The sequence below is a fragment of the Spirillospora sp. NPDC048819 genome (assembly GCF_040650055.1).
GTDB lineage: Bacteria > Actinomycetota > Actinomycetes > Streptosporangiales > Streptosporangiaceae > Spirillospora.
Map to the genome: position 1 here is coordinate 1 of NZ_JBEZGN010000010.1, position 55,455 is coordinate 55,455.

The following is a 55,455-nucleotide window of genomic DNA, read 5'->3' on the forward strand; positions in this document are numbered from 1 at the left end:
ACCCCCGCCTCCTTGTACCTGCCCTCCCCGGCGCCCGCCGGGGCAGCGGGGGGGGGGGGCGGCCCGGGCCCCCCCCGCCACAGTGCGGAGTTACGGACGTCCGGGGGTCAGCCCGCGCTGCAGGAGACCGTCGGCCACGTCCAGTTGCCGTTGTGCTGGATGGTCACGCCCCAGTTGTTGCCACTGCCGTTGGGCCTGGCCGTCAGGACCTGGGCGCTGGGCCAGCTGGCGTCGATGTTCCAGGTGGCGATCATCTTGGCGGGCGACGGGACGTTCATCGTCACGGTCCAGTTGCTGGAGCCGGACACCGAGACGTTGAGGTTGTAGCGGTCGCTCCACTGCTCGCCGGCGGACAGGGTCGCGGTGCAGCCGTTGTCGCCACCACCACCACCACCGCCACCGCCACCGCCACCGCCGCCACCGGAGGTGCCGCCCACGGTGATGTTGGAACTCCCGCTGCTCTGGTAGCCCTCCGTCGCGAGGATCATGTAGTCGTGGCTGCCCAGGTTCATCCCGTGGCTGGCCCACGCGTCGAAGTGGTTGCCGGAAGTGATGGTCCCGCCCGTGCGCCTCGACTGCCGGACGCTCCAGAACTGCGGGAAGGTCGCGGTGCCTTCGATGGACGGCTGGTTGTACCGCATCGTCTTGTAGATGTCGTACGTACCGCCGTCACTGGTGACCGTGCCCATGTAGTCCCCGGTGGGCCGGTAAGTGCCCCAGTTGTCGACGACGTAGTACTCCACGAGCGGGTTCCTCGTCCACCCGTAGAGGGTCAGGTACGAGTTGCCGGACGGGTTGAAGCTGCCCGAGTAGGTCACGGTCCGGCGCCCGCCGGTGCTCCAGCCCTTCCCGGCGACGAAGTTGCCGGTGTTCCTCCACGAGGTGCTGTAGTTGCCGCCGGCCCCCAGCTCCATGGAGACCGTGCCCTGGCTGTCGGTCCAGAACGAATAGAAGTAGCCGTTGTGGTTGCCGGTCTGGTTGGTGGTCACGGCCGCGTCGGCGACCCCGGGCAGGGCGGCGACCAGCACGAACGCGGAGAAGGCGCTGATGAGCGCCCTGAGCCGGCCGCGTCCGCGGCTCTTCGGGCGGGCGGGGGCGGCGCTCATGCGCGCGGGTTTCGGATGCGTGATGCTCATGTGCGTTCTTCCTCCTCGTGAACGCTGGCGGGGCGGCCAGGCAGCACGACATGACCCGGCGAACCGCCGGTGGCCAGGCGACGGCCGCCGCGGCGTCCTGCTACGTGGCGGATTTCGAGGGTGGAGGCGGGGGTGGGGGTGGGATGGCGGGGGTTGGCCGGTCGTCGTACCGCCGACGACCGGAGGACGGTCGCGGGCGCCTGGCCCGCATCGACGGGGGACGAGGTCCGTCGATGGCGACAGTGTTGGCCCGCCCCGGTAGACCTGTCAACAGTTTTCGAAAGATTTCGATGACCCTAATTTTCTTGAAATCTCATTCGACCAGGTCAATGCACATCTCCAATGGACCGACCACGCAACTGTCCATTGAAGCGCCCATTAGGTGATCATGATGTAGCCTGATATTTCGAAAGTTTCGAAGGCCTGGAGGGCGGCTCGTCAGGCCCGCGGGTACCGTCCGCGCCATGGAGCCCCGGTGTTCGCCATGCCGGACGCGTTGCAGGTGTGCTTCCGCACCGGCCCCGGGCGGCCGAGCGCGCTTGATTCCGTGGTCAACGGTTGCCGTTCACAGGGCGTGGCGGTACCAGCCGCCGTTGGGTCCGGTGGTCAGCCACGAACGGTCTCCGAGCGGGACGATGTCCTCTCTGGTGGTGAACTCGGCGGGGAAGTGTTCGAGGACCTGTCCGGTCCGGGTGTCGACCAGGTGGTTCTGGTAGAAGTCCAGATCCACGGGCTCGTCCGAGTCGTCCGGCTGGGTGCGTTCGCCGTGAACGGAGACGATCGCGGTGTCGGCGTCGAGGTGGCCCACAGTCCAGCCGATGAAGAACGTCTCATGCTCTTCTTCGTCGTACCCGAGCGCTTCGGACGAGACGGTGAGGTCCTCTTGCCCGTCGGGGAACGTCCGGAAGACGAGTTCCTGGAGGAGGGTTCCCGCCTTGTCCCCGACCGTCATCATGCGGCTCCCGTCTGGGGACAGGTCGTAAAGGGCGGCATCCCACGAATACTCGGCCAGCGCGATTCGGCCGTCCTCGATTCTGGCGCGGTACACCCTCGAGCCGTCTTGTCCTTCGCCGACGTCCAGCAGCATGTGCTCGCCGTCGGGGTGGACGAAATGCTGCGCGCCGTGTCCTGCGCTTCCCAGTTCGACCTGGTCCAGCACGCTGCCCGTGGCGGTGTCGAATGCGAGCCACTGGTCGACGTGGCCGCGTCCCTTCATGGCCATGTCGGGGCGGTACAGCCACACGACGTCGCCTTTCAGCGAGAACGCGCAGCCGGCCCGGCCGTTCATGTACTGCTTCGGCGCCGCACCGAAATCGCCGCGCCACCGGGGCATGCCGTCGCGACCGACGCAGACGAGTGCTTCGTCGGTCGTGTACACGGCGCATTCCAGGTCGGGGGACGCCGCGTGGCCGCGCGGTTCGCTCTCGGCGGGGAATACCGCCGCCCGTCCGAGGAGGTCCCCGTCGACGACCAGCTGGGAAAGGTCGTAGGCGACCACGTGGTTGAGCGTGGCCTTTGTCAAGAGGCGGCGATCCGCGGGCATGTGCCGTAGGTTAGCTGATCAAGGTGTATTGGACGGGGAAAAGTGATGGACGAGAATATGCGCGCGGGGCTGGCTGAGGTTCGGGGCAAGGTTGAGCTTGTGCGGCGGACGGAGGCGGAGCACGGCTTCGGGGTCGTCATCGAGGATCCCCTGGAGCTGGAGGACGTTCCGGAGCTTCCCGACGGGGTGACGGAGGTGTTCCGCCTGTTCTACCGGCTGGGCGGCGACTACATCTGTTTCAAGCAGCCCGATGAGATCCGCAACCCGCACGAATGGGCGTGGCGGAAGTCCAATGAGCACTGCCCGCTGGGCGATCCCCTTCAGATCGGCCATGAACGCTACGGGATTCCGGCCGACGTCCTCGAACGCATCGACGGCGGCGCTCCCATTCGCCTGGACCTCAACGACGGCAGCGTCTACTACGTCGATCCGGACGACTACGTCTTCTATTACAAGAACGTCGAGATCGAGGAGATCGATCGCGAGGATTTCGCGGACGACATCGTCGCCTTCTTCAACCACCACGTTCTCGGCGCGGGCTATCCCCGGCTGGTCGAGGCCGTCCTGGGACGTCGCGCCGCCACGGAGCTTGACAGGCGGGGGCGCCACAAGGACAACTGGATGAGGCTCCTCTCGGAAAGCGGCCTCCTCGCCGGCGGCTCCGCCGGGTAGGCGGCACGGACCCGCCGGCACCGGCTTCCAACAGCGCTGACGGCCTCCTCGCTGACGCCGAAACCCCTGCGTACGCGGCCTTCATGTGGCGACGATCACACCATGTGTTAGCAAGATCTACCGGGGCGACCCCTTATTTCCGGCCGTGCGCAGGGCTAACGTTCGCCATGTTCGTCCTGTCCGCACCAGTTCGTCACACATTGTGACGCTATGACCGACAGTGGTGACCACTGTGCGTCCCCTGAGGGCCGCGCACGGTCACCAGGAGGCACATCCACAGGAGGCATTCCGATTCAGCGCCAAGAGTTCGGGGACAATCCGACCGAGGTTCGCGACACCGATCACTACACGGAAGAGTACGTCCAGGGCTTCGTGGAGAAGTGGGACGAACTCATCGACTGGAAGAAGCGCTACGAGAGCGAAGGCAGCTTCTTCATCGACCAGCTCAGGGAACGGGGCGTCCAGAAGGTACTCGACGTCGCCACCGGCACCGGTTTCCATTCGGTCCGGCTCCTTCAGGAGGGCTTCGACACCGTCAGCGTCGACGGCAGCCCGGAGATGCTGCGCAAGGCGTTCGACAACGGCTTCGCGTTCGGCGGCCACATTCTCCGCGTGGTGAACGCCGACTGGCGCTTCCTGAACCGCGACGTCCACGGCGAGTTCGACGCGATCATCTGCCTGGGCAACTCGTTCACCCACCTGTTCTCGGAACGCGACCGGCGTAAGGCCCTGGCCGAGTTCTACGCCATGCTCAAGCACGACGGCGTGCTCATCATCGACCAGCGCAACTACGACTCCATCCTGGACAACGGATTCTCCAGCCAGCACTCCTACTACTACTGTGGTGAGGAGGTCACGGCCGAACCGGAATACGTCGACGAGGGGCTCGCCCGGTTCCGGTACCGGTTCCCGGACAACAGCGAGTACTGCCTCAACATGTATCCGCTGCGCAAGAACTACATGCGGCGGCTCATGCGGGAAGTCGGCTTCCAGCGCATCGACACGTACGGCGACTTCCAGGCGACCTACAATGACGACGACCCCGACTTCTTCATCCACGTGGCGGAGAAACGGTACTGGGAAGACGACATGAACACCGCCTACTCCACCGCGGTGAACACCGCTCGCGACTACTACAACTCCAGCGACGCCGACGCCTTCTACCACTCCGTGTGGGGCGGACAGCACATCCATGTCGGCATCTACGAGGAGAACGACACGATCGACGCGGCCAGCGACCGCACCGTCCAGCGGATGGCGTCCGGCCTGAACCTGACGCCGGCCACGCAGGTCGTCGATCTCGGCGCGGGATACGGCGGATCCGCCCGGCATCTCGCCCGCACCTACGGCTGCCGGGTCACCTGCCTCAACCTCAGCGAGGTGGAGAACGAGCGCAACCGCGCGATGAACGAGGAGCAGGGGCTCGACCACCTGATCGACGTGGTGGACGGCTCCTTCGAGGCGCTCCCGTTCAACGACAACGCGTTCCATGTCGTGTGGTCGCAGGACGCACTGCTGCACGGCGGCGACCGGATCCGGGCACTGGAGGAGATCGCCCGGGTGCTGAAGCCGGGCGGGGAGTTCGTCTTCACCGACCCCATGGCGGCGGACGACTGCACGCGGGACGCCTTGCGTCCCATCCTCGACCGCCTGCACCTCGACACGATGGGATCGCCGGGCTTCTACCAGCGCGAGATCGCCCGCCTCGGCATGACGCCGAGCTTCGACGACCTCACGACGCACCTCACCACGCACTACGGGCGGGTGCTCCAGGAGACCGAGCGCCGGGAGGCGGAGTTCACCGGGCAGATCAGCGGCGACTATCTCGAACACATGAAGGCGGGCCTGCGGCACTGGGTCCGCGGCGGCGAGTCCGGCCACCTGAAGTGGGGGATCTTCCGCTGTAAGGCGTGACGGAGGACGAGGCCGGGAGAGGGCGTTCCTCTCCCGGCCTCGCCGTCCCCCGCCCCTGTCAGTCCCAGCGGAACGTCTTGGCGGCCGCGGCGCCGGCCAGCACGGCCGCGCCGGCGAGGGCGGCGAGGTGCCGCAGGTCCGGCGCCACACCCGTCCAGGTGGCGCTCAACGCCTCCAGTCCCGCCCCGTACGGCAGGTGTTCGCCGAGCGCGGCCAGTCCGTCCGGCAGGTTCTCGCGGGGCCCGAACCCGCCGCCGAGCGCCATCGTCGCGAAGAACAGCACCAGGCCGATGGCGACGGCCGCGTTCGTGGTGGGCGCGATCGCCGCCACCAGCATGCCGAGCGCGTACACCGCCGCCGTCGCCAGGCAGAACACGCCGATCGCCGGGAGCGGGTCGCGGGGCATCGACATGCCGAACGCCAGCCGGGCCACCAGCAGGGCGAGCACGACGCCGACCAGGACCTGGGCCAGCGCGGCCAGCACCTGCGCGACCAGGATCATCACCGGGGGGGCGGGCGTCACCTCCAGCCGCCGCAGCACGCCCGACCCGCGGTAGGCGGCGAGCACCGCCGGCATGTTCACCATGCCGATGAGCGCCACGACCATCACCAGCGTCATCGGCACGACGTAGGCGTCGAAGGCCGGGACGCCGCGGAAGCGCTCGGTTCCCTCACCGTCCGCACCGAGCCCGTACATCACCATGATCAGCATGGGCAGGAAGAGCGGGACGACCAGCCCGGCGATGTCCCGGGTCACCAGTTTGGCCTCGGTCCAGGTCAGCAGCGCCCACGCACGCGCGGGGGGCCGGTACGTCGTCATGCCGGCTCCTCCTCGCCCGATTCCCCGGTGGGCTCCTCGCCGGGTGTCCGGCCGGTCAGGGCGAGGAACGCGTCGTCGAGCGTCGCGGTCTCGAGCCGGGTTCCGGTGGCGACGACGCCGTGCCGGACGAGCGCCGAACCGACCGCGTGCAGCAGGTTCCCCGTCCCGGTGACGACGGTCTCGCCGCGGTCGGTGCGCACCTCGCCGACGCCGTCGAGCCCGGTCAGGACGGCGGCGTCGAACGGTGCGGCCGCCCGGAACCGGACCCGCTGCGGGGAGTCGAGCCGCGCGATCAGCCCGCCCGGGGTGTCCAGCGCGGCCAGCCGCCCCCGGTCGATGACGGCGACGCGGTCGCACAGCCGTTCGGCCTCGGGCATGAAGTGCGTGACCAGCAGCACCGTCACGCCGCTGTCCCGGATCTGCTCGATGAGCTCCCAGACGCCCCTGCGCGCCCGCGGGTCGAGTCCGGTGGTGAGCTCGTCGAGGACCGCGATCCGCGGCTTGCCGATCAGCGCCAGCGCGATCGACAGCCGCTGCGCCTGCCCGCCCGACAGGTTCTCGAACGCCGTGTCCCGCTTGGCGGACAGCCCCAGCTCGTCCAGGAGCCGCGCGGGATCGGCGCCTTCGGCGTAGAACGACCGGTACAGCGCGACCGCCTCACCGACCCGCAGCTTCTCCGGCAGCGCCCCGCCCTGCAGTTGCGCCCCCATCACCTGCCTGAGCCGCGCACGGTCCCGCGACGGGTCCAGCCCCAGCACGCGGATCCGGCCCCGGTCGGGCCGCCGCACCCCCTCGACGCACTCCACGAGCGTCGTCTTGCCCGCGCCGTTCCGTCCGACGATCCCGAAGATCTCACCCCGCTCGACGGCGAACGACACGTCGTCGACGGCGACCGTCTCGCCGTACCGCTTGCACAGCCCCTCGACCTCCACCACCGCCATCGCCGCACCCCCTCCCGGCCGGCCTGTGCCGGCCCGCCGAACGCTAGGCCGCGGCCGGACACGTCCGCGCGTGCCGAAGGTCATGAGCCGCACCCGTGACTTCCGGCACGGTCCGCGCGCCCGAGATGCCCGTAACCTTCGTTGCATGGCCAGGTCCCATCTCGAAGCCTGGGGCGCGGCGAGCGCGCTGATCGTCTGCCTGCTGGTCGGATCGCCGGTGCTGTTCGCCGACGGGGATCCCACGCTCGGACCGGCCTGGCTGTGGTGGGCCGCCTACCTGGGTTTCCTCGCGCTGTTCACGCTGACGCTGCTGGACGTCGTGCCAGGGCGGATCCGCCGGCGGGCGTTGATGCTCGCCCTCGTCCCCGCGGGGGCCGCGACGGTGCTGCTGGGCGTGCGCGCCGGGTGGCTCTCGATCCTGCTGGTGTTCGTCACCGCGCTCACGGCCCACTTCTCCTCACGTCGCGCCACCTTCGCGGTGCTCGGGGTCAACAGCGCGGTCGCCGCGGCGGCCCCGCTGCTGCGGGACGGAACCGTCGCGGACGTGGCGCTGACCGCGATGATCTACACGATGCTCCAGGTCTGCACGGTGTGGGCGGTGCGGAGCGAGCAGCGGGAGGCCGCGGCGCGCGCACGCCTCGCCGTGGCCAACACCGAGCTCCGCGCCGCGACGGCGCTGCTGGCCGAGTCGAGCCGGTCCGCCGAGCGGCTGCGCATCGCCCGGGAACTGCACGACCTCGTCGGCCACCAGCTCACCGCGCTCGTCCTCGAACTGGAGGTCGCCGCACACCGCAGCGCACCACCGGCCGGACGGCACGTGGAACGCGCCCGCGGCCTCGCCAGGGACCTGCTCGGCGACGTCCGCACCGCCGTCGGCGAACTGCGCGCCCGCACCCCGTCCCTGCACCAGGCGCTCACGGAGATCGTCGCGGACCTGCCGGCCCCGCGCGTGCACCTGAGCGTCGACGACTCCGCCGACCCGGACGAGACGTGCACGGCCGCACTGATCCGCTGCGTCCAGGAGGTCGTCACGAACACCATCCGCCATTCGGAGGCCGAGAACCTGTGGATCGACGTCGGCCGGGCCGGCACCGGGGAGATCGTCCTCACCGCCCGCGACGACGGGCGCGGCGCGTCGCTCCTGCGGCTGGGCAACGGCCTGACCGGGGTGCGCGAACGCATCGCGCAGCTCGACGGCGTCGTGTCGTTCGACGCCCGGTCGGGTTTCACGGTCAGCGCGAAGGTCCCGGCGCCGTGATCCGGGTGTGCGTCGCCGACGACCAGACGCTCGTGCGCCAGGGGATCCGGCATCTGCTGGAGCTGTCCCCCGAGGTGACCGTCACCGCCGAGGCCGCCGACGGCGACGAGGCGCTGGCCGTCCTCCGCGCGGACCCGCCGGACGTGCTCCTGCTGGACCTGCGGATGCCGCGCCGGGACGGCATCGCCACCCTCACCGCCATGCGGGAGCGGAACATCGCCGTGCCCACCCTCGTCCTGACCACCTTCGACGACGACGAACTCGTGCTGCGGGCGCTGCGCGCCGGAGCGTCCGGCTACCTGCTCAAGGACGTCACCCTCGACCAGGTCGTCGGCGCGATCCGCACCCTCGCGCGAGGCGCCACGCTCGTCCAGCCCGCGCTGACCGAGCGGCTCCTCCAGGCCGCCAGGCACCTACCCGACCGGGACGAGCTCCAAGACCTCCCGCCGCAGCCGCTCACCGACCGGGAACAGGACGTCCTGCGCCTGCTGGCCGGCGGCTACGCCAACCGCGAGATCGCCGGCGCCCTGCACCTGGCGGAGGGCACCGTGAAGAACCACGTGTCCAGCCTCCTGGCCAAGCTCGGCGTCCGCGACCGCACCCGCGCCGTCATGAAGGCACTCCACCACGGCCTCCTCTCCGGCACCCCACCAGATCCCTAGACGACGCACTCGGCCGGGCGGCCGGGGGTTCAGCGGAGGGCGGCCATCACGGCGTCGCAGGGTGAGCACCAGACCTGGCTGGGCCTCGACGAAGCCTTGTTCGCGCAGGGTCTGCCGGAGCGCGCGCACCGGCGCGCCGACCCGGGAGGGCGTAGACTCGTGGCGAACGAGGGGTTCTCGATGCGGGCGACCAAGCGCGCGTCCCCCTGGTTCCCCGCTACTCGGTCCCCCTCGGGGGCCCAGACAGGTCGGCGCCCATGACGCCGCAACACCAGCCCGTCCGGACGCGGACGTCCGATTCCCGCGCCGGGGCCGCAGTGGACGCCGCCCGTGACGCCGAGTGGCCGTCACGTTGACCTCCGGAGCCGCGGCGCCAGTGCCGCAGGCTCCTCACCACGGGCTGACCGCCCGTGCCACCGTCCGGACCGGCCTCGGCCGCGACCGGCGCTCACGCACTCCGGATCGGAGATCCAGCATGCCCACCATCGCCACCGCCTCAGCCGAGGCGCGGCTGACCCGAGAACGGTTCGCGGAAGATACCGTCATCGCCATCAGCGGCGAACTCGACATCGCGTCCACACCGGCCCTGCGCGAACGCCTGCACACCGCGCTGCGGGACACCGGGCCCTACGTCGTCATCGACCTGTCGGGCGTGACGTTCTGCGACGCGTCCGGCTTGGCCCTGCTCGTCGACGCGCGCCGCCGGACGGAGCCGAAGGGCACCACCGTGGTCCTCGCCGGCCCGCGCCCGCAGATGGCCAGGCTGCTGCGCCTCACCGGGCTGGCCCGCGTCTTCACGATCCGCCCCTCCGTCACCGCCGCGCGGCTCACCCGCACCGGCATCCGATCGGCCGCGGCCTGACCGCGGCGTCCCCGGCCGGAGGAGGAGAACGGGATGACGACATGACCGGCGACGAACTGCCGCCGATCGGGTGGGGACCGCCGGCGGTCACCCGCGCCGCGGACGACCAGGTGCGGTTCGCCGCGTCGTTCGACCTGATGACGGCGGTCCTGAACGGGACGCGCCTGCCCGACCTGCTGACCCTCCTGACGACGCACGCGCGCACGATGGCGCGCGTGCCGCTGGCGTTCATCGCCATGCCCGTCGAGGACGGCAACACGCTGCGGATCGAGGTCGCGGTCGGCACCGACGGAGACCGGATCCGCGGGCTGATGGTGCGGCGCGGCCGGTCGATGCTCGGCCGGGCGTTCAGCTCCCGCCGGGCCCTGTCAGCGCGGATCGCCGCCGACCAGACGCTCAGCGCCCTGCCGGCCGGCCCGATCCTGATCCTGCCGCTGGAGACGGGTGAGGACACCCGCGGGGTGCTCGCCGTCCTGGGGCATCCGGGCGCGCAGCCGTTCAGCCCGGCCACCGCCCGCCAGCTGCTCCTGTTCGCCGACATGGCCGCCCGGCTCATCGAGCTGGCCGAGGGCCACCGCGCGACCGCCCCGGCGGATCCCGCCGCCGGCGGCGCGCACATCGTCCGGCCCCTCCGCCCGCCGCGTTTCACGCAAATGTGAGGCGAATCGGGCCGGAGGTCGGCCTTCGAAGCCCGTCCGAGCCGGCGTGAGCCCCGGCGCGGTGGGATTTTTCGTGCGCGGCGGCGCTCTCCGGATTTCACGGATATGGGGCGCGGCCGCGCGGCTTCCGTACGGATCCGAGCGGGATCTCAGAGCTTGAACAGCTTCGCGAACGGGGCGAGAATCCGGACCTTGCGCGTCCCGAAGTCGACGAGGACGGCGCGGCCGTCCTCGACCTCGACCACGCGTCCGAGCCCGTACTTGTCGTGGGTGACCTGGTCGTGAGGTGCGAACTCCTTGGTCGGTGGAGCAGCGGGCGGGGGTTTGAAGGGGCTGGTGGGCAGATGTCGCCGCCTGGCGGGTCCTGTGGGTTTCATTACCGCCAGTATGCGCCCACCTGAGCCTTGTGGGGAGCCCGACCCCGCGGCCGGCATGTAATTCGCGGATTCCTGGTCCGTCCGGCGAACCACGTGGTAGTCTTTAGGCAGTTGCGGTTCCCATAGACATGTGTGTGCGCCTGCCGGTTCTACCTCAGGCGCATTTTTTGTTGTTCTGGATCTTCCGGATGGGCCATCGCGGCGTCCCCGGTCGCACAGGGTGTGCGACAGGGACCGACCCCAGAAGGAGACTGTCATGGCCACAGGCACTGTTAAGTGGTTCAACGCCGAAAAGGGCTTCGGCTTCATCGAGCAGGACGGCGGCGGCGCCGACGTCTTCGCTCACTACTCCAACATCGCGGCCCAGGGCTTCCGTGAGCTCCAGGAGGGCCAGAAGGTGTCGTTCGACATCACGCAGGGCCAGAAGGGCCTGCAGGCGGAGAACATCGTCCCCGCCTGATCACCAACGACACGGCGGGCGGCCTCTGGCCGCCCGCCGTGCGCGGTACTCCCACCACGGTGGTCCCGTCACGGGATCCACCACGGCGCGCGGCACGTACGCGACGCGCCGTCTCCCGGTTCGTTCTTGAGAATCCTTCGCCCGGCCGCATCCAAGGCCGCGAGCCCCGCGCAGCGGAGCACTTCCTCGACACGCACCGCTTCGAGGAAGGCTCCCATTGCCCCGCAGCACCCCTCCGGCCGCCCGCGGCCGCTCCTCCCGGTCCCGCCCCGCCGCCGGTCATCAACGTCCGGCCAAGGGACAGCGGCCCACCGCCGAGTTCGCGCTCCCGGTGACCGCCACCCCGCCGCTGCCGCCGATCGAGTCGTTCGCGGAACTGCGGATGCCGGCACCGCTCCTGAAGGCACTGGCCCGCGAAGGCGTGTCGGCCCCCTTCCCCATCCAGGCCACGGCCCTGCCGAACGCCCTCGCCGGACGTGACGTCCTCGGCCGGGGCCGCACCGGCTCCGGCAAGACCCTCGCCTTCGGGCTGGCGCTGCTCAGCCGCATCGCGGGCCGCCGCGCCGAACCCCGCCGTCCCCTGGCCCTGGTCCTCGCCCCCACCCGCGAGCTCGCCCAGCAGGTCACCGCCGCGCTCACCCCGTACGCCGACGCCGTGAACCTCCGGCTGACGACCGTGGTCGGCGGGCTGCCGATCTCCCGCCAGTCGAACGCGCTCAAGAGCGGCACCGACGTCCTGGTCGCCACCCCCGGACGGCTCGCCGACCTCATCGAACGCGGCGACTGCCGGCTGGGCGAGGTCGAGATCACCGTGCTGGACGAGGCCGACCAGATGACCGACATGGGCTTCCTGCCCCAGGTCACCCGGCTTCTGGAGCAGACCCCGCAGGACGGGCAGCGGATGCTGTTCTCCGCGACGCTCGACCGCAACATCGACCAGCTCGTCCGCCGGTTCCTCAGCGACCCGGTCACGCACTCGGTCGACCCGCCGGCCGGTGCGGTCACCACCATGGAACACCACCTGCTGCACGTCACCGACACCGACAAGCACGAGACGACCGTGCACATCGCGGCCCGCGACGGCCGGGTGATCATGTTCGTCGGCAAGAAGCACGGCGCGGACCGCCTCGTCCGCAAGCTGACGGCCCGCGGCATCCGCGCCGCCGCGCTGCACGGCGGCAAGAACCAGTCGCAGCGCAACCGCGCGCTGGAGCGCTTCCGCAGCGAGGAGATCACCGTGCTGGTCGCCACCAACGTCGCGGCCCGGGGCATCCACATCGACGACATCGACCTCGTCGTCAACGTCGACCCGCCCGCCGACCACAAGGAGTACCTCCACCGCGGCGGACGCACCGCCCGCGCCGGGAGCACGGGGACCGTCGTCACCCTCGTCCTCCCCGACCAGCGCCGCGAGGTGGACGGCCTGATGGCCGAGGCCCGCATCACTCCGCACACCCTCCGCTCGGGTGTCGGTGACGGTGAACTGGCCCGCATCACCGGTGCCCGGCCGCCCGCACACGCCGCCCCGGACACCGCCCGCCCCGCAAACCAGCGCCAGGGCGACTCGACCGGCCGCGGTGCCGGCCGGACGAACCCGCAGGCCGCCCCCGCCGGGCGAGGTTCCGCCCGCAGGAACGCACAGGGCGAGTCCGCCGGCCGTGGTTCCGGCCGCAGAGACGCACAGTCCGCCGCCGGACAGGGTTCCGGCCACGCGAACGCACAAGGCGCCACCGGCGGGCAGGGGTCCGGCGGCAGGAACGCTCAGACCGCCTCCGGCGGACAGGGGGCCGGCCGCGCGAACGCACAGGGCGCCTCCGCCGGCCGTGGTTCCGGCCGCGCGAACGCGCAGACCGCCTCCGGCGGACAGGGTTCCGGCCGCGCGAACGCGCAGGGCGCCGCCGCCGGACAGGGGGCCGGGCGCAGGAACGCGCAAGGCGCCTCCGGCGGGCAGGGGGCTGGCCGCGCGAACGCGCAAGGCGCCACCGCCGGGCAAGGGGCCGGGCGCAGGAACGCGCAGGGGGCCTCTGGTGGGCAGGGGGCCGGGCGTGGGAACGCGCAGGGCGCCGCGCCCAGGCGGAGGCCGCGGCGCCGCACGTCGGCGCAGAACACCTGACGGCAGCCGGGCCGAGCGAGGACACGCACGCCGGCGGTCACTCCGCGCGGTGGCGCCCCTTCAGCAGGGCCTTGTGGATCTTGCCTACCGGGGTCATCGGGACCTCGGTGGTGACGACGAACTGGCGGGGGACCTTGTAGTCGGCCAGGCGGTCCCGGCAGTAGTCGGTGAGCTCCTCCGCGGTGGGCGGTTCGGCGCCCGGTCGCGGGACGACGTAGAAGCGGCCGACCTCGCCGAGCACCTCGTCGGGGACGCCGATCCCGGCGGCCATCGCGACCTTCGGGTGGGTGGTCAGCACGTTCTCGATCTCCACCGGGTAGACGTTAAAGCCGCCCTGGATGTACATCTCCTTCTTCCGGCCGCGCAGGACGAGATGCCCGTCGGGTTCCATGGCGACCATGTCGCCGGTGGCCAGCCAGCCGTCCGGCAGGAAGACCTCGGCGGTCTCGGCCGGCATGTCCCAGTAGCCGGCGGCCACGCAGCCGCCGCGGACCTGGAGTTCGCCGGTCTCGCCAGGTGGGAGGACGGCCCCGTCCGGTCCGGTCACGCGGGCCTCGAAGTCGCCGATGACCACGCCGAGCGTGCGGGAGACCGTCTCCGGGTCGTCGTCCAGCGGGGACAGCACGCACGCGCCCGAGGACTCCGACAGTCCGTACAGCCCGTACACGGGGGCGCCGGGGAAACCGCGCCGGATCGCGTCCGCCAGCGCCGGCTCCACGTTGGACCCGCCCGCGACGCAGAGCCGCACGGACGACAGGTCGTGGTCGGCGAAGTCGTCCCGGCCGAGCATCAGCACGTACATCGTCGGCACCGCGCCGCAGAAGGTCACCCGGTGGCGTTCGACGGCGCGCAGTGCCGCGTCCGGGCCGAACGCCGGCAGCAGCGCCACCGAACCGCCGCTGACGAGCGCGGACATGATGGTGCAGGTGATGCCGCCGACGTGGTTGAGCGGCAGATGCCCCAGCAGGACGTCGGACTCGCTCATCTCGAAGTGGTCCGCCTGCGCCCGCGCCGACGCCAGGATGCTCCGATGGGTGATCGTCGCGCCCTTGGGCCGCCCGGTCGTCCCCGAGGTGTAGAGGATCATCAGCGGGTCGGCCGGGTCCACCGCGGCGCGGGCGGCGGCCAGCGCCTCCGGGTCGGGCGGCGTCGCGGTCAGCTCGGCGAACGTGCCGCTGCCGGCGAAGCCCGCGCCGAAGAACACGTAGTCGCTCACACCGGGGACCTGGTCGCGGAACCCGTCGAAGAACGCCGCGAAGTCGAAGTCGGGGACGGCGTCGACGCTGATGACCGTCCGGGCGCCGCTCTGGCCCAGCATGTAGGTCAGCTCCTGCTCCCGGTAGCGCACGCTGAGCGGGACGACCACGGCGCCGATCCGCGCCGCGCCGAAGAAGGCGGCCAGCCACTGCGGCGTGTTGAGTCCGAGCAGCCCGATCCGGTCGCCGCGGCCGATCCCGCGCGCCAGCAGCCCCGCCGCGACCCGGTCGGCCAGCTCGTCGCACTCGGCGAACGTGATGGTGTCGTCGCCGTCGTGCAGAAACGCCTTGCCCCGCGCCGCCGCGTCCGCCAGCGCCGCCCCGACCGTCCTCGCCCGCATGCCGCCTCCCACGCCGATTCCCTTAACGATCACTGATGGTGCGGTGATCTGCCAAGACCTCGGGGCGGACGCCTTGCGGATTCTGGCACGATGAACGGTCATGAGCGACCGCGTCGGCCTGCGCGAAGCCGAGGACGATCTGCTTCCCCCGGCGGACTGGGGGCGCCGCGAGCCCGTCGCGCCGGGTACCCGTGCCGCTCTGGCGTTCGGCCTGCTGGCGGCGCTGCTGGTGCTCGGGCGGACGTGGGCGGCGCCGCTCATCGACGCGGGCGCCCTTGACGCGTGGACGACCATCTTCGTGGCGGTGTGCGTCCAGGCGCTGCCGTTCCTGGTCTTCGGGGTGGCGCTGTCGGCCGCGATCACCGCGTTCGTCCCGCCGTCGCTGTGGCGGCGGGTGCTGCCGCGCCGGCCGGCCGCGGCGGTGCCGGTCGCGGGCGCCATGGGGGCCGTGCTGCCGGGCTGCGAATGCGCGTCGGTGCCGGTCGCGGGCGGGCTGATGGCCCGCGGGGTCGTCCCCGCCGCGGCGCTGACCTTCCTGCTCGCCGCCCCCGCGATCAACCCGGTCGTGCTGGTCGCCACCGCGGTCGCCTTCCCGGGCAGCCCCGAAATGGTCGTGGGACGTTTCGTCGCGTCCCTGCTGGTGGCCGTGCTGGCGGGCTGGACGTGGCTGCTGCTCGGCAAGGGCGAATGGATCAAGATCCCGTCCCGGCCGGAGGCGCACGGGGCGGGCGCGCGGCTGGAGGCGTTCCGGCAGGCGATGCGGCACGACATCGTGCACGCCGGAGGGTTCCTGGTCGTCGGCGCCTTCGCGGCCGCCACCATCAACGTGATCGTGCCCGCCGGGTGGGTGTCCGCGGCCGCCGGCGATCCGGTGGTGTCGGTGCTGCTGCTGGCGACGCTGGCCGTGCTGATGTCCATCTGCTCGGAGGCGGACGCGTTCGTCGCGGCGAGCCTGTCGCAGTTCTCGACCACCGCCCGGCTGACGTTCCTGGTGGTGGGGCCGATGGTGGACCTGAAACTGATCGCGCTCCAGACGGGTTTCTTCGGCCGCCGCTTCGCGGTCCGGTTCGTTCCGCTGACGTTCTGCCTCGCGGTCGGCGTCAGCGTGCTGGTGGGAGGACTGCTGTCGTGAGCAGGGCCGCGCAGAACCTGCTGCTCATCGGTCTCGGCGCCGCGGTGCTGTGGATCACGCTGGGCAGCGGCGAGTACGTCAACTACGTCCGTCCGGGCTTCCGGTATCCGCTGGTGGCCGCGGCGGTGGCGCTGCTGGCGCTGGGCGCCGCCGGTCTGCGCCGCGAATGGCGCGACACCGCGAAGGACGCCGACGGCCACGGGCACGATCATTCGCGGGGGCCTCGGGTGGCGTGGCTGCTGGGCCTGCCCGTGCTGGCGATCTTCGTGATCGCTCCCCCGGCGCTCGGGTCGTTCACCGCCGCCCGCGACACCGGCCGCGCGGCGCCGCCGCCCGCCCCTCCGGGCAACGGCTTCCGCCCGCTGTCCACGACCGGCGGGCCCGTCGACATGAGCATGGGCGAGTTCATCGGCCGCGCGTACGTGGCCCAGACCGGCGATCCCGCGAGCTTCCAGGGTGTCCCCGTCCGCCTGACCGGGTTCGTGACCCCCGGCGCGAACGGACGGGGCGGCTGGCAGATCACCCGGATGAAGATCGCCTGCTGCGCGGGGGACGCCGTCCCGTTCCCCGTCAAGGTCCGCGGCGTCCCGCAGCCGCCCGCCGACTCGTGGGTCCGGGTCGTGGGCGTCTGGGAGCCGCCCGGCCCCGAGGACCGCGACAGGACGGTCGTGCAGACGCTCCGCGCCCGCTCCCTGCAGAAAGTCGAAAAGCCGAAGAACCCGTACGAGTGACAGCGGCCCGACCCGTTCCGGGGACGGCTCGCCCGTGACCGGACGGGTTCCGGTCACCGGGACCTCTCTTGGCAGGGCGGCCGGGGGCTTCTACCGTCGGCCTGTTCGGGGCGACCGGGCCAGGCGCGGGTCCTCACGAATGGTCGCCCGGCCATCGGCGGACGCTGAGAGGGAACACATGGACCAGACCGCTGATTACGTCGTCGTGGGGGCCGGCAGCGCAGGATGCGTGCTGGCCAAGCGCCTGGCGGAGTCGGGCGCCGACGTCGTCCTGGTGGAGGCCGGCGGACCCGACAAGACCGCGCTCGTCCGCAAGCCGGGGCTGATCGCCGTCTTCCACAACGTCCCGCAGCTGAAGAAGCGGCTGGACTGGGGCTTCTACAGCGCTCCGCAGCCGAACGCGCTCGACCGGAAGATCCCGCAGACCCGGGGCCGGGTGCTGGGCGGCTCCGGATCGATCAACGGGCTGCTGTTCGTGCGCGGCAACCGCAAGAACTACGACGACTGGGCGGCGGACGGCTGCACCGGCTGGGGCTACGACGACGTCCTCCCCAGCTTCAAGCGGATGGAGAACTGGGAGGACGGCGCGACCGACCTGCGCGGCGCGGGCGGCCCGATCCAGGTGACCCGGCAGCGGGACGTCACGCCCGCGTCCGAGGCGTTCATGGAGGCGCTCGCCGAGACGGCGGGCGTGAAGCGGAACGACGACTACAACGGCGAGGTGCAGGACGGCGTCGGCGTCTTCCAGCAGAGCGCCCACGAGGGGCTGCGCTACAGCTCGTCCGTCGGCTATCTCGACGACCACGGGCTGCCGAACCTGACGATCCTGACCAAGGCGACCGTGGGACGCGTGGTCGTCCGCGACGGGCGCGCCACGGGCGTCGAGGTCGTCACCGGGAAGGGACGCGGAACGATCAACGCGACCCGCGAGGTGATCCTCGCGGCGGGCGCGTTCGGTTCACCGCATCTCCTGATGCTGTCCGGGGTCGGTCCGGCGGAGCACCTCCGGGAGCACGGCATCGAGGTCCACGCGGACCTGCCCGTCGGCGACAACCTCCACGACCACATGTTCATGCCGATGACCTACATCATGGGCAGCGCCCGGCACCGGGGCACCGCCCCGTACTTCGCGTCGGGCGTGATGAAGGAGTGGACCCGCGGCGGCACCTGGGTGGCGCGCACCGTGTTCGAGGCGGTCGGGTTCGTCCGCAGCCCGCAGGCCGGCGACATCCCCGACCTGCAGATCCACGCGCTGCCCTGGTCGTACCCGTTCCCCAACCAGGACGCGCCGGTGCGCCACAAGGTGGACAAGCGCCCCGCCCTCACGATCATGCCGACGCTGATCTACCCGAAGAGCCGCGGGACGGTGCGGCTCGCGTCCGCCGACCCGGCCGACCCGCCGGTCATCGACCCCGGCTACCTCAGCGAACCCGATGACGCGCGGCTGCTGCTGGACGGGATCGAACTCGTCCGCGAGACGATGGCCGCCAAGACCATCGCCGACGGCGTGACCTCCGAGCTGTCCCCCGGGCCGGACTTCCCCGACCGCGCCGCGATGGCGAGGGAACTCCCGAACCGGGCGACGACCGTCTACCACCCGGTCGGCAGCTGCCGGATGGGCGCGGACGAGCGCGCCGTGGTCGATCCCACGCTGCGCGTCCGCGGCATCGAGGGCCTCCGCGTCGCCGACGCCTCGATCATGCCGAGCATCACCGGCGGGAACACCGCCGCCCCCAGCATGATGATCGGCGAACACGCCGCGAAGCTCATCCTCGGCGACTGATCCCGGCTGGGCAGCCGGTCAGGCCGGGAAGGCTGTCACCCAGCGGCGTTGCCACGGGGTCTCGACGGCTTTGGGGTGGTGGTGTTCGCGCGCCCACGGGACGGCTTCGGACGGGTCCACGCCGGACAGGACGGCCAGGCAGGCGATGACCGTTCCGGTGCGTCCGACGCCGCCTCCGCAGGCGACCTCGACCGCCGCGCCGGATCGGGCCCGCTCGTGCAGGGCGCGGATCTGCCGGACGGCCTCGTCCCGGTCGCGGGGCAGCAGGAAGTCGGGCCAGTCGATCCACGCGGAGGACCAGGTCAGGTCCGGTTCGTGGCGCCGGCGGAGACGGCGGGTGCCCAGGTAGAGGCCGAAGTCGGGCACCGGGCCGTCCGGCGCCGGTCTGCGCAGGCCGCGTCCGCGGACCCAGGTGCCGTCCGGGAGCCGCAGGGAGCCGGTGAGGGGGGCGGTCACGGGGGCACTGTATCCCCCTGCCGCCTCCTTGATCCTTTACACCGTCTCCTTGGTGGTGACGTGGAACTCCAGGCCGCCGTTCGCGGCGGCGATGTCGATGTGGCTGCCGTGCCGCAGGTCACCGGCGAGCAGCAGGTCGGACAGCCGGTCGTCCACCTCCCGCTGGATGGTGCGGCGCAGCGGGCGGGCGCCGAACTCGGGCTGGTGGCCGCGCTCGGCGAGCCAGTCCACCGCCTCGGTGGTGAAGGTGACGTCCACGTCCTGTGCGTGGAGGCGGCGGCGCGTCTCGTCGAGCAGCAGGTCGGTGATCTGCCGGAGCTGGCCCGCCTCCAGCCGCTGGAACACGATGATCTCGTCGATCCGGTTGAGGAACTCGGGCCGGAACGACTCGCGCAGCCGCCGCATGATCCGGTCGCTGAGCGCCGCGCCGGGCCCCTCGCCGGGCGTCCCGAAACCGATCTCCATGCGGCCGGTGATCAGTTCGGAGCCGAGGTTGCTGGTCATGATGACCACGGTGTTGCGGAAGTCGACGGTGCGTCCCTGCGCGTCGGTGAGGCGGCCGTCGTCGAGGAGCTGGAGGAGGACGTTGAACACGTCCTGGTGCGCCTTCTCGATCTCGTCCAGCAGGATCACCGAGTACGGCTGCCGGCGGACCGCGTCGGTGAGCTGCCCGGCCTCCTCGTACCCGACGTATCCGGGCGGCGCGCCCATCAGCCGGCTCACCGTGTGCCGCTCCTGGAACTCGCTCATGTCGAACCGGACCAGCCGGTCGCGGCTGCCGAACAGCGCCTCGGCGAGCGCCTTGGCCAGCTCGGTCTTGCCGACGCCGGTCGGGCCGAGGAACAGGAACCCGCCGATCGGGCGGTCCGGGTCGGCCATGCCCGCGCGGGACCGGCGGACGGCCCGCGCCACCGCGGCGACCGCGTCGTCCTGCCCGATCACCCGGCCGTGCAGATGCTCTTCGAGCCGCGTCAGCCGCTCGCGTTCGGCCTGGGTGAGCTGCGTGACGGGGACGCCGGAGATCCGGGAGACGACCTCGGCGATGTCCTCGGTCGTCACCTCGGGGACGGTCGTGGGGCCGCCGTTGCCCCGCGTCGCCGCGAGGTCCTTCTCCAGCCGGGCGATCTCGTCGCGGAGCTCGGACGCCTTCTCGTAGTCCTCGTCGGCGACGGCCTGGTCCTTCTCCCGGCGCCGCCGGTCGAGGCTCTCCTCCAGCTCGCGGCGGCCGCCGTCGCGCGTCCCCGAACGCAGCCGGACGCGGGCGCCGGCCTGGTCGATCAGGTCGATCGCCTTGTCCGGCAGGAAACGGTCGGTCAGATAGCGGTTGGACAGGTCGACGGCCGCGATCAGCGCCTCGTCGCTGAACCGCACCGAATGGTGCGCCTCGTACCGGTCGCGGAGGCCGCGCAGGATCTCGACGCTGTCGCCGACGCTCGGCTCCGGCACCAGGATCGGCTGGAACCGGCGTTCCAGCGCGGCGTCCTTCTCGATGTTGCGGCGGTACTCGTCGATGGTCGTCGCGCCGACGACGTGCAGCTCACCGCGCGCCAGCGCGGGTTTCAGCAGGTTGCCCGCCGACATCGCGCCCTCCCCGCCGCCCGCGCCCACGATCGTGTGGATCTCGTCGATGAACACGATCAGCTCGTCGGCGTGCTCGCGGATCTCGTCCACGACCTTCTTCAGCCGCTCCTCGAAGTCGCCGCGGTAGCGGGTGCCGGCGACGACCCCGCCGAGGTCGAGCTGGACGATCCGCTTGCCGCGCAGCGTCTCCGGGATGCCGTCGTCCACGATCCGCTGCGCGAGCCCCTCGGCGATCGCGGTCTTCCCCACGCCCGGGTCGCCGATCAGCACCGGGTTGTTCTTGGTGCGCCGCGACAGGACCTCGACGGTCTCCTCGATCTCGTCCTCGCGCCCGATCACCGGGTCGATGCGGCCCTCCCTCGCCAGCGCGGTCAGGTCGCGACCGAACTCGTCCAGCGTCGGGGTCCCGGTCGCCGGCGCGCCGCCGCCCGGCCCGCCCGGGGGCTGCTGGCCGCCGCCGCTCGCCGCCGACTGCAGCGTGTCGGGTGTCACGTGCTCGGCGTCCAGGATCCGTCCCGCGCCGGACGCGCGGTCGAGGGCCAGCGCGAACAGCAGGTGCTCGGGCCCGATGTAGGACGACCCGAGCGCACGCGAAACCTGGTGCGAATCGAGCAGGGCGCGCTTCGCCGACGGGGTCAGCTCGGGCGGCACGTCCCGCGGCTCGCCCCGCCGGGCGCCGTCCTCGATCTCGCCCTTGATCTTGTCCGGGTCGGCGCCGGCCCGCTCCAGCCAGTGCCGGGTGCCCTGCTGCCGCGTCGCCGCCCACAGCAGGTGATCGGTGTCCAGGTCGACGCTCCCCCACTGCGCCGCCTGCGTGGCCGCGTCCCGCACCAGTTCACGCGCCGGCTCGCTCATCAGCCGCGCGATGCTGATCCGCTCCATCGGGCGGCGGTGCGCCCTGGCCCCGAAGAAGCGGGCGAGCATCTCCTCGAACGGGTCCATGCCGCCGGATCCGTACCACCCCGAGGTCATCTCAGATCCCCCCTGCACAAGCCGTATAGCGACGGTCAATCACGTGCCCGTCGACGACTCCCGGAAACCCGGCGGCCCATGCCCCCGCAGGACGATCAGGTGCGCGATCCTTCCCCGGACCGCCCGGAGGAGGCGGCCCCGGCCGCTGAGCGTCCGCCGCGTCGCCTGCGGCGGACGAGGTCGGCGGCGGCCGCCGGCCAGTGGGGGTGGTCGAAGGCGAAGCCCGCTTCGAGGAGGCGGCCGGGGACGACGCGGCGGCTCTTCAGCAGGAGCTCGGTGTCCGAGCGCATCGCCAGCGCTCCGAGCTCCGCCATCCACGCGGTCGCGGGCAGGCCCACCGGGACGCCCCACGCGGCACGAAGCGCCCGCATGAACCGGCGCTGCGGGAGGGGATTCGGGGCGGCGAGGTTCACCGGCCCGGCGACGTCGTCCCGGTCGATCAGGAACTCGATCGCGCGGACGAAGTCCTGGTCGTGGATCCACGACACGTACTGCTCGCCGCCCGCGACCGGTCCGCCGAGGCCGAGCCGCGCCAGCCGCAGCAGGACGTCGAAGACGCCGCCGCGGTCCGGGCTCATGACCATCGCGGCACGCAGGGCGACCTTGCGGGTGGACGGAGTCCGCGCCCGTTCCTGCGCCCGCTCCCAGTTCTTCGCGATCTTGACGCTGTAGGCCCAGTAGCCCGGGACGCCGGGTTCGGCGCCGCCGAGCACGCCGGTCGCCTCGTCGTTGGGGGCGTCGAAGCGGTGGGCGTAGACGGTCGCGGTGCTCATCTGCAGCCAGAGCCGGGGAGGCCGCGCCGCGCCCGCGATCGCCTCACCCACGACCTCGGTGGAGTGCACGCGCGAATCCATCATGGCCTGCAGGTTGGCCGGTGTGTAACGGCAGCTGACGCTGCGTCCGGCAAGGTTGATCACCACGTCGCTGCCGTCGACGGCACCGGCCCAGGGGCCGAGGTTCCGGCCGTCCCAGCCGACCTCGCGCTCGCGCACCGGCCTCCTGGTCAGGACCACGACCTCGTGGCCCGCCGCGGTCAGGGCGCGATCCAGAATCGTGCCCACCTGCCCGGTCCCCCCGGGAATCACGACCTTCATCGCCTCACCCCTCGGCATCCGCGAACAGCCTAACCCCCAGAACTGAACACGTTCAAAGAGGGGTGCGTCTCAACCGCTGCAAGGTGTTCGAGCAGGTGTCCGCGTCGGCGGCTACTCGGAGGAGAGGTAGTCCCGCAGGTCGGCCGGGTCGTCGGGGACGCCCCACGACTGGAGCATGGTCTCGATCACCGCGTCGTCCCACGAGTCCGGCGGCAGGTCGGCGAGCGCCCGGACGACGTCGCGCTGCCGGTCGTCGAGGTCCTCGAAGGGCTCAAGCTCGTCGCCCGCCGGGAGTTCCTCCTCGTCAAAGGGGACCTTGATGCCGGCCAGGAACGGCGCCGTCGTGTGGATCGAGGAGTCGCCCAGGTCGAGGATGCCGAACGCGAACGTCAGCGCGGCCCCCACCATCAGGCGTGTCCGCGTGACCGGGCCGGTGCGCAGCCCCTCCAGGGCCCGGTCGAACCCGGCCGGGTCGGCCTCGGCGTTCCGCAGGAACCGCGTGGCCGACTCGAGTGAGCCCGACCCGGCGAGGGTGCGGAAGGCGTCCTCGGTGTGGCCCAGATTGGCCCAGACGGACGAGACGGTGAGCTGCCCGATCACGGTCTCGTCCACCTCTCCGAGGCCCACCAGCGCCGTCGCCGCCGCGAGCCGGAGCACGGGACGGTCATCGGACAGGAACGTGCGGATGCGCGGGATCGCCTCCCGGTGCCCGAGCATGCCGAGCGCGGTGATCACGTTGCTGAGCGCGAACGCATCGCTCTCGGCCTCCAGGCGCGCGCTCAGGACGGGAATCGAGGAGGCCGCCTCCTCCGGGAACAGACCCAGCAGGGCGGCGGTCCAGGTGCGCAGGCCGTCCTCCGGGGACTCCAGCAGCGGCCGCAGCGCCGGGACGCCCGCGAGAACGGCGTCGTAGACGGCCAGATCGATCTCCAGGGTGCGCAGTTCGGCCCGCTGGTCCCGCTTCTCACGCAGCCAGCCGCGCCTGTCGCGCTGGTGCTCGTTCGGCGCCTCCGCCACCCAGGCGTCGAGCAGGCGCTCCCATCCCTCGGGGGTCAGCGTGCGCCGTTCCCGGAGGTCGGCACGCCAGGCGGCGATGTCGACGCCGTCCGGCAGCGCGTTGTCCGAGTACCCGACGGACAGCATCGTGAGCAGATAGACGATCTCCTCGCGGTCGGGCGTGGCCGGATCCGCCGCGAGGGCGACTAGGAAGGGCACCGTCGCGACGGTCGCCTCATAGCGGGTTCCCTGGTGCCAGATGCTGTGCCACAGGCGTTCGTTGATCGCTTCCCGGCGCTCGTCGGAGGAGGAGGACCGCAGCGCCCGCAACGCGGCGGGGATCCCCTCCGCCGACCCGTAGGCGTGGCGGAGCCCCGCCCAGTCGACGTCGTCAAGTCCTTCAAGAGGGTCCATGACCCCCAATCCTGTCGAGGATCAAACCCACGCACGGCCCTTTTGGATCTTCAGCCGCCACCCACCGGACAAACAACACCACGATCGGGTTCCGGGGCTACTCCATGCGGCCAGAACCCCATCACGAGGCTTACAAGTCGAGGTCGCCGGCCTTGATGTGACCGACCAGAGCCGCCAGCGCGCCGCGCTCAACGGACAGCCGCGGCCCCTCCGGATCCGTGGAATCCCGGATCAGCAGAGCCGGAGTTTTCGTCGAAACCTCGACGCACTCACCCTGGCCACCGCCCTGGCTGTGGCTGCTCTTACGCCAGTGGATCATGCCGCACCGTCCTCGAACACAAGCGTTACAGGTCGAGGTCGCCGGTCTTGATCTGGTTGACGAGTGCCGCCAGCGCACCCGGCACGAGAGCCAGCCGCGGCCCCTCCGGGTCCTTCGAGTCCCGGATCAGAGGGATGAAGGTATTGGTCGAGACCTCGACGCACTCACCCTGGCCGCCTTGGCTGTGGCTGCTCTTACGCCAATGAATCATCTCGCATCGTCTCCATCGTCTTCCGGATCAGGTTCCGGGTGGCCTCTTCGGGCAGCGCATGGCATCGGATCTCGTCGAACCGAAGCGCCAGCCGAACGATCTCACCCGGGTCTTCGATCAGTCTGCCACCGAATTGTGCTTCCACATACCCCACGCGGCCTTGGTCGGCCATGTCGAGGAGCACCATCGCACCATCGAGCCCAGCGTGCCACCCATCGGTAATCTGGACTGCCTGTATATGTATGTGAGGCATCGCTCCTAGGTGAAGCAGGTACTGAAGCTGCTCCCGCATGACGTTCCCGTCAGGCCACTGGCGGAGAATGGCAGCGTGGTCGAGGACAACAAAGAGGTGGGGCCGGTTCGTGTCCCGAGTAAGGATGTCCCGTCGCGACAGGCGCTGTGCGATGAATTCCTCATCCATCCGCCCCGGGGGTGTGGTGGCCCGCATGTAGCCCTCGGTCTGGAGTAGGCCAGGGATATAGAGCGGTTGGCACGTGCGTATCTCAGTCGCCTCGTTCTCGTGGGTGATATACGCCTCGAACCACTCGTTGAGGTGCTCTCGCTGGGCGTGGTACCAGAGGCCCTGGAACATCTCTCCGGTGTCGAAGAACTCGTCCAGCTTCTTGCAGAAGTCCCCGTCGGGATGGTTCCGCCTGCCTTCATAGGCCGCGATGGACTCGCGGGTCGTATAGAGCTCCTTCGCGAGGTCGTTCTGGCTCATGTTCCGGGATTCCCGCATGAGGCGCAGCGTGTACGCGAGTTGGGCCCGCATGCTCTGGCGGGGGTCAATTGGGACAGAGGGGGGCATTTGCGATCCTCCACGGCTGGTATATCGCGAAGTACCACGTGATTGTGTCGCCACAATAGGTCACGGGCGTCAACCTGAGAGTCAGAAGCCGCGAACACAGCGAAGGTGAAACCGATGAGCGCGACGCCACAGGTAAACAAGATCGACGCATTCGAGCCGTTGCCGGCGGTCGGAGAGCCAACGGCCGGACGCTGGGCCGCTCCGTACCTGGCCGGTAAGACCGGCCTTTGGACGGTCCACCTCCGGCGCCCGCTGACGCGCAGGCAAATCGACTCCGGGCTGGTGGACACGATCAGCGCCTCAACGCTGGAGGCGTTGGAGGCAGCCATGGAGCGTCAAGACGAAGCAGCCGGGAAACTGAACGCAAGCCCGGACCCGGCGCCGACCTGGTCGCACAAGGCGTGATCATGCAGGTCGCCCTCGGACCGATCCTGTTCTGGCTGCTGATCTACGGTGCGGTGTGCATGCTCTTCGGGTTCGGCGTGACCTGGCTGATCTGGCCCTGGATTCACCGCCGCGGAACCCACCGCCGGGGCAGTGATCGCCCCGCCGCCCCCGCCTCCCGACACGCCGCAGCCCATCCGACCGGAACTTCGGCGGCGAGGCGCTCCTCTATGCCGCCCAGGGGACGCACCGAATACACCGGTGGCCGCCTCGCCCCGCACCCGCCGCACCAACGTCGCTAAAGAAGGAGGGTGGTCTATGTAATTCAGATCGCGAGTGGACGACTGGGCCCCGGTGGAAACCCCGTGAAGCATGGCACCACCGGGGCCCTCCTCCCACGGTGAGCGAGGGGACGGCGCTCAGTCGACGATCGCCGGATAGATCGGCTCTTCCTCGTATTCGTCGTCGTCATCCTCGTCCTCGTACTCTTCGAGTTCCTGGCGCTCGCCGACGTCGATGCCGACCCCGGACTCGGTGAACCGGCCGCGGACGCGCTCGGTCATCTCCTCCGACATGTGGTGGTAGTGCAGGTCGAGGCGGTCCAAGTCGAGGAACACGGGGGTGTCGAGCAGAATCTGGGCGCCCTTGTCGGTGAGGGTCCCCAGCGACAGGTCGAGGACGGACAGGCGGCTGGTGACGGGGGCGTCGGCCAAGGCGGCGACCAGCGCGTTCGTGTCCTGCCCGTTGCGCAGGGCGAGGGACGTCAGGGACGGGAAGGCCGAACCCGCCAGCACAGGAGCCAGATCCTCCGGGGAGGCGCCGTCGCCGTCCCTTGCCCCGAGGTACAACTCCAGGTGCTCCAGCATCGGAAGATCCGAGGAGAGGACGCCCCGCACCACGGCCGGATCCAGCCGATGAGTCTCGATCGTCAGGCGCCGCAAAGTCTCGTGCCGGGGCAGGTTCCAGGCGAGCGTGAACGTCCCCCAACTCCCCCCGAACGTCATCTCGTCGGCTCCCCGGACGACGAATTCGCGCAATCCGGGAAAGGCGGCCAGAAGCGGTGAGACGTCGGTCTGCGCGATCCAGGAGAACCTGTCGGCCTCCTCGCGGGTGACCTCACCGAAGAACAAGGCGCGCAGTGCGGGGAACGCCCCGGCGTGCTCGACGAGAGCATCGCGGACGGCGTCCACGTGGTCGTTGGCCGGCCCGGGATCCCAGCAGTTCCCGACGATCAGCGCGGTGACGGCGGGGGTGTCGATCTCGGCGATGAAGCGCTCAAGGTAGGTCCGGAAGTCCTCCTCGTCCCCGAAGGGCATCAGCAGCAGCCGCCACGCGAACCCGCCCGGGTCGGCCTTCGCCGCCACGAATGCTTCGTCCGGCGGAACTGCATCGGGCTTGGGAAGGCCCTGCTCCTCCGCCTTGTACCTGGCACGCAGAAGCCGCGTGTCGAGCTCCTCGCGTGAGGGGAAATCGATGGTTCGCAGCCCTGCAAACTCAGGGAGGTGCTTGCGGTTCGGCATGCGCGGGGCTCCTTGCGACGACGCTGCCGATCAAGGTACAGCGCGGGCCCGACACCCGCCGTGACGTCATGACGGCCGGTTTTCGCCGGATCTTCGGCGCTCGACTCCGCGCCGCATCGCTTCGAGCAGAACCTTCACCACCAGGCCCAGAATGACGAGGTCACCGATCATCTGCACCGTCGTCAAAGCCCGTGCCGCCTGCGAGCGGGGGACGATGTCGCCGAAGCCGACCGACGAGAAGACCGTCATCGCGAAGTACAGGGCGTCGATGTGCGTCAGCCGCTCGGAGAACCCGCTCGGCGTCCCGTTTCCCATCAGGCAATAGCTCGCGGCGAACGCCAGCAGGAACAGCGGTATGGACGTCGCCAGCGCTTCGGCGGTGCGGAGCCGCGGCGAGGTCGACCGCACGATCGCGCGTGCCTGGCGGACGAAGAACACGGCGAGAGCCGCCAGGGCGCAACCGAGCACCACCGCGGTCGTCGGCGTGAACGGCCTGGTCAGCGGGGCGGCGAAGTACACGCTCAGCAAGGACAGGGTGGTCAGCACCGTGCGCAGAACCGTCCGGCCGGGGGCACCGATGACGATGAGCCTGCGGCGGGAGCGTGTACTCACACCCGACCTATGCCCCGGACGCTCCTTCCATGCTCACCGCGCCCGGCGGCAGGGAATTCAGCGCCTTCGGACGGTGAAGGTGGTGCAGTCGGGCGTGAGGATGCGGCCCTTGATCGTGCTGGGCCGGGCCTCGGTGACGTCGGCGGTGAGCGCCACCTTCACATGGCCGCCGCCTTTGGGGCTGTCGACCCATTGATCCGGGTCCAGTGTGAGGTGGCCGTTGTAGAGGAGACCGGTCTGCTTGAACGAGCTGTAGGGGCGATCGGGATTGCCGGGCACGGGACTCGACTCGAAAAGCGATTTCAGCTGGCCGTCGTCGCCCTTGCGGATCGTGAGTTTCAATCCGGTCGGCTTGCCTCGGCACTGGTAGGTCCCCGACCACGTGCCGGTGACCGCCGAAACGGGGGTGCGGTGCGTGACCGCCTTCGTCCGGGACAGCACGACCGTGTCACCGAACTTGGGGTCGACGGAGATCTCGTTCTTGTCGCCGGTCAGGTCGAGCCGGAGATCGGAGCAGTGGGGAGACCCCTTCATCCGTTTGGATTCGAGGACGAGCCGGCGCTCGTAGGCCTCCTTGACCTTCCCGGTGGCCACGCATTCCTCCCTCAAGGAGGTGATCCGGACGACCGCCACCCGGTCTCCGGTCTTTCCCCGCTTGACGGTGAGGAGCACTTCCATCGGGTCCTTCTCCGAGTCCACGGCGCCCGACCAGGTGCCGACGAATTCCGGCGACACGGAGGTGGTGGCCTCACCCCGCTGCTCCTTGTCCTCCGCCTGCCGCTTCTCCGACTGGAAGCCGGCGAATGCGATGACACCGATGAAGGCGAGCACGGCGCAGCCGGCGGCCATCAGCACTTGCCTGGTGATGGCGAAGACGAAGATGAATGCCCCGAAGGACACCGCGACGAAGAGCACTGTTCCCCCGGATGGCGACGGCCGGTGCATCACCGGGCGTCGGACTTGACCACGTTCGCACGTGAACGCCTCGGTCCGAGATTCCTACCATGAGCCCCGGCAGGCCCGCGATTCAATTCGCCCTCACCTCGTCGATCGCCCGAGGAGGCCAAAGCTTACCAAGTGGTAAGTTTCGTCCATGCGCATTTCGTTTCCGGACGGGTTCCTCTGGGGGGCGGCCACCAGCGCCCATCAGACCGAGGGGAACAACGTGGCCAGCGACTTCTGGGCGCTGGAGAACAGGCCCGGCTCGTTCCTTCGCGAGCGCAGCGGCGACGCCTGCGACTCCTATCACCGCTGGCGGGAGGACCTCGACATCGTGCGGCGGCTCGGCCTCAACGCCTACCGCTTCAGCATCGAATGGGCGCGCGTCGAGCCGGTGGAGGGCCACGTCTCGCGAGCCGGACTGGCGCACTATCGCCGCCTGGTCGAGGGGTGCCTGGAGCGCGGCCTCACGCCCGTGGTGACGCTGCACCACTTCACGAGCCCCCTGTGGTTCCAGAAGGCGGGCGGCTGGACGGCGCCGGGGGCGATCGACCGGTTCCGCCGCTACGTGCGCGCCGTCCTGCCGATCCTGGACGGCGTCGAGTGGGTCTGCACGATCAACGAGCCGAACATGCTCGCGATGATGGCCGCCATGGTGAAGGCGGAGAAGCGGGAGGAGAACGTCGCGGGCGCGATGCCGCCGCCCGACCAGGCCGTCGCGGACGCGCTGACGGCCGCGCACCGCGCCGCCAGGGAGGAACTCGCCGGGTTCAGGTCCGGGTGGACGGTCGCGAACCAGAACTTCGAGGCGGTCGGCGGCGCGGACGCCGAATGCGAGGAATGGGCCTGGTCGCGGGAGGACCGGTTCCTCGACGCCGCCGCGTCCGACGACTTCATCGGCGTGCAGGCGTACACGCGGGTGCGGATCGGCCGGGACGGAGCGCTGCCCGTCCCGGACGGCGCCCGCCGCACCATAACCGGCTGGGAGTTCTACCCGGAGGCGCTCGGCAACGCCGTCCGGCACACGGCGTCCCGCATTCCGGGCGTGCCGGTCCTGGTGACCGAGAACGGCATCGCGACGGCCGACGACGCCGAGCGCGTCGAGTACACCCGGGGCGCCCTGACCGGCCTGCACGAGGCGATCGAGGACGGGATCGACGTGCGCGGCTACCTGCACTGGTCCCTGCTCGACAACTACGAGTGGGGTTCCTACGGGCCGACGTTCGGGCTCGTCGCGGTCGACCGCACGACGTTCGCGCGGACGGTCAAGCCGAGCGGGCGCTGGTTCGGCGACGTCGCCTCGGGCCGGAGGGCCTACGAGTCCTGACCGTCGAGGTCGTGGACGGCCGTGACCAGCTCGTCCACGACCTCGGTGGTCAGGCCGATGCCGAACGTGCTGAACTTGGCCAGCGGGATGCCGCGCGCCAGCGCGAAGAGCACCGGTGAGCTTTCGGCGGTGTCGGTCAGGGCCGGTGCGAGCCGCTGCCCGAGCACGCGGCCGCCGACCGGATGGTCGAGCCATTCGCCGAGGGTGGACATCCGGCCGAGGGCGTCCACGTGCCCGTCACCGGCGGCGGTCAGCTCGGCGCGCAGCCGGATGTCGCGGGACGAGGCGCCCACCTCGACCGCGAACCCGCCCGCGTCGATGCGCCAGCCGCCGCGCGACACCGACCACCAGGCGATGTCGCGTCCGGTGAGGGTGAAGGAGACCCGCGTCCCGGCGCCGGCGGCCAGCTCGACCTTGGCGAAACCGCGAAGCTCGTGCCGCGGGCGGGTCGGCGGGTCCTCATCGAAGGCGACGTAGAGCTGGACGACCTCGGAGGCGGTTCGCTCACCGGTGTTGGCGACGGTGCATTCCACGATCCACTCGTTCACCCCCGTCTCGCGGACGGCCAGGTCGGAGTACTCGAACCGCGTGTAGGTCAGGCCGTGCCCGAACGGGTAGGCGACGTCCTTCCCGAGCGTGTCGTAATACCGGTAGCCGACATACCGGCCCTCCCCGTACGCGACGTGACCGTCGGAGCCCGGGAAGTGCAGGTGGGACGGGACGTCCGCCAGCCGGTTCGGAATCGTCTCGGTGAGCCGGCCGGACGGGCTGCACGCGCCGAGCAGCAGGTCGGCGATCGCCGAGCCGCCCGCCTGGCCGGGCAGCCAGGCTTCGAGGATCGCGTCGGCGTCGTCCTGCCATTCCGCGACGGACACGACACCGCCGTTGGCCAGCACGACGACGACCCTCGGGCACACCCGCGCGACCTCGCGCAGCAGGTCGATCTGCACGCCCGGCAGGTCGATGGACGTCCGGTCGAACCCTTCGGACTCCGCCTCGCCCGGCAGCCCGAGGAACACGACGGCCACGTCGGCCGCCGATGCGGCCTCGGCCGCCTACCGGGCAAGCCGCTCGTCCGGTGTCCCGTCCAGGCGGTATCCGGCGGCGAAGGTCATCTGCGGCCCGGCCGCGTTCAGGGCGTCCCAGGCGGAGTCCAGGCGGGTCGGGACGACATGCGAGCTGCCATGCCCCTGGTAGCGCGGGGTCCGGGCCGGCTCTCCCACGACGGCGACCCGCTGCGCCGCCGCGTCCAGCGGCAGGACGGCGTGCTCGTTCTTCAGCAGGACGGCCGATCCGCGCGCCGCGTCGCGGGCCAGTTCGTGATGAGCGTCGACGTCCCAGTCCTCGGCGGGCTCGATCGTGGAGACGCGCCGCGCCAAGGTCCGCACCCGCTCGGCCGCCCGCGTGACGGCCTGCTCGGGCAGCCGGCCCGCCCGGACGGCGTCGACGATCTCCTGGTCGGTGCCGGTGGGCGGCATCTCCAGGTCGAGCCCGGCCGCGAGGGCGGCGACCCGGTCGTTGACGGCGCCCCAGTCGGAGACGACGACCCCGTCGAAGCCCCACTCGCCCCGCAGGACCTCGGTGAGCAGCCAGGGGTTCTCGCTCGCGTGCACGCCGTTGATCTTGTTGTAGGACGCCATGACCGCGTGCGGCCGGGCCTCGCGGACGATGTGCTCGAACGCCGCCAGGTAGATCTCGCGGAGCGTCCGCTCGTCCACGTCGGCGCTGACCCTCATGCGGTCGGTCTCCTGGTTGTTGACCGCGAAGTGCTTGACGCACGCGCCGATTCCGAGCGACTGGAGCCCGGTGACGACGGCTGCGCCCATGATCCCGGTCAGGTGCGGGTCTTCGGAGAAGTACTCGAAGTTGCGTCCGCACAGCGGGGAGCGCTTGATGTTGACGCCCGGCCCGAGGACGACGTCGGCGCCGAGCGCGGACGCCTCGCGGGCGAGCGCCGCGCCGACCCGGCGGGCCAGGCCGGGGTCCCAGGACGAGCCGAGCGCGACGGCCGGCGGGAAGCATGTGGCGGGGACGCTGTCGGTGAGGCCGAGCGCGTCGCCCGATCCCCTGACCTGCCTGCGGATGCCGTGGGGGCCGTCGGCGAGCCTGACGGCGGGCACCGCGTCCCGGACGGCGGTCGTGCGCCAGGTGCTGCCGCCGGAGGTGAGCGACGCCTTCTCTTCCAGCGACAGCTCGTCTTCCGGCGACGGCCCGGCGGTGGCCGTCGGTACGGACCGCGTCATGTGTTCCCTCGGGGAGCGAAGTCGGTGGTGAGGCCGAGCTGGCGGAGGAAGGCGACGACGGACTCGTGCATGTCGACCGCGTCCGGTTCCAGGAGCCACTGGGTCTGCAGGCCGTCCATCAGCCCGAGGAGCTGGCCCGCGACGAGTTCCGGGTCGTGGGTCAGCGGCGGGTCCGCCTGCGCGAACAGTGCCGTGAACGCCTGCGTCAGCCGTTCGCGGAGCAGCCGGTAGCGCTCGACGAAGTAGTCGTGCGCCGGGTGTTCGGGGTCGGCCGCCTCACCGGAGATCTTCACGTACAGGCCGACGAGTCCCGGCGTCTGCATGTTGCGCCAGACGATGCCGACGATGATGCCGAGCAGTTCCTCGGGCCGGTCCTGGACGCCGGGGCCGAACAGGAGCTTGGCGTCCACCCGGTCCCGCCGTCCGAGCACCTTGATCAGCAGGGTCTCCTTGCCGGGGAAGTGGTGCAGCAGCCCAGCGTGGGTGAGGCCCGCGTGCGCGGCGATGTCGCGGAGCGACACCGCGTGGAACCCCGACTTGGAGAACAGCTCGGCCGCCGAGTCGAGGATGCTCGCGCGGGTTCGCTCGCCCTTCGTCAGCTTGCGCGGGCTCTGTTCGGTCATTTTCCTCCCCTGCCGCAGCAGAACCTACCAGGTGGTCAATTTCGTTCCGGAAAACCTACCACGTGGTTAGTTCCGCATGTATGCTCGCCGGGATTCCGGGGCCCACAGAAGACGGAGCGGATCCATGAAGAAGATCATCAGGGGCACCGCCCTGCTCGCGGCCTGCGTCACCGCGACCGCCCTGACGGGATGCGCCGACTCCGGCGGCGGCGAGGCCGGCGGGACGGCGAACCTCACCATCGCCACCCTCACCCTTCCGCAGAGCCTCGACCCCGCGGACGCGACCGGCAGCGCACTGCCGTTCTTCCAGGCGGTGTACGACACCCTCGTCAAGCGCGAGGCGGACGGGTCGTTCAGCCCGATGCTCGCCACCGAGTGGGAGTACGACGACGACCGCACCGAACTGAAGCTCACGCTGCGCGGCGACGTGAAGTTCGACGACGGATCGCCGTTCGACGCGGCGGCCGTGAAGGCGAACATGGAGCGCTTCGCCAAGGGGACGGGTGCCTCGGCCAAGACGCTGAAGGACGTCGAGTCGATCGAGGCGGTCGACAAGACGCACGTGACCCTGCACCTCGCGCAGCCCAACCCCGCGATGCTGTACTACCTCAGCGACGCGGCCGGGCTGATGGCCAACCCCGCCGGCTTCGGCGAGTCCGGCGACCCGCTCAAGACCAAGCCGGACGGCACCGGCCCCTACGACCTCGACTCGGGGCGGACGGCCATCGGCACCAAGTGGGTCTACAAGAGGGCCCCGGACTACTGGGGCGCCCGCCTGCCCTACAACGAGGTCACGTTCCGGTACTTCGACAACGAGACCGCGATCGTCAACGGGATCAAGACGGGGCAGATCAACGCCGCGCTGCTCCAGGCCACGGACCAGCAGACGCGGATCGAATCGGACCCGAAGGCCGAGACGACCAAGCAGGAGTTCGACTTCCAGGGCCTGCTGCTCTTCGACCGCGACGGCAAGATCACGCCCGCGCTCGGCGACCCGCGCGTCCGGCAGGCGCTGAACCACGCCATCGACCGCAAGACGATGCTGGACAAGCTCCGGCAGGGCCGCGGCGAACTCACCGACCAGGTCTTCGGCACCCAGACCGTCGCCTACGACGAAAAGCTCGACGCCTACTACGCGCACGACCCGGCCAAGGCCCGCGACCTGCTCAAGCAGGCCGGGTACGCGGACGGGTTCACCCTCAAGCTGCCGCGCATCACGGCGATCGTCCCCGACGCGCTGGCCGCCTCGCTCAAGACCGACCTCGGGGCCATCGGCGTGGAGGTCGTCTGGGACGTCATCGACCCGTCGCAGGTCAAGCGGATCTACACCGAGCGCGAGTACTCCGCGATGGTGATGAACGTCGGCCAGTCCTCCAACGACTGGGTCACCATCGGCGGGCTCGTCCTGCCCGGGATCGGCAACATGTTCGGCACGACGGACGCCACGGTGCGGAAGCTGCTGCCCGAGATCCAGGCGGCGCCGGCCGACAAGGCGCAGGCGGACCTGCGGGCCCTCAACGAGCACCTCGTCAAGGACGCCTGGTTCGTGCCGTTCTACCGGATGTCCTACCTGCACGTGTCGGACGGGAGCGTGAAGATCAAGCCGCAGGCGGGGATGGCCGTCCCGTCCATCTACAACTACTCGCCGGCCTGATGCCGGGCTTTGTTCTCCGCAGGTCCGCGTCGGGGGCGGTGCTCCTGTTCGTGATCTCCTTCCTGGCCTACCTGCTGCTGTCGATCCCGGACAACGACGTCGGACGGCAACTCCTCGGCGGTCAGGCGTCCCAGGACCTCGTCGACGCCAAGAACGCCGAGCTCGGCCTGGACCGCACGGTGCTCGTGCAGTACGCCGACTGGCTGGCGCACGCCGTGCGCGGGGACTTCGGGACGTCCTGGTTCACCGGCGAGGACGTGGTCCAGGCCATCTCCACCCGGCTGCCGGTCACCGTCAGCCTGATGGTCGGCGTCACGCTCGTCACGGCCGTGCTGTCGCTGCTGCTGGGCGTGTGGGCGGGCGTCCGGCGCGGTCCCGTCGACCGGTTCGTGCAGGTCCTCGGCGTCGTCGGGTACGCACTGCCGGGCTTCCTGGTCACGCTGATCATCGTCGTGGTGTTCGCGGTGCGGCTGCGCTGGTTCCCCGCCATCGGCTACACCGGCCTGACCGAGTCGCCGTCCGGCTGGCTGTCGACGGTCACGCTGCCGATCGCGTCGCTGTCGGTCGCGGGCGTCGCCGGCGTCTCCCAGCAGGTGCGCGGCGCGGTGATCGACGTCCTGCGGCAGGACTACGTCCGGACGCTGCGGGCGCGCGGGCTGCCGCCGTCCAGGATCCTGTTCCGGCACGTGCTGCGCAACGCGGCGGCGCCCGCGCTGACCGTCCTCGGCATGCAGTTCGTCGGGCTGCTCGGCGGCGCGGTGCTGGTGGAGCAGATCTTCGGGCTGCCGGGCATCGGCAGCATGACCGTCACCTACACCACCCGCGGCGACATCCCCGTGATCATGGCGCTGGTCATGGTCACCGTGATCGGCGTGATCGCGGTCAACCTCGCCGTGGACGTCCTGATCGGCTGGCTCAACCCGAAGGCGAGGCTCACGTGAGCGGGACCCGGCGGCCCGGGGCCGCCCGGCGGCTGCTGCGGAACCCGCTCGGGATGATCTCCGGGGCCGTGCTGCTGGCCATCACCGCCGCGGTGATCCTCGCGCCCGTGCTCAGCCCGCAGGACCCGGGCGCCGCCGACCTGAGCGACTCGTTCGCCGGTCCAGGCGCCGGGCATCCGCTCGGCTTCGACTCGGCGGGACGCGACGTCCTGTCGCGGCTGCTGCACGGCGGCCGCAACACCCTCGGCGGCGCGGTCATCGCCCTGCTCGTCGCCCTCGGCATCGGCGTCCCGTCCGGGCTGCTGGCGGGCTACCGGGGCGGACGGTTCGACGCGGCGGCGAACTGGACGGTCAACCTCGTCATGGCGCTGCCCGCGATGGTGGTGCTGCTGGCGTCCCGCGCGATCCTCGGCTCGACGGTGTGGGTGCTGATGATCGTCCTCGGCGTGCTGGTCGCACCGGGCTTCTTCCGGCTGGTGCGCGGCATCGTCGCCGGGGTGCGGGGCGAGCTGTACGTCGACGCGGCGCGGGTGTCGGGGCTGACCGACCTGCGGATCGTGGCCCGGCACGTGCTGATCGTGGTGCGCGCCCCGATCATCATCCAGACCGCGCTCGTCGCCGGGCTCGCGATCGGGTTGCAGGCGGGCCTGGAATTCCTCGGCATCGGCAGCGGCGACACGCCCACCTGGGGCGCGATGCTCAACGAGGCGTTCCAGAACATGCAGCGCGCCCCCACCATGATCGTGTGGCCGGGGCTCGCGCTGGGCCTCACCAGCGCGTCGCTGGTGCTGCTCGCCGGCGCGCTGCGGGACGCCCTGGAGGACCGCGGGACGTCCCCGTCCCCGCGTCCTCGTTCCCGTCCCCGTTCCCGTTCCGGGATCGCCGTCGCCCCGCCCGGCGCCGACGCGACCGGGACCGCGCTGCTGTCGGTGCGCGGCCTGTCGGTCGCGTACGCCCAAGCCGGAGGCACCGCCAAGGACGTCGTGCACGGCGTGGACCTCGACGTGCGGGAGGGAGAGATCGTCGGGCTCGTCGGAGAGTCGGGCTCCGGCAAGACGCAGACGGCGTTCTCGATCCTGGGGATCCTGCCCGACGGCGGCCACGTGAGCGGCGGCAGCGTCATCGTGGACGGACGGGAGATCGTCGGCCTGCCCGAGCGGGACCATCGCGCGCTGCGCGGCGGCGTCATCGCCTACGTCCCCCAGGAGCCGATGAGCAACCTCGACCCGTCGTTCACCGTCGGGAGCCAGCTCGTGGAGCCGATGCGGTACAAGCTCGGCATCTCGAAGGCCGAGGCGCGCGACCGGGCGCTCGAACTGCTGCGCACGGTGGAGATCGCCGACCCGGAGCGGACGTTCGGCTCGTACCCGCACGAGATCTCCGGGGGCATGGCGCAGCGCGTGCTCATCGCGGGGGCGGTGTCGTGCGGCCCGCGGCTGCTCATCGCGGACGAGCCGACCACGGCCCTCGACGTCATGGTGCAGGCGGAGGTGCTCGGCCTGCTGAAGCGGCTGCAGCGGGAGCGGAGCCTCGGCGTCCTGCTGGTCACCCACGACCTCGGCATCGTCGCGGACGTGTGCGACCGCGTGGCCGTCATGCACGACGGGCGCGTCGTCGAGACGGGCCCGGCGGCGCGCGTCCTCCGCGACCCCCGCGAGTCCCCCACCCGGCGGCTGCTCGACGCCGTCCTGGACGACATGCCGGCACGCGACCCCTGGCGTCCGGCGGAGCCCGCGGAAGGCACGCCGCTGAAAGGTGAGAACGCTTGAAGACGGACGGTGAGCTGCTGACGGTCGAGGACCTGCGGGTCTCCTTCCCCGGGAAGGGCCGGCGCGCCCCGCGCAACGAGGTGCTGCGCGGCGTGTCCCTGGGCGTCCGGCCCGGGGAGACCCTCGGCCTGGTCGGCGGATCGGGGTCGGGCAAGACGACGATCGGACGCGCGATCCTCGGGCTCGTCCCCGTCGGGTCGGGCGCGATCACGTTCGCGGGGGAACGCGTCGAGCGGGCGACCGCCCGCCGGCGCCGCGCGCTGAGCCGGGACCTCCAGGTCGTCTTCCAGGACCCCTACACCTCGTTGAACCCGTCGCTGACCATCGGCGACACGCTGTCCGAACCGCTGCTGGCCCAGGGGCGCGGCAGGGCGGACGCGCGCCGCCGTGTCGGGGATCTCCTCGACCGGGTCCGGCTGCCGTCCGATGCCGCCGGGCGGCTGCCGCGCGAGTTCTCCGGCGGGCAGCGCCAGCGCGTGGCCATCGCCCGCGCGCTCGCGATCGGGCCGAAGCTGATCGTGTGCGACGAGCCGGTGTCGGCGCTCGACCTCACGACGCAGAAGACCGTCCTGGAACTGCTCCTCGAACTGCAGGAGCAGACGGGCGTCGCGTACCTGTTCATCTCCCACGACCTGTCGGTGATCCGGGTCGTGAGCCACCGGGTCGCCGTCGTCCACGAGGGCGAGATCGTGGAGACGGGCGAGGCGGCGGAGGTGACGTCGCGCCCGCGGCACGCCTACACGCGGGACCTGATGACGGCCGCATTCCACCGGTCCTACGACGCGAACACGTCCGCGGAGCGGTAGTAGCCGTCGAGGCCGAGGCGACTCCACCAGTCTCCGTGCCGGGCCACGCGGGCACGGTAGCCGTCCCATTGCGTGCGGGACGGCGTCCATGCCTTCTCCGCGATGCCCGCCAGCCGGGGCAGCAGCAGGAACGTGAGATCGTCGAACCCCGCGACGGTCTCGCACCAGATCGCGGCCTCCACGCCGGCGAGCCGCGCCGCGTCCGGGATCTCCGCCAGCGTGGACGGCGACCAGGCGAACAGTTCGCGGCAGGTGCGCGGCTCGTAGGAGTCGTGCCCCACCTGCGTCCGCCGGGCGGTCTGCGCGGCGAGCAGGGACTCCTCGGCGTACTGGCGATCGAGGTACAACACACTGCTGGCCGAGGCGAGCACCGGGGCGCCCGCGGCGACCGCGGCCGGGACGTCGTGCACCGACCGGGCGAACGTCTCCGCGACGATCTCCAGCAGCGAATGGTATTCGGCCGGTGTCTTCTCCCGGGCCGCTTCGAGGTCGAACTCGTCGCCGGCCCCGATCCACGCCTGCGCGACGTCCGCCGAGGTCAGCGCGCCCGACCTCGCGATCTCCTGCCAGCCCGCGACCTTCTTCCCGGTGCCGCGCGCGATCTCCAGGGCGCGGACGACGAACGCCCTGTACAGCTCTTCCGGCATGCCGAACGCCTCGTCGCCGCCGAGGTGCAGGTACGGGCCGGGCGTGAGGGCGGCGACCTCCTGGAGAACGTCCTGGACGAACCGGAACGTCACCTCGGCGCGCGGGTCGAGGTACGCCAGGTACCTGTGCGGGGGTTCCGCGTCGCCCTGCAGTTCGGGGTAGGCGCGGACGGCCGCCAGCACGTGACCGGGCATGTCCAGCTCGGGAACGACGGTGACGAACCGGGCCGCCGCGTACGCGACGATCTCCCGGTAGTCGTCCCGCGTGTAGAACGGCCGCTCGGCGTCGCCGGTGAGCCGCGGCCACCGTGAGATCTCCAGGCGCCACGCCTGGCTGTCGGACAGGTGCAGGTGCAGGACGTTGAACTTGTAGAGGGCCAGCAGGTCGATGACCTTCTTCACCTGCCCGACGGTGAAGAACCGGCGGACGACGTCCAGCGACAGGCCGCGCCACGCCATGGCGGGGCCGTCCGCGATGCGCGTCGCGGGGGCGGTGCCGCCGCCCGTGCGGTCGGGTTCGAGAAGCTGCGCGAACGTGGTCGCGCCCCGGAACAGCCCCTCGGGCGACGCCGCGGTCACGGTGGCGCCGTGCTCGCGGACGTCCAGCTCGTACAGTTCGCGTCCGGTGGCGCCCTCGTCCAGCGGGTCGATGCCCTGAACGCGCACGATGTCCGCGACCGGCGGGTCCTGCGTCAGCAGCAGCGTCAGGTCGCCCTCGCCGCCCACGCGCAGAACCGGGTCCAGGCCGTGCAGCGTGCGCAGCAGGTCCACGGCGACCTCGCCCAGCGCGCGCAGGCTCTCGGACGGTACGGCGACACGGGGCCGCGGCCCGAGGCGCAACGGTGCGTCTCCGGCGGGAGTCACTCGCTGAGGGAGGGGGACGAGGGCGGGAGTTTCACTCACCCTCATTTTCTACCATGTGGTAAGAAATGTCGCGGCGGCGGATCGTGGTCACGCCGGCCGGGGGAAACGGTGTCGCCGCCCTCGCCATTGAAGGCGGCCGTTCCGTCGGGCTAGATGAGGCCCTGGGCGAGCATCGCGTCGGCGACGCGTTCGAAGCCCGCGATGTTGGCGCCGACGACGTAGTCGCCGGGGGCGCCGTAGCGCTCCGCCGTCTCGTAGCAGATGTCGTGAATGCTGATCATGATCCCGGCCAGCTCCTCCTCGACGCGGGAGAACGTCCAGGACGCGCGGGCCGCGTTCTGGCGCATCTCCAGCGCGCTGACCGCGACGCCGCCGGCGTTGGCGGCCTTGCCCGGCCCGAACGCGACGTCGGCCTCCTGGAAGATGTGGACGGCCTCGGGCGTCGTCGGCATGTTCGCGCCCTCGGAGACGGCCTTCACGCCGTTGCGGACGAGGGTCCTCGCGGCGGCGGCGTCCAGCTCGTTCTGCGTCGCGGACGGCAGCGCGATGTCGGCGGGCACGTCCCATACGCAGCCGCCGGGCACGTACCGGGCCGAGCCGCCGCGCAGGTCGGCGTAGTCGCACACGCGGCCGCGGTCGACCTCCTTGACGTGCTTGAGGAGGTCGAGGTCGATGCCCTTGTCGTCCACCACGTAACCGCCGGAGTCGGACACGGTGATCACGTTCGCGCCGAGCTGCTGCGCCTTCTCGACCGTGTAGATCGCGACGTTCCCGGAACCGGACACCACGATCTGCTGGCCGTCCAGGTCCTCGCCGCGGCGCCGGAGCATCTCGGCCGTGAACAGCACGTTGCCGTAGCCGGTCGCCTCCGTCCGGCCCGCGGACCCGCCCCACAGCATGCCCTTGCCGGTGAGCATCCCCGCCTCCCACCGGTTGGTGACACGGCGGTACTGGCCGAACAGGTAGCCGATCTCACGGGTCCCGACGCCGATGTCACCGGCGGGCACGTCGGTGTGCTCGCCGACGTGCCGGTACAGCTCGGTCATGAACGACTGGCAGAACCGCATGACCTCCTCGTCCGATCGTCCGTGCGGGTCGAAGTCGCTGCCGCCCTTGCCGCCGCCGATGCCGAGCCCGGTCAGCGCGTTCTTGAAGACCTGCTCGAAACCGAGGAACTTCACGATCCCGAGGTTCACGGTGGGATGAAAACGGAGGCCGCCCTTGTAGGGGCCGAGCGCGCCGTTGTACTCGACGCGGAAACCGCGGTTGACGTGGACGCGGCCCTGGTCGTCCTGCCAGGGGACCCGGAACATGATCTGGCGTTCCGGCTCGACGAGGCGCTCCACGAGCTTGGCGGAGGCGAGGCCGGGACGCGCCGCGAGCACCGGCCCGAGGGTCTCCAGCACCTCGTGGACGGCCTGATGGAACTCCGCCTCGCCCGGGTCACGGCGCAGCACCCTGTCATAGGTCTCCTCTAGGGCTGACAACATCTCGGGTGGGGCCGGCAGGCGGGGGGCCAACGGCATGTGTAGATCCCTTCCTCGAAGTCCCCTCCACTCTAAATCGTCTTCTTCACCGCCTGTGACGGGCCCCTTCGCAGGTCCGGGCCGCTGTGACCGTTCATCCGGGCCGCCGCGGCGCGGACGGGACGAGAACCGGGCCGCGCCCTCCCTGGGTGAGAGCGCGGCCCGGCGGGACGGGACGTCAGCGGCCCGGGCACCTCTTCCACGCGAAGTGGTAGGTCGTCTTGACGCTGCCGTCTGCGGAGTCGAAGGCCATGAAGCTGGTCTTCGACGGGTCTGAGCTGCCCTTGTACACGCGCAGCTCGGTGTTGATGTTGAAGTTGCGGTCCTCGCCGCAGGGCTTGTAGACGAGTTCGGCGACGTCCGTCCGGTCGGAGAACTGCCAGTTGTCGGAGAAGCTGCCGTTGATCGTGTGGCTGACCGACGCCGTGTCCGACATGCCCTGGTGGTAGTAGCTCGCCTGCTCCATGCCGGTCGCGCCCGCCTGCAGGTGCGCGAAGCCCCGGTAGTCGGCGCCCGCGATCGCGTACGTGAACCCCTGGGGGACGTGGACGCGCAGGTTGATCTGGCAGTTCTTGCGGAAGTCCGTCGGGTTCGAGTTCCCGCCGGCCTGGGCCAGGTAGTCACTGTAGGTGACGGTGAACGCGGTGTTGTCGCTCGCCGAGGCCACCGCGGCCGTCCTCGCGGCGCAGCCCGACCCGTTCACGGTGAGCACGTCGATGACGATCCGGTCGGGCGGCGGGGGGTCGCTCGCGGCGGACGCGGCGGGGGCCGCCGACAGCGGCAGCGCCAGAGCGGCGAGGCCGGCCGCCGACGCGGTCAGTTTGCGCATCGGTCTTCTCCTTTTACCAGGGTGGGCATGTCTTCCAGGCGAAGTGGTAGGTGGTCTTGATCGTGCCGTCGGTGGAGTCCATCGAGATGAAGCTGGTCTTCGACGGATCCGAGGTGCCTCTGAGAACCCGCAGCTCGGTGTTGATGTTGAAGTTGCGCTCTTCGCCGCACGGCTTGAAGACGAGCTGCGCCACGTCGTTCTCGTCCGTGAACTGCCAGTTGTCGGCGTACTCGCCCTCGATCGTGTGGCTGATGGCGGTGGTCTGCGGCATGCCCTGGAAGTAGTAGCTCGCCTTCTCCATGGCGGTCGCGCCGGGCTGCAGGAAGGCGAACCCCCGGTAGTCCGCGGACGCGATGGCGTAGGTGAACCCCTGCGGGACGTGCACCCGCATGTTGATCTGGCAGTTCTTGCGGAACTCCGTCGGACTGGAGGAACCCCCCGTCACGGCCATGTAGTCGCTGTAGGTGACGGTGAACGCCTCCTTGTCCTCCGACACGGCGACGGCGGCCGTCCCCTCCGGGCAGCCGGACCCGATGACGGTCGCGATCTCGATCGTGACCCCGTCGGGCCCGGGCACCCGGAGCGAACCGGAGGCGGCGGCCGGCGCCGCCACGGCGGCGGTCATGGCCAGTGCGGCGGCAGCGGAAATGGCGATCCCTTTACGCATGCGATTCCTCCTCGCTGGAGCCTGCGCAAAGGGAGCGTAAACTTCGCAGGTCAGAGCGGTCAATCACCACTTTTCAACAGTGAAAGGAAATGCAACTGGACTTGACATGGCGCACGAGCAGGCAATTTGGAACTTCCAAAGCCGTCCATTTTGAAAGGAGCGTTCCATTAAGCGTGCCGCCAATTTCAAAGCCCCGTACAGAACGCATAGAAAGCGTCCCCCGGTCCGCCCCGTCTGATAGAGGAGCGAGCCGGGGGACGCGACACCGCCAGGGGTGCGGCCGAGGTCCTAGCCGCCGTCGCGCAGCCGGGCCGCTAGCACGGCGGCCTGGCTGTGGTCGATGTCCTTGGTCGCGGTCAGCAGGGTGACGGGCCCCTGGCCCGCGGTCTCTCGCAGGCGGTCCAGGGCGGCCGCGTGCTCGGGTTCGGCGAGCTCGGCCTCGTAGCGGCGTGTGAACTCGTCGAACCGGTCGACGTCGTGGCCGTACCACTTGCGAAGCTCGGTCGACGGGGCGACGTCCTTCTCCCACTCGTCCAGGCGCGCCTTCTCCTTCGACAGGCCCCGCGGCCACACCCGGTCGACCAGGATCCGCTTGCCGTCGTCGGACGAGACCGGGTCGTACACCCGGCGCAGTCGTACCTCCATGATTCCTCCCAGCCCCGTCTATACCCACCCGCCGCACCTCCGCCAGCCGACCGGCCGGCCCCCCGCCCGCTACCGGGATTCGTCGGTGCCGGGTTTTGTCGGTGCCGGCGTCTAACGTCCCGAGGGTGGTGGACGCGGGCCGGGAACGGACGCCGCTGTGGCGGCTCACTCCGACGCAGCGGCTGCTCGAAGGCGGCGCGCTGCTCAACTCGCTCGCCTTCTTCGCGGCGATGCCGTTCGCGCCGCTGTACCTGACCGAGCACACGAGCCTGGGCAAGCCCGCGGTCGGCGCCGTCGTCGGGGCCGTCGCGCTCACCGCCGCGTTCGGGGGGCTGCTCGGCGGGATGATCGTCGACCGGCTCGGCGCGGTCCCGCTCATGCGGGTCGGGCTGGTGTGCTACGTCGCCGTGTACGGGCTGCTGGCCTCGGTCCGCGGGGCCGCGGCGATCATCGTGCTGTTCCTGCTGCTGGGCGTGGCGCGGCTGATGGTGGAGCCGGGCGCGAAGAAGCTGCTGTCGCACGCGGCGGACGACGAGGGCCGCATGTTCCGGGTGCGGTACATGACGCTCTGCGCGGGCGCCATCGGCGGGCCCGCGATCGGCGGCGCGCTGTACCACGCCGGCCCAGTGGCGTTCTTCGCGGTCCCGGCCTTCTTCTACGCGTCCTACCTGGTCCTGGTGCTGGTGCGGAACCGCGACCTGGTGGCGCTCCAGCCGCCCGCGGGCGAGGGCGGCGCGTCCTCGCCGTCCGCGCGGGAGTCGGCCGGGGCGGTGCTGCGCGACCGGCGGCTCCTCGCGGTCGTCACCGGCGGGATCGTGGTCTTCTTCGTCTTCTCCCAGCTGGAGTCGATGATCCCGCTGTACATGAAGGGTCAGTACGGCGACAGCACCGAGACGTATTTCGCCGTGCTGTTCATCGCCAACGCCGTCCTCGCGCTGTCCTTCCAGGTCCCGATCGACCGGGTGTCGGGCAGGCTCGGCCGCAACACCATGATCACGCTGGGCGCGGTGAACTTCACCGTCGCGTTCGCGTGCTTCTGGGCGAGCCCATGGGGCCTTGCGTGGCTGTACGCCGGGATCGTCTTCTGGACGATCGGCGAGGGCGTCCTGCTGCCCATGCCGGACATGGCCGTCCACGAGATGGCGTCCGACGAGCACAAGGGCGCCTACTTCGGCCTGTCCGAGGTGCGTCAGCTCGGGTTCTTCCTCGGCCCGTTCGCCGGCGGCTTCCTGCTGGACGCCGGGACCACGCCGTACTTCGCCGTCATGGGGGCGTTCATCTTCCTGTGCATCCCGCTGCTCATGCGCAGAACCTCCGGGGCACCGGAGAACGCCGGGGAGCAGGCGATGAAGGTGGCGGCGAACGACTGAGCCGGCCGGCGGCCCCGCGCGGTCATGGACCGGGACGGCGGGCAGCGCCGGGCTCCGGGGCAGGGAACGTCCCCGGCGGGCCGACACGACCACCGGCGTCAACACGACCGCCGACGTCCCCGCGGCGGATCAGATCCCCGCTGTTCGGAATTCCCCCGCCGGTGGGATCGCCGCGGCCGGCGGGAGTCCCTCGCCCGCCGGGGTCCCCGCGGCCGATCAGATCCCCGCCGTTCCAGTTCCCCCCGCCGGTGGGATCGCCGCGGCCGGTCGGAGTCCCTCGCCCGCCCGGGTCCCCGCGGCCGATCAGGTCCTCGCCGTTCGGAAATGCCCCGCCGGTGGGATCGGCGCGGCCGGTGGCGGTGCGGTGGGCGAACTCGGCGGCGGCGGTCCGGCGGGCGAACTCGCCGGCGAGGGCGCGGCCGAGGACGTCGTCGTCGGGACGGTGCCGTTCGAGGTATCCGAGGGCCTCGGCGAGTTCGGCGGCGGTCAGCTGCCGCACCGGCTTCACGGCCCAGCGCGGAAGCGCGGGATCCGGGCGGCCGGCGGGCGGTGCGGCGCGCGGTTCGGTGTTCACGGTTTCGGGTCCTTTCCCTTTGGGTCTGCGTAATGTGCGGCGCGGCGGCGGGTGACGCATTCACCGGCTCGAATAGGATCGCCGCGTGCATTGGTGGAGCCAGCAGGCCTGTGATGCGGCCGCGGAGGCACAGGCCGCCGATCCGTCGCCGCGAAACCTCATGGCGGCCGCCCAGGTCCAGGCGATGATCTCGATGGCGGAGGCGCTGCACCGCATTGCCGCGGCCCTGGAGGAACAGGGCGCCTCCGAAAACGTCCCGCCAATGTCCGTCCGGCCGAAATAGCGCGGGCGGGTCAGCAAAATACCGGTGCGCCCGCGGGGGCGCACCGGTATCTCACGGGGTTTCAGGCATCGCTGAACGACTTGCGTTCCGTCCTGCCGTTGGTGCTCGCGGCGAGGCGGGAGGTCTTGGAGACCGGCGGGCGCGGCGGGACGCTCTCCGTGCCGTACTCGGTGTCGGGAACCGGGGAGGCCGGCCGTTCCTCGGGCGCGGCCGGGCGGGGCTCCTCGCGCGGGCGGTCCCGCAGCCGCCGCGCGGCCTGCCGGAGGGCGCGCTCGCCGACGAGCCGGGTCAGCTCCAGGCCCCAGCAGTCGAGCTTGTCGGCGTCGGTGAGGTCGTCGCGGTGGCTGAGTTCGGCGGCGAGCCCGCCGAGCCGCTGCGCCTCCGCCAGGTCGAACTCGCGCATGAGGTGGCAGCACAGTTCGGCGAGGGCGGCGTGGTCGCGTTCGAACGACAGCCCGGCCAGGTCGTTGTGCGACAGCCGGCTGAGCGCGCGTTTGCGTTCCAGCTCGCCGTCGGCGATCCGGAGGATGCCGTTGAGGAGGGCGATGGGTCCGGTGCCGATCGCCCTGCTCTGGGCGGGGGCGAACGACATCCGCAGGACGGCCGCGGAGCCGACCCCGGCGGTGATCACCTGAATCACCGCGAGGCTCGCCGGGGGTGTGGTGGCGGGCAGGCCGAACGTCCAGCCGGAGGCCGTCACCGCGATCAGCGCGACGGTCGCCGCGCTGGCGTTGACGAAGACGAACAGCAGCCCGCCCGGGGACAGCAGGGCGGTGACCGGCTTGTCGCGGTAGCGCGCGACGAGTTCCGCGAGGCCGATCGCGCCGCCGATCAGGGCGGCGAGGAGCATCTCGATGGTCATGACCTTCCTTCTACGCGCTGCGGGCGGTCAGCCGGCCGAACGGGGACTCCTCGGTCCTGCCGCGCCGCGACAGCATGTGCGCGGGACGCTCGGGACGCTGCCGGGAGGCGAGTTCCGCGCGCTCGACCTCCAGGAAGACCAGCAGCCATTCCGTGGGGCCGGCGGCGAGTCCGGTGTGGGTGCGCATCGTCTGCTCGCGTGCGCCGAGAAAGGCCAGGAGCCACCCGGTGGGCCCGGACGTCCCGACGGTTCGAATTCGTGAATACATGGGGAAGACCATTCCGCAGCCGGTCCCGGAAGTCGACTTCCGCCGCGTCAAGTTTTCGCGGCGCGGTCCGTTCGGGTACACCAATGGCGTTACGCCGGAAACATCCCCGCACCGGCCGCAGATCTTCTCTCCATTGGCCGCTGGACAATGCCTTTTGGACCAGCCCGGGAATTCCTTTACGAAGAATTCCGCTTGCGTCCGGCGGTGGAGATCGCTGTTCAGGCGGCGGTGAGCGTCTCGTCTCGGGAGACGAGCGCGGCGTAGCGGCCGCCGAGCGCGAGAAGTTCGTCGTGCGTGCCGCGCTCGGCGACGCGCCCGTGATCGAGGACGATGATCTGGTCGGCGTCGCGGACGGTCGACAGCCGGTGCGCGATGGTGATCGTCGTGCGGCCTTCGGCGAGCGCGTCGACGGCCGACTGGACGGCGTGCTCGGTCCGCGTGTCGAGGGCGCTGGTGGCCTCGTCCAGCACCAGGATCGGCGGGTTGCGCAGGATCGTGCGGGCGATCGCGAGGCGCTGCTTCTCGCCGCCGGAGAACCGGTATCCGCGTTCGCCGACGAGGGTGGCGTAGCCGTCCGGGAGCCCGCTGATGTGGTCGTGGATCTGCGCGGCGCGGGCGGCGGCGTGCAGTTCGGCGTCGGTCGCGCCGGGCTTGGCGAACCGCAGGTTGTCGGCGACGGACGCGTGGAACAGGTACGTCTCCTGGGAGACGACGCCGACGGCGGCGGCGAGGTCGGCGAACGCCATGTCCCGCACGTCGACGCCGTCGATGGCGACCCGGCCGGACGTGGCGTCGTACAGGCGCGGGACGAGGTAGCTGAGCGTCGTCTTGCCCGATCCCGTCTCGCCGACGACGGCGAGCGACGTGCCCGCGGGGACGGTGACGTCGATGCCGGTCAGCGCGTCCGCCCCGGGCTCGTAGGAGAAGCCGACGTCCTCGAAGCGGACGTCGCCGCGGACGCCCGGCATCGGGTGCGGTTCGGCGGGCTCCTCAAGGTCGGGCTTCAGGTCCAGGTACTCGAAGATGCGGCCGAACAGCGCCATCGAGCTCTGCACGTCCACGGAGGTCTGGAGCAGCTGGACGGTCGGCCGGAACAGGCTCGTCTGCAGGGTCGTGAACGCGACGAGGGTGCCGATCGTGATGAGCGGGCGGCCCTGCGCGGCGGTGAGCCCGGCGGCCCAGTAGGTGAGCGCGGGCATCGCCGACATGACGATCTGGATCGTGGACTGCCGCCAGCGTCCGGCCATGCTCGCGCGGATCTCCAGGTCGGCGAGGTCGCGCGACTCGTCCGCGAACCGGTCGGTCAGCGCCGGGGAGCGGCCCATCGTGCGGCCGAGCAGGATGCCGCTGACCGACAGGGACTCCTCCACGATCGCCGACATCGCGGCGAGCTGCCGCTGCCGGCGGGAGGTGATCTTGCGGCGTTCGTTGCCGACGCGGCGGCTGATCCAGACGAAGAACGGCAGCGTGGTGAGGGAGACGATGGTCAGCCGCCAGTCCAGCGCGGCCATCGCGATGACGGTCGCGGTGACGGAGGTGAAGTTGGAGACCAGGGACGTCGCGGTGGAGGTGACGGTCGACTGCATCCCGCCGATGTCGTTGGCGATCCGGGACTGGACCTCGCCGGTGCGGGTGCGGGTGAAGAACGCCAGCGGCATCCGCTGGAGGTGCGCGTAGACGGCGGTGCGCAGGTCGTGCATGACGCGCTGGCCGACGCCGGTGGAGATGTAGGTCTGCAGGACGCTGAACACGCTGGTCGCGACGGCGACGGCGATCATCCCGGCGGCGAGCGCGGTGAGCAGGCCGGTCCGTCCCTGCGGCAGCGCGACGTCGAGGATGTGCCGCAGCATGAACGGGGACGCCAGCGCGACGAGCGACGACAGGCCGACGAGCAGGCCGACCACGGCGAGCCGGCCGCGGTAGGGGCGGAAGAGGCGCAGGATGCGCCGGCGGTCGAACTCCCGGTGCTGCTCCGGTTCGTCGGAGCGGGCGGGTTCTTCGGAGCGGGCCGGTTCTTCGGTTGGGGCAGGCTCTGGGGGTTTCGCGGGTGCCGTGGGTTCTCGGGGCTTCACGGGCGGCTCCTTCTCGTGGTCGGCCTCGTGGTCGTCGGCGCCGTGGTCGTGGGCGCGGTGGTCGACCCCCAGGCTAACTGAGCCAGGCTCATAGTTATTCCTCTATATTATGAGCTAGGCTCTTCGCATGGAGGACGACCTCGCCGACCTGTTCCTGCGCGCGTCCAAGCGGATCCGCCGACACCAGGTCGGGATGCTGGCGCCGCTGGGACTCACCCCCTCCCAGGCGCGTGCGCTGCGCACCCTCGTCGACGCCGGGGAACCGCTGCGCATGGTGGACCTCGCCGAGAGTCTCGGCGTCGTCCCGCGCTCGGTGACGACGCTGGTGGACGCGCTGGAGGAGTCCGGTCTCGTGACCCGCGCGCCGGACCCGTCCAGCCGGCGGTCCCTGCTCGTCCGGCCGACCGGGGAGGGGCGCGCCGTCCGCGAGCGCATGGCCGGGACGCGGCGGGAGGCGGCGCGGGAGGTGCTGTCGCCGCTCTCGGACGAGCAACGCGAAACCCTGCGCGACCTGCTCACCGTCATCGACAGGGCGGCGGATTGAGCGCCGGCCGTCCCGATGCCGGAGCCGTCGTGTACGTATGCGGGGCCGGTCGGGGACTGTAAGCCGGTTGATAATTCGGCGGGGCCGAACCTTGCCGTCCGCATCTATCGCGCGCCGTCCTCGCAACCGAGCCTGTAAGAGCGGTCACCGGGTGCCTGGGGGCCCCGGGACGACGTCCAGAACGTTCGGGGGGTGGTGTTCTAGGAGGGCGCCCATGAGCCGGACCAGCCCGTCCCCTGCCTCGGAGTTCCCGCTTTCCGGTGTCCCGGTGGAGTTCGCCGACCCGATGCTTCCCCACCTGGAGGCGGCGGCGGTGGAGATGATCCAGGAGATCCGGTCGCTCGTGCCCGAGTACGCGCGGCCGCCGGAGAGCCACTACGCCCGCCGGATGCGCTGGGCCGTGCAGGAGAGCGTCCGGCAGTTCGTGGGCGCCATCGGCCGCCCCGACATGGAGTGGGCGCCCGTCACCGCCATCTTCGAGGGGATCGGCGCGCACGAGGCCCGCAAGGGGCGCAGCCTGGACGGCCTGCAGTCGGCGATCCGCGTCAGCGGGCAGGTCGCGTGCCGGCGGTTCATCAAGGACGCGCGGCGGCTCGACTGGTCCCTGGACACCCTCGGCAAGATCACCGAGTCGCTGTTCGTGTATCTCGAACGCATCGCCAGCGCGGCCGGCCAGGGCTACGCGCAGGCGCAGGGCGAGCTGGCGGGCGAGCGGGAGCGGTTCCGGTGGCGGCTCCGCGACCTGCTGATCATGGATCCGCCGGCCAGTGCCGAGGCGATCGGGGAGCTGGCGCGGGCGGCGGGCTGGCCGGTGCCGAAGACCCTCGCCGTCGTCGCCGTCGCCCCGGACCCGGCGCAGGCCGTCCCGGTGCTGCCGCCCGCGTTCCTCGTCGACTGGCACGCCCCCGGCCCCTACCTGATCTGCCCCGACCCGGACGGCCCGGGCCAGGACCGGCTGTTCGCCGCGATCAAGGGGACGCGGTCGGCGGCGATCGGGCCGACGGTGCCGCCGGCCCGCGCCGCGCTGTCGCTGCGCTGGGCGCGGCGCGGGCTGGCGCTGGTCGAGCGGGGCGTGCTGCCCGGCAAGGAGCCGCTGCGCTGCCTCGACCATCTGCCGAGCCTGGTGGCGGCGCAGAGCGAGGAGCTGATCGACGTCGCGCTGGGCTCCCGGCTGGCGCCGCTGATGCGGCTGCCGCCGCACCGGCGGGACGCGCTGTCGCGGACGCTGCTGATCTACATGGAGAGCCGCGACAACGCGGTGGCGGCGTCGGAGCGGCTCATGGTGCACGAGCAGACCGTCCGGTACCGGATCCGGCGCCTTGAGGAGACGCTCGGCGGTGTCCTGCTCGACCCGGGCCGCCGCATCGAGCTGCTGCTCCTCCTGCACTACCTGGTCAGGCTCGACCCGGGCGACCGGCGCCTGTCTCCCGGCGCCCCGTGAGCTCCCGTCCGCCCGCTGGCTCGCTCGCGGGAGCGCACGCGAGAACGGTGGTGACGACCCCAAGCCGGTCGTCACCACCGTCCCCCGAACCGGCGGGAGTCAGCCGGTGGGGCAGGAGCCCGTGTAGGCGGCGATGGCGCCGTTCGGCGCGGGCGCCGGGCAGATGAACTGCTCGTAGCGGGCGTCATTGTCGACGAACCGCTTCATCCACGCGATGGAGTACTTCGCGATGGTGGTGTGCGGCGAGTTGAACGTCATGTGCCCGGCGTTCCGCAATTCCAGATACGCCTTTTCGGGCGCGGCGGTGAGGCTGTTGAAGAACGGCTCGGCCATCGAACCGGCGGGGGCGATGAAGTCGTTGTCCGCGGCAATGATCATCGTGGGGACCCGGACGTTCCTCCAGTCGCCGTTGACGTTCCAGGGCGCGAGCGGAATCGCCGCCTGCAGCGACGGGCGGTCGTCGGCGGCCTCCAGCGTCCCGCCGCCGCCCATCGAGTGCCCCATGACGGCGAGGCGGGAGGAATCGATGCGGTCCTTCACCTTGCTGTCGCCGGTCAGGTAGTCGAGCGCGGCGAGGAGCTGCCGGCCGCGGGCGGCGGGCGCGTCGAAGAGGCTGTTGGTCTCCAGCGTCATGACCACGAAGCCCTGGGACGCCAGGCGCGGGCCGTACCAGCTGATCAGCGCCTCCGGCGAGACGAAGCCGGGCGAGACGGCGATGGCGCCGAAGGTGCCCTGGCTCAGGTCGGTCGGCGCGTAGATCGTGCCCTGGTTGAACCCCTCTCCGCTGCGCGCCGGAACATCGATCTTCTCGATGTCGAACGGGCCCCTTTCCGCCGTGATGCTCCTCTCCGTCGGCGCGGGGCCGCGCTCATACGGATTGGCGGCGAGCTGAATCGCGGCGGGACTTTCGGTGGCGGCGGCGTGGGCGGCGGCCACCCCGCCTCCAGCGGACAGGGCGGCGCCCGCGGCGAGCACGGCGGCCGCAGGGAGCATTCGGAACGCATGCGCCAGATGCTTGTTCATCGGGGGGCGTACCCTTCACTAGCCGAACCGCGATGGATGGGGAATTCGCGGTTCCAAGAATCTTGGGACGCCCGGCCGGCATTTACTGCTGACGCGCCGACGCCTTTTCCGCGGCGGGCTTATAGTGAACTTACAAACGTCCCCGGAACGGACGGAGGGGCCACTTCCCCCGAAGTGACCCCTCTCCCCCCGTTCCGCTGCGTCGGCCCCGGTGCGCACAAAGGCCCGGCCGCTCCCCCCGAAGCGGCTCGCACCGGCCGTTCAGCGGATGCGTCGAACGTAGCGAGCGGGAGGCGGCGGCATCGAGGCTTCGAACCTCCGCGTCGACGAACGGGCCACGGTGTGCGACGAGCGGAACACGCTCCGCATCCAAAGGGGCGGCGGACCGGTTTTTGCTCCATCCTTGGAGAAGGACGTGGTGGGCCGGGAGGAGCGCGGGCGATGGCGGGACGGGTACGACCGATCACGCTGGTGGGGACGCCGGTCCTGCACCAGCCCTGCCGGCCTGTCGAGGACTTCGACACCACGCTGAGGGAACTGGCCGACGACATGTTCGCCAGCATGTACGAGGCGGACGGTGTCGGCCTGGCCGCGAACCAGGTCGGTGTGGACCTGCGCGTCTTCGTCTACGACTGCCCAGACGACGACGGCGAGCGGCAGAAGGGGGCCGTCGTGAATCCCGTCCTGGAACTGCCGGCGTTGGAGAACCGCCGCCTGGACGACGACGACGAGGGTTGCCTTTCCGTGCCTGGCCCGCACGCGCGTCTGGCACGTCCCGACCATGCGACCGTGCACGGCTTCGATGTCACCGGACGTCCGCTCACGGTGGAGGGCACGGGCCTGCTCGCCCGCTGCCTCCAGCACGAGACCGACCACCTTGAGGGCAGGCTCTACATCGACCGGCTGTCCGCCCGCTCGCGCAAGAAGGTCCTGAAGGAGTTCGAGGCGCTCCGCGCGGAAGCCGACGCCCTGCCCGGCTGACGCCCCCGCCTGGGTGACGCCCCTGCCTGGGTGACGCCCCTGCCTGGGTGACGCTCAGCCGTCCCACACGGGGAGGTGGACGGCGGACGGACGTGCCGCGTCGCGGAAGACCTCGAAGCGGGTGCGGTGGGGCGCGACGGCCCGCCCGGCGGGTTCGCCGGTGCCGTGGTTGCGCGCGAACCGGGGGAACGCGCCGCCGGCCAGCATGACGCGGATCCGGTGCCCGCGCAGGAACCGGTACGCGGTCGGATGCATCTCGATCTCCGCCCGGACGACGCCGTCCGGTGGGGTGGGGCCGGGTGTCAGGCGGAGGATTCCGTCCGTGACGTTTCGGGAGACGCCTTCGCGGTCGACGTCGCACAGGCGGATGAACAGGTCGCCGTGGCCGGTGTTCGTGCGGACGTGAATCGTCGCCGAGACCGGGCCGATCAGGTCGAGGCCGCGGTCCAGGGGCGAGCCGGTGAAGACGACCACGTCACGGCGGCGTTCGATCGGGGTGTTGTCGCGCTGTCCGCCCTTGCCCGGCGACAGCAGCGGGCCACCGACCGTCGGCGTGGGGTCGAGAGGGTCATAGGTGAACGTTGCGGGCCCGGCGTCGACATCGCTTGGCTCGTCCCAGGAGAGGCTTCGGCTCAGGTAGAGCGGCGTGGGCTTGGTTTCAGGCGGAGGCCACTGGTCGAAATCAAGCCAGCGGTTGGCCTTCTGCAGGTGGAGCCTCACCGGCGCCTGGCGTAGCCGGGTTCTGTCGCCGTTGAGATGGGCGTCGAGCCAGGAGACTTGGTCGGAAAGCGTCGCGCGGAGGGCTTTCGTGTCGTGTCCCCAAGGGCCGATGGTGATGCGGACGTCGCGGCCGGCGGCGTGCAGGGCGGCGAAGTCGCGGAGCTGGCCGCGGAGGAAGAGGTCCCACCAGCCCGTCACCATCGTGGTGGGCGCGGTGGTTCCGGGGGCGGCGTCGCTGTGGTCGGTGGCCTTCCAGAAGTCGTCGCCGGGCTCTGTGTGGGCGGTGACCTCGCGGAGGAAGGGTTCGGGACGTCCGATCGCGGCGATGTCGGCCTCACCCACCGGCAGGTGCCGCATGGCCCGGCGAACACGCCTGCTGTGCAGCGGGCGCCTCGTGTCGTCCCGGGTGCCCATCGAGGACGACCACACGAGCGTGTTGTGCAGGGCCAGCGCGCCGCCCGGGTAGAACGAGCTCACGAACTCGGACGCGGTGATGCCGAGCGCCAGCGCCTCCAGCGGCGGGTCCGCGTAAGGCGCGACCGCCCACTCGGTGAACCCGAGGTAGCTCGCCCCGGCCATCGCGACCCGGCCGTCACACCACGGCTGCGCGCGGAGCCACTTGAGCGTCGCGAGGCCGTCGTCCTTCTCGTGGTGGAAGGCGCGGAACTCACCGCCCGACCCGTGGACGCCGCGCACGTTCTGGACGACGACCTGGAGGCCGCGCCGCGCGAGCACCCCCGCGAACAGCCGCATGACCGGCTGCCGCTTGCCGTACGGGGTGCGGATCAGCACGACGGGCAGCGGCCCGGCGCCGCGTGGACGGTGCAGGTCGGCGACGAGCGTGACCCCGTCCGGCATGGGGACCCGCAGGTCACGCGCCGTCCCGACGTCCGATGCCGGCGCTTCGGGGAGGCCGAGGAGGCGGTCCGCGAGTCGTCCCAAGACGGCCATCGGATGCCCCCTTCGCATGGTTCGGATCGACCCGTGGTTCGGATCGGCCCGTGGTCCCAGCATGGCGGACGCGGCGCTAACGGACGCGCTCGCCGCCGCCCTCGGGCGCCAGAAGGCTTTCGTATTCGTGGAGGACGCGGGCGAACTCGCCCGTCGGCATCTCGCAGGCGTGCCCGGGCAGCCACAGATGTTCCAGGCGGACGGTCTGGACGTCCAGCCGCAGATGACACGCGTTGCCCGTGTGCTCCCACCCAGGACGTGCCGTACGGACGACTTCCAGATGGTGCCGGTGGCTCTGGACGTCATGCAGCAGGAACGCGGTCAGGACGTGGCGCGGCCCGTACACCGACGTGGTGAATCCGCTCGCGGTCGACGCGGCCGACTGCAGATCGACGCCGGAATCAGCCAGCTCTGGGAAGAACACCCGCACGTGTTGCACGACGCCCCCGGCCTCGATCGGCTCACAGGGGAGGCGCAGTACCGCGTCCGGGTCGATGTAACCGTGCACCGGGACGCCCGCGACATAGCCGCACCACGCCCCTGGAACGGCTGTCAGGAAACGGGCCCGCGGCAGAGCGTCGCGCAGTTCTGCCATGAGCCGTTCTGGGTCGATGCCACGCGGCATGAACGTTTTGGTGCCGCCGCGCAGCCGCGTGCCCGTCTCGTCCAGGACGGCGAGGTCCGCCCAGCACGCGCCCGAGCCGGTCTCCAGGACGCCGTGCGGGAGGCAGGCGTCCGGGTGCGGCGTGAGACCGGCCATGTCCTCAAGGACGGCGCGCGGCGTCTGGATCAGGCCCCAGCCCTGCGTCCGGTGGGAGACGGAGCCGAGGGCGAGCGAGGTGGCCACCGGCTCCCGGGA

The 55,455-nt window shown here is 71.1% G+C and carries 51 protein-coding genes and 2 pseudogenes (1 of these 53 only partly in view); 22 read left to right on the forward strand and 31 right to left on the reverse strand.

Annotation, left to right across the window (positions count from 1 at the left end):
- Positions 1-107 precede the first annotated feature (107 nt).
- Positions 108-1,106: a glycoside hydrolase family 11 protein gene (locus AB0C35_RS15970; protein ID WP_358456271.1), complete on the reverse strand. Its 999-nt coding sequence runs from the start codon at positions 1,104-1,106 to the stop codon at positions 108-110.
- Positions 1,107-1,701: 595 nt separating this feature from the next.
- Positions 1,702-2,679, reverse strand: coding sequence for a hypothetical protein (locus AB0C35_RS15975; protein ID WP_358455711.1), 978 nt, complete (start codon positions 2,677-2,679; stop codon positions 1,702-1,704).
- A 45-nt stretch (positions 2,680-2,724) separates the two neighbouring features.
- On the opposite strand from AB0C35_RS15975, the gene AB0C35_RS15980 reads away from it, so the two are divergent.
- On the forward strand, positions 2,725-3,351 hold the full coding sequence (locus AB0C35_RS15980; RefSeq protein WP_358455714.1) for a hypothetical protein: 627 nt from the start codon (positions 2,725-2,727) through the stop codon (positions 3,349-3,351).
- 372 nt (positions 3,352-3,723) lie between these two features.
- The gene (locus tag AB0C35_RS15985) at positions 3,724-5,265 is read left to right on the forward strand and encodes a methyltransferase domain-containing protein (RefSeq protein WP_358455717.1); all 1,542 of its coding nucleotides are present in this window, start codon (positions 3,724-3,726) and stop codon (positions 5,263-5,265) included.
- 58 nt (positions 5,266-5,323) lie between these two features.
- On the opposite strand, the gene AB0C35_RS15990 is transcribed toward AB0C35_RS15985, so the two are convergent.
- Together AB0C35_RS15990 and AB0C35_RS15995 are read right to left on the reverse strand one after the other, a co-directional pair.
- Positions 5,324-6,085, reverse strand: a complete 762-nt coding sequence (locus tag AB0C35_RS15990) for an ABC transporter permease (RefSeq protein WP_358455720.1) — start codon at positions 6,083-6,085, stop codon at positions 5,324-5,326.
- Positions 6,082-7,026, reverse strand: a complete 945-nt coding sequence (locus AB0C35_RS15995) for an ABC transporter ATP-binding protein (RefSeq protein WP_358455722.1) — start codon at positions 7,024-7,026, stop codon at positions 6,082-6,084. Before AB0C35_RS15995 ends, AB0C35_RS15990 begins: the two co-directional genes overlap by 4 nt.
- Before the next feature lie 145 nt (positions 7,027-7,171).
- Here AB0C35_RS15995 and AB0C35_RS16000 point away from each other — a divergent pair, with 145 nt between their 5' ends.
- The 4 genes from AB0C35_RS16000 to AB0C35_RS16015 all read left to right on the forward strand — a co-directional run bounded on the left by AB0C35_RS16000 (position 7,172) and on the right by AB0C35_RS16015 (position 10,467).
- Entirely contained in the window at positions 7,172-8,284 is a 1,113-nt protein-coding gene (locus AB0C35_RS16000; protein WP_358455724.1) for a histidine kinase, read from the forward strand.
- Complete coding sequence (locus AB0C35_RS16005) at positions 8,281-8,946, forward strand: response regulator transcription factor (protein WP_358455726.1); 666 nt, start codon at positions 8,281-8,283, stop codon at positions 8,944-8,946. Before AB0C35_RS16000 ends, AB0C35_RS16005 begins: the two co-directional genes overlap by 4 nt.
- A gap of 475 nt (positions 8,947-9,421) precedes the next feature.
- Complete coding sequence (locus AB0C35_RS16010; RefSeq protein ID WP_358455729.1) at positions 9,422-9,808, forward strand: STAS domain-containing protein; 387 nt, start codon at positions 9,422-9,424, stop codon at positions 9,806-9,808.
- A gap of 41 nt (positions 9,809-9,849) precedes the next feature.
- Entirely contained in the window at positions 9,850-10,467 is a 618-nt protein-coding gene (locus tag AB0C35_RS16015; protein ID WP_358455732.1) for a GAF domain-containing protein, read from the forward strand.
- A 149-nt stretch (positions 10,468-10,616) separates the two neighbouring features.
- Here the strand turns inward: AB0C35_RS16015 and AB0C35_RS16020 are convergent, their stop codons facing one another.
- The gene (locus tag AB0C35_RS16020; RefSeq protein WP_358455735.1) at positions 10,617-10,844 is read right to left on the reverse strand and encodes a hypothetical protein; all 228 of its coding nucleotides are present in this window, start codon (positions 10,842-10,844) and stop codon (positions 10,617-10,619) included.
- A gap of 256 nt (positions 10,845-11,100) precedes the next feature.
- Here AB0C35_RS16020 and AB0C35_RS16025 point away from each other — a divergent pair, with 256 nt between their 5' ends.
- Both AB0C35_RS16025 and AB0C35_RS16030 read left to right on the forward strand, forming a co-directional pair.
- Positions 11,101-11,304 (forward strand): cold-shock protein, encoded by a 204-nt coding sequence (locus AB0C35_RS16025; protein ID WP_024936225.1) that lies wholly within the window; start codon positions 11,101-11,103, stop codon positions 11,302-11,304.
- A 331-nt stretch (positions 11,305-11,635) separates the two neighbouring features.
- Positions 11,636-12,820, forward strand: a pseudogene (locus tag AB0C35_RS16030) (DEAD/DEAH box helicase); the annotation flags it as partial.
- Positions 12,821-13,454: 634 nt separating this feature from the next.
- Here AB0C35_RS16030 and AB0C35_RS16035 read toward each other — a convergent pair.
- Positions 13,455-15,014: an AMP-binding protein gene (locus AB0C35_RS16035; protein WP_358455738.1), complete on the reverse strand. Its 1,560-nt coding sequence runs from the start codon at positions 15,012-15,014 to the stop codon at positions 13,455-13,457.
- Between the two features lie 100 nt (positions 15,015-15,114).
- On the opposite strand from AB0C35_RS16035, the gene AB0C35_RS16040 reads away from it, so the two are divergent.
- The 3 genes from AB0C35_RS16040 (at position 15,115) to AB0C35_RS16050 (ending at position 18,660) form a co-directional block, all read left to right on the forward strand.
- On the forward strand, positions 15,115-16,146 hold the full coding sequence (locus tag AB0C35_RS16040; RefSeq protein ID WP_358455741.1) for a permease: 1,032 nt from the start codon (positions 15,115-15,117) through the stop codon (positions 16,144-16,146).
- Positions 16,143-16,877, forward strand: a complete 735-nt coding sequence (locus AB0C35_RS16045) for a TIGR03943 family protein (RefSeq protein ID WP_358455744.1) — start codon at positions 16,143-16,145, stop codon at positions 16,875-16,877. The genes AB0C35_RS16040 and AB0C35_RS16045 overlap by 4 nt, the downstream gene beginning before the upstream one ends.
- A gap of 178 nt (positions 16,878-17,055) precedes the next feature.
- Complete coding sequence (locus AB0C35_RS16050) at positions 17,056-18,660, forward strand: FAD-dependent oxidoreductase (RefSeq protein WP_358455747.1); 1,605 nt, start codon at positions 17,056-17,058, stop codon at positions 18,658-18,660.
- An 18-nt stretch (positions 18,661-18,678) separates the two neighbouring features.
- Here the strand turns inward: AB0C35_RS16050 and AB0C35_RS16055 are convergent, their stop codons facing one another.
- From AB0C35_RS16055 to AB0C35_RS16085, 7 genes are all read right to left on the reverse strand, one after another.
- A complete protein-coding gene (locus AB0C35_RS16055; RefSeq protein ID WP_358455750.1) occupies positions 18,679-19,116 on the reverse strand; it encodes a protein-tyrosine phosphatase family protein in 438 nt (145 codons plus the stop codon).
- Between the two features lie 36 nt (positions 19,117-19,152).
- Positions 19,153-21,669, reverse strand: a complete 2,517-nt coding sequence (locus AB0C35_RS16060; protein WP_358455753.1) for an ATP-dependent Clp protease ATP-binding subunit — start codon at positions 21,667-21,669, stop codon at positions 19,153-19,155.
- 95 nt (positions 21,670-21,764) lie between these two features.
- Positions 21,765-22,781: a TIGR01777 family oxidoreductase gene (locus AB0C35_RS16065; RefSeq protein ID WP_358455756.1), complete on the reverse strand. Its 1,017-nt coding sequence runs from the start codon at positions 22,779-22,781 to the stop codon at positions 21,765-21,767.
- A 93-nt stretch (positions 22,782-22,874) separates the two neighbouring features.
- A complete protein-coding gene (locus tag AB0C35_RS16070) occupies positions 22,875-24,173 on the reverse strand; it encodes a HEAT repeat domain-containing protein (RefSeq protein WP_358455759.1) in 1,299 nt (432 codons plus the stop codon).
- A gap of 130 nt (positions 24,174-24,303) precedes the next feature.
- Positions 24,304-24,492: a DUF397 domain-containing protein gene (locus AB0C35_RS16075; RefSeq protein ID WP_358455762.1), complete on the reverse strand. Its 189-nt coding sequence runs from the start codon at positions 24,490-24,492 to the stop codon at positions 24,304-24,306.
- A gap of 25 nt (positions 24,493-24,517) precedes the next feature.
- Positions 24,518-24,703: a DUF397 domain-containing protein gene (locus AB0C35_RS16080; protein WP_358455765.1), complete on the reverse strand. Its 186-nt coding sequence runs from the start codon at positions 24,701-24,703 to the stop codon at positions 24,518-24,520.
- Positions 24,687-25,511 carry a helix-turn-helix transcriptional regulator gene (locus tag AB0C35_RS16085; RefSeq protein WP_358455768.1) on the reverse strand — a complete coding sequence of 275 codons (825 nt, stop codon included), beginning with the start codon at positions 25,509-25,511 and terminating at the stop codon, positions 24,687-24,689. Before AB0C35_RS16085 ends, AB0C35_RS16080 begins: the two co-directional genes overlap by 17 nt.
- Before the next feature lie 114 nt (positions 25,512-25,625).
- Between AB0C35_RS16085 and AB0C35_RS16090 the strand changes: the two genes are divergently transcribed.
- Positions 25,626-25,916, forward strand: a complete 291-nt coding sequence (locus AB0C35_RS16090) for a hypothetical protein (protein WP_358455771.1) — start codon at positions 25,626-25,628, stop codon at positions 25,914-25,916.
- Positions 25,917-26,314: 398 nt separating this feature from the next.
- On the opposite strand, the gene AB0C35_RS16095 is transcribed toward AB0C35_RS16090, so the two are convergent.
- The 3 genes from AB0C35_RS16095 to AB0C35_RS16105 form a co-directional block, all read right to left on the reverse strand.
- Positions 26,315-27,415, reverse strand: coding sequence for an STM4015 family protein (locus AB0C35_RS16095; RefSeq protein WP_358455774.1), 1,101 nt, complete (start codon positions 27,413-27,415; stop codon positions 26,315-26,317).
- Between the two features lie 66 nt (positions 27,416-27,481).
- On the reverse strand, positions 27,482-28,027 hold the full coding sequence (locus AB0C35_RS16100) for a potassium channel family protein (RefSeq protein WP_358455777.1): 546 nt from the start codon (positions 28,025-28,027) through the stop codon (positions 27,482-27,484).
- A 57-nt stretch (positions 28,028-28,084) separates the two neighbouring features.
- On the reverse strand, positions 28,085-28,927 hold the full coding sequence (locus tag AB0C35_RS16105) for a hypothetical protein (protein ID WP_358455780.1): 843 nt from the start codon (positions 28,925-28,927) through the stop codon (positions 28,085-28,087).
- Positions 28,928-29,120: 193 nt separating this feature from the next.
- Here AB0C35_RS16105 and AB0C35_RS16110 point away from each other — a divergent pair, with 193 nt between their 5' ends.
- The gene (locus AB0C35_RS16110; RefSeq protein ID WP_358455783.1) at positions 29,121-30,293 is read left to right on the forward strand and encodes a family 1 glycosylhydrolase; all 1,173 of its coding nucleotides are present in this window, start codon (positions 29,121-29,123) and stop codon (positions 30,291-30,293) included.
- Here AB0C35_RS16110 and AB0C35_RS16115 read toward each other — a convergent pair.
- The 3 genes and pseudogenes from AB0C35_RS16115 to AB0C35_RS16125 form a co-directional block, all read right to left on the reverse strand.
- Positions 30,281-30,841 carry a fibronectin type III-like domain-contianing protein gene (locus tag AB0C35_RS16115; protein ID WP_358456273.1) on the reverse strand — a complete coding sequence of 187 codons (561 nt, stop codon included), beginning with the start codon at positions 30,839-30,841 and terminating at the stop codon, positions 30,281-30,283. The genes AB0C35_RS16110 and AB0C35_RS16115 overlap by 13 nt on opposite strands.
- A gap of 54 nt (positions 30,842-30,895) precedes the next feature.
- Positions 30,896-32,536, reverse strand: a pseudogene (locus tag AB0C35_RS16120) (glycoside hydrolase family 3 protein); the annotation flags it as partial.
- Complete coding sequence (locus AB0C35_RS16125; protein WP_358455786.1) at positions 32,533-33,159, reverse strand: TetR/AcrR family transcriptional regulator; 627 nt, start codon at positions 33,157-33,159, stop codon at positions 32,533-32,535. The gene AB0C35_RS16125 and the pseudogene AB0C35_RS16120, both read right to left, overlap by 4 nt.
- A 124-nt stretch (positions 33,160-33,283) precedes the next feature.
- Here AB0C35_RS16125 and AB0C35_RS16130 point away from each other — a divergent pair, with 124 nt between their 5' ends.
- The 4 genes from AB0C35_RS16130 to AB0C35_RS16145 are packed head-to-tail and all read left to right on the forward strand — an operon-like array spanning position 33,284 to position 38,329.
- On the forward strand, positions 33,284-34,813 hold the full coding sequence (locus tag AB0C35_RS16130) for an ABC transporter substrate-binding protein (RefSeq protein ID WP_358455789.1): 1,530 nt from the start codon (positions 33,284-33,286) through the stop codon (positions 34,811-34,813).
- Positions 34,813-35,754, forward strand: coding sequence for an ABC transporter permease (locus AB0C35_RS16135; protein WP_358455791.1), 942 nt, complete (start codon positions 34,813-34,815; stop codon positions 35,752-35,754). Before AB0C35_RS16130 ends, AB0C35_RS16135 begins: the two co-directional genes overlap by 1 nt.
- Positions 35,751-37,523 carry a dipeptide/oligopeptide/nickel ABC transporter permease/ATP-binding protein gene (locus tag AB0C35_RS16140; protein WP_358455794.1) on the forward strand — a complete coding sequence of 591 codons (1,773 nt, stop codon included), beginning with the start codon at positions 35,751-35,753 and terminating at the stop codon, positions 37,521-37,523. Before AB0C35_RS16135 ends, AB0C35_RS16140 begins: the two co-directional genes overlap by 4 nt.
- Positions 37,520-38,329 carry an ATP-binding cassette domain-containing protein gene (locus AB0C35_RS16145; RefSeq protein ID WP_358455797.1) on the forward strand — a complete coding sequence of 270 codons (810 nt, stop codon included), beginning with the start codon at positions 37,520-37,522 and terminating at the stop codon, positions 38,327-38,329. The genes AB0C35_RS16140 and AB0C35_RS16145 overlap by 4 nt, the downstream gene beginning before the upstream one ends.
- Here AB0C35_RS16145 and AB0C35_RS16150 read toward each other — a convergent pair.
- From AB0C35_RS16150 to AB0C35_RS16170, 5 genes are all read right to left on the reverse strand, one after another.
- The gene (locus tag AB0C35_RS16150) at positions 38,299-39,885 is read right to left on the reverse strand and encodes a family 20 glycosylhydrolase (protein WP_358455799.1); all 1,587 of its coding nucleotides are present in this window, start codon (positions 39,883-39,885) and stop codon (positions 38,299-38,301) included. The two genes, AB0C35_RS16145 and AB0C35_RS16150, sit on opposite strands and share 31 nt — an antisense overlap.
- A 104-nt stretch (positions 39,886-39,989) precedes the next feature.
- Positions 39,990-41,330, reverse strand: a complete 1,341-nt coding sequence (gene gdhA / locus AB0C35_RS16155) for an NADP-specific glutamate dehydrogenase (protein ID WP_358456275.1) — start codon at positions 41,328-41,330, stop codon at positions 39,990-39,992.
- A 214-nt stretch (positions 41,331-41,544) separates the two neighbouring features.
- Positions 41,545-42,195 carry a DUF4360 domain-containing protein gene (locus tag AB0C35_RS16160; protein WP_358455802.1) on the reverse strand — a complete coding sequence of 217 codons (651 nt, stop codon included), beginning with the start codon at positions 42,193-42,195 and terminating at the stop codon, positions 41,545-41,547.
- 13 nt (positions 42,196-42,208) lie between these two features.
- Positions 42,209-42,862: a DUF4360 domain-containing protein gene (locus tag AB0C35_RS16165; protein WP_358455805.1), complete on the reverse strand. Its 654-nt coding sequence runs from the start codon at positions 42,860-42,862 to the stop codon at positions 42,209-42,211.
- Positions 42,863-43,150: 288 nt separating this feature from the next.
- A complete protein-coding gene (locus AB0C35_RS16170; RefSeq protein ID WP_358455808.1) occupies positions 43,151-43,507 on the reverse strand; it encodes a DUF488 family protein in 357 nt (118 codons plus the stop codon).
- Between the two features lie 125 nt (positions 43,508-43,632).
- Here AB0C35_RS16170 and AB0C35_RS16175 point away from each other — a divergent pair, with 125 nt between their 5' ends.
- Entirely contained in the window at positions 43,633-44,877 is a 1,245-nt protein-coding gene (locus AB0C35_RS16175; protein WP_358455811.1) for an MFS transporter, read from the forward strand.
- A 22-nt stretch (positions 44,878-44,899) separates the two neighbouring features.
- Here the strand turns inward: AB0C35_RS16175 and AB0C35_RS16180 are convergent, their stop codons facing one another.
- Positions 44,900-45,451 (reverse strand): hypothetical protein, encoded by a 552-nt coding sequence (locus AB0C35_RS16180; protein WP_358455814.1) that lies wholly within the window; start codon positions 45,449-45,451, stop codon positions 44,900-44,902.
- 85 nt (positions 45,452-45,536) lie between these two features.
- Here AB0C35_RS16180 and AB0C35_RS16185 point away from each other — a divergent pair, with 85 nt between their 5' ends.
- The gene (locus AB0C35_RS16185; RefSeq protein WP_358455816.1) at positions 45,537-45,734 is read left to right on the forward strand and encodes a hypothetical protein; all 198 of its coding nucleotides are present in this window, start codon (positions 45,537-45,539) and stop codon (positions 45,732-45,734) included.
- 61 nt (positions 45,735-45,795) lie between these two features.
- Here AB0C35_RS16185 and AB0C35_RS16190 read toward each other — a convergent pair whose 3' ends face one another.
- The 3 genes from AB0C35_RS16190 to AB0C35_RS16200 all read right to left on the reverse strand — a co-directional run bounded on the left by AB0C35_RS16190 (position 45,796) and on the right by AB0C35_RS16200 (position 48,936).
- Positions 45,796-46,596, reverse strand: coding sequence for a hypothetical protein (locus AB0C35_RS16190; RefSeq protein WP_358455819.1), 801 nt, complete (start codon positions 46,594-46,596; stop codon positions 45,796-45,798).
- Between the two features lie 10 nt (positions 46,597-46,606).
- Complete coding sequence (locus AB0C35_RS16195; protein WP_358455822.1) at positions 46,607-46,864, reverse strand: hypothetical protein; 258 nt, start codon at positions 46,862-46,864, stop codon at positions 46,607-46,609.
- A gap of 218 nt (positions 46,865-47,082) precedes the next feature.
- Entirely contained in the window at positions 47,083-48,936 is a 1,854-nt protein-coding gene (locus tag AB0C35_RS16200; RefSeq protein ID WP_358455825.1) for an ABC transporter ATP-binding protein, read from the reverse strand.
- Between the two features lie 127 nt (positions 48,937-49,063).
- Here AB0C35_RS16200 and AB0C35_RS16205 point away from each other — a divergent pair, with 127 nt between their 5' ends.
- The gene (locus tag AB0C35_RS16205; protein WP_358455828.1) at positions 49,064-49,480 is read left to right on the forward strand and encodes a MarR family transcriptional regulator; all 417 of its coding nucleotides are present in this window, start codon (positions 49,064-49,066) and stop codon (positions 49,478-49,480) included.
- 214 nt (positions 49,481-49,694) lie between these two features.
- Positions 49,695-50,921: a helix-turn-helix domain-containing protein gene (locus AB0C35_RS16210; RefSeq protein WP_358455831.1), complete on the forward strand. Its 1,227-nt coding sequence runs from the start codon at positions 49,695-49,697 to the stop codon at positions 50,919-50,921.
- A gap of 99 nt (positions 50,922-51,020) precedes the next feature.
- Here AB0C35_RS16210 and AB0C35_RS16215 read toward each other — a convergent pair whose 3' ends face one another.
- The gene (locus AB0C35_RS16215) at positions 51,021-51,944 is read right to left on the reverse strand and encodes an alpha/beta hydrolase (protein WP_358455833.1); all 924 of its coding nucleotides are present in this window, start codon (positions 51,942-51,944) and stop codon (positions 51,021-51,023) included.
- Between the two features lie 441 nt (positions 51,945-52,385).
- Between AB0C35_RS16215 and def the strand changes: the two genes are divergently transcribed.
- Positions 52,386-52,925 carry a peptide deformylase gene (gene def, locus AB0C35_RS16220; protein WP_358455836.1) on the forward strand — a complete coding sequence of 180 codons (540 nt, stop codon included), beginning with the start codon at positions 52,386-52,388 and terminating at the stop codon, positions 52,923-52,925.
- 54 nt (positions 52,926-52,979) lie between these two features.
- Here the strand turns inward: def and AB0C35_RS16225 are convergent, their stop codons facing one another.
- Together AB0C35_RS16225 and AB0C35_RS16230 are read right to left on the reverse strand one after the other, a co-directional pair.
- A complete protein-coding gene (locus AB0C35_RS16225; protein WP_358455839.1) occupies positions 52,980-54,587 on the reverse strand; it encodes a CocE/NonD family hydrolase in 1,608 nt (535 codons plus the stop codon).
- A gap of 85 nt (positions 54,588-54,672) precedes the next feature.
- Positions 54,673-55,455, reverse strand: the 3' portion of a protein-coding gene (locus AB0C35_RS16230) for a hypothetical protein (protein ID WP_358455842.1). The gene runs 357 nt beyond the window's last position; the window shows 783 of its 1,140 coding nt (coding positions 358-1,140); the start codon falls outside the window, past its right edge — the gene reads right to left on this strand; its stop codon occupies positions 54,673-54,675.

What these genes read in the sequence shown, in the direction of transcription:
- AB0C35_RS15970 (WP_358456271.1), bottom strand. Translation starts at nt 1,106, where the DNA reads ATGAGCGCCGCCCCCGCCCGCCCGAAGAGCCGCGGACGCGGCCGGCTC.
- AB0C35_RS15975 (WP_358455711.1), bottom strand. Translation starts at nt 2,679, where the DNA reads ATGCCCGCGGATCGCCGCCTCTTGACAAAGGCCACGCTCAACCACGTG.
- AB0C35_RS15980 (WP_358455714.1), top strand. Translation starts at nt 2,725, where the DNA reads ATGGACGAGAATATGCGCGCGGGGCTGGCTGAGGTTCGGGGCAAGGTT.
- AB0C35_RS15990 (WP_358455720.1), bottom strand. Translation starts at nt 6,085, where the DNA reads ATGACGACGTACCGGCCCCCCGCGCGTGCGTGGGCGCTGCTGACCTGG.
- AB0C35_RS15995 (WP_358455722.1), bottom strand. Translation starts at nt 7,026, where the DNA reads ATGGCGGTGGTGGAGGTCGAGGGGCTGTGCAAGCGGTACGGCGAGACG.
- AB0C35_RS16000 (WP_358455724.1), top strand. Translation starts at nt 7,172, where the DNA reads ATGGCCAGGTCCCATCTCGAAGCCTGGGGCGCGGCGAGCGCGCTGATC.
- AB0C35_RS16010 (WP_358455729.1), top strand. Translation starts at nt 9,422, where the DNA reads ATGCCCACCATCGCCACCGCCTCAGCCGAGGCGCGGCTGACCCGAGAA.
- AB0C35_RS16015 (WP_358455732.1), top strand. Translation starts at nt 9,850, where the DNA reads ATGACCGGCGACGAACTGCCGCCGATCGGGTGGGGACCGCCGGCGGTC.
- AB0C35_RS16020 (WP_358455735.1), bottom strand. Translation starts at nt 10,844, where the DNA reads ATGAAACCCACAGGACCCGCCAGGCGGCGACATCTGCCCACCAGCCCC.
- AB0C35_RS16025 (WP_024936225.1), top strand. Translation starts at nt 11,101, where the DNA reads ATGGCCACAGGCACTGTTAAGTGGTTCAACGCCGAAAAGGGCTTCGGC.
- AB0C35_RS16035 (WP_358455738.1), bottom strand. Translation starts at nt 15,014, where the DNA reads ATGCGGGCGAGGACGGTCGGGGCGGCGCTGGCGGACGCGGCGGCGCGG.
- AB0C35_RS16040 (WP_358455741.1), top strand. Translation starts at nt 15,115, where the DNA reads ATGAGCGACCGCGTCGGCCTGCGCGAAGCCGAGGACGATCTGCTTCCC.
- AB0C35_RS16050 (WP_358455747.1), top strand. Translation starts at nt 17,056, where the DNA reads ATGGACCAGACCGCTGATTACGTCGTCGTGGGGGCCGGCAGCGCAGGA.
- AB0C35_RS16060 (WP_358455753.1), bottom strand. Translation starts at nt 21,669, where the DNA reads ATGACCTCGGGGTGGTACGGATCCGGCGGCATGGACCCGTTCGAGGAG.
- AB0C35_RS16065 (WP_358455756.1), bottom strand. Translation starts at nt 22,781, where the DNA reads ATGCCGAGGGGTGAGGCGATGAAGGTCGTGATTCCCGGGGGGACCGGG.
- AB0C35_RS16070 (WP_358455759.1), bottom strand. Translation starts at nt 24,173, where the DNA reads ATGGACCCTCTTGAAGGACTTGACGACGTCGACTGGGCGGGGCTCCGC.
- AB0C35_RS16075 (WP_358455762.1), bottom strand. Translation starts at nt 24,492, where the DNA reads ATGATCCACTGGCGTAAGAGCAGCCACAGCCAGGGCGGTGGCCAGGGT.
- AB0C35_RS16080 (WP_358455765.1), bottom strand. Translation starts at nt 24,703, where the DNA reads ATGATTCATTGGCGTAAGAGCAGCCACAGCCAAGGCGGCCAGGGTGAG.
- AB0C35_RS16085 (WP_358455768.1), bottom strand. Translation starts at nt 25,511, where the DNA reads ATGCCCCCCTCTGTCCCAATTGACCCCCGCCAGAGCATGCGGGCCCAA.
- AB0C35_RS16090 (WP_358455771.1), top strand. Translation starts at nt 25,626, where the DNA reads ATGAGCGCGACGCCACAGGTAAACAAGATCGACGCATTCGAGCCGTTG.
- AB0C35_RS16095 (WP_358455774.1), bottom strand. Translation starts at nt 27,415, where the DNA reads ATGCCGAACCGCAAGCACCTCCCTGAGTTTGCAGGGCTGCGAACCATC.
- AB0C35_RS16110 (WP_358455783.1), top strand. Translation starts at nt 29,121, where the DNA reads ATGCGCATTTCGTTTCCGGACGGGTTCCTCTGGGGGGCGGCCACCAGC.
- AB0C35_RS16125 (WP_358455786.1), bottom strand. Translation starts at nt 33,159, where the DNA reads ATGACCGAACAGAGCCCGCGCAAGCTGACGAAGGGCGAGCGAACCCGC.
- AB0C35_RS16130 (WP_358455789.1), top strand. Translation starts at nt 33,284, where the DNA reads ATGAAGAAGATCATCAGGGGCACCGCCCTGCTCGCGGCCTGCGTCACC.
- AB0C35_RS16135 (WP_358455791.1), top strand. Translation starts at nt 34,813, where the DNA reads ATGCCGGGCTTTGTTCTCCGCAGGTCCGCGTCGGGGGCGGTGCTCCTG.
- AB0C35_RS16150 (WP_358455799.1), bottom strand. Translation starts at nt 39,885, where the DNA reads ATGAGGGTGAGTGAAACTCCCGCCCTCGTCCCCCTCCCTCAGCGAGTG.
- gdhA (WP_358456275.1), bottom strand. Translation starts at nt 41,330, where the DNA reads ATGTTGTCAGCCCTAGAGGAGACCTATGACAGGGTGCTGCGCCGTGAC.
- AB0C35_RS16160 (WP_358455802.1), bottom strand. Translation starts at nt 42,195, where the DNA reads ATGCGCAAACTGACCGCGTCGGCGGCCGGCCTCGCCGCTCTGGCGCTG.
- AB0C35_RS16165 (WP_358455805.1), bottom strand. Translation starts at nt 42,862, where the DNA reads ATGCGTAAAGGGATCGCCATTTCCGCTGCCGCCGCACTGGCCATGACC.
- AB0C35_RS16170 (WP_358455808.1), bottom strand. Translation starts at nt 43,507, where the DNA reads ATGGAGGTACGACTGCGCCGGGTGTACGACCCGGTCTCGTCCGACGAC.
- AB0C35_RS16190 (WP_358455819.1), bottom strand. Translation starts at nt 46,596, where the DNA reads ATGACCATCGAGATGCTCCTCGCCGCCCTGATCGGCGGCGCGATCGGC.
- AB0C35_RS16195 (WP_358455822.1), bottom strand. Translation starts at nt 46,864, where the DNA reads ATGTATTCACGAATTCGAACCGTCGGGACGTCCGGGCCCACCGGGTGG.
- AB0C35_RS16205 (WP_358455828.1), top strand. Translation starts at nt 49,064, where the DNA reads ATGGAGGACGACCTCGCCGACCTGTTCCTGCGCGCGTCCAAGCGGATC.
- AB0C35_RS16210 (WP_358455831.1), top strand. Translation starts at nt 49,695, where the DNA reads ATGAGCCGGACCAGCCCGTCCCCTGCCTCGGAGTTCCCGCTTTCCGGT.
- AB0C35_RS16215 (WP_358455833.1), bottom strand. Translation starts at nt 51,944, where the DNA reads ATGAACAAGCATCTGGCGCATGCGTTCCGAATGCTCCCTGCGGCCGCC.
- def (WP_358455836.1), top strand. Translation starts at nt 52,386, where the DNA reads ATGGCGGGACGGGTACGACCGATCACGCTGGTGGGGACGCCGGTCCTG.